At 42.1% G+C, this 57,096-nt stretch carries 57 protein-coding genes, 2 tRNA genes and 1 rRNA gene; 3 read left to right on the forward strand and 57 right to left on the reverse strand.

Annotated features, from left to right (window positions below):
• Positions 1–322: 322 nt before the first annotated feature.
• From lysS to spoIIE, 19 genes are all read right to left on the reverse strand, one after another.
• The gene (gene lysS, locus BIV59_RS18800) at positions 323–1,804 is read right to left on the reverse strand and encodes a lysine--tRNA ligase (RefSeq protein ID WP_071352995.1); all 1,482 of its coding nucleotides are present in this window, start codon (positions 1,802–1,804) and stop codon (positions 323–325) included.
• A 198-nt stretch (positions 1,805–2,002) separates the two neighbouring features.
• Complete coding sequence (dusB, locus tag BIV59_RS18805; protein WP_071352996.1) at positions 2,003–3,001, reverse strand: tRNA dihydrouridine synthase DusB; 999 nt, start codon at positions 2,999–3,001, stop codon at positions 2,003–2,005.
• A gap of 32 nt (positions 3,002–3,033) precedes the next feature.
• Positions 3,034–3,246, reverse strand: a complete 213-nt coding sequence (locus BIV59_RS18810; RefSeq protein WP_071352997.1) for a helix-turn-helix domain-containing protein — start codon at positions 3,244–3,246, stop codon at positions 3,034–3,036.
• Positions 3,198–3,731, reverse strand: coding sequence for a 2-amino-4-hydroxy-6-hydroxymethyldihydropteridine diphosphokinase (folK, locus tag BIV59_RS18815; protein ID WP_071352998.1), 534 nt, complete (start codon positions 3,729–3,731; stop codon positions 3,198–3,200). Before folK ends, BIV59_RS18810 begins: the two co-directional genes overlap by 49 nt.
• A 1-nt stretch (position 3,732) precedes the next feature.
• A complete protein-coding gene (gene folB / locus BIV59_RS18820; protein ID WP_071352999.1) occupies positions 3,733–4,092 on the reverse strand; it encodes a dihydroneopterin aldolase in 360 nt (119 codons plus the stop codon).
• Positions 4,085–4,930: a dihydropteroate synthase gene (gene folP / locus BIV59_RS18825; protein ID WP_071353000.1), complete on the reverse strand. Its 846-nt coding sequence runs from the start codon at positions 4,928–4,930 to the stop codon at positions 4,085–4,087. The genes folB and folP overlap by 8 nt, the downstream gene beginning before the upstream one ends.
• Positions 4,914–5,810, reverse strand: coding sequence for an aminodeoxychorismate lyase (gene pabC, locus BIV59_RS18830; RefSeq protein ID WP_071353001.1), 897 nt, complete (start codon positions 5,808–5,810; stop codon positions 4,914–4,916). Before pabC ends, folP begins: the two co-directional genes overlap by 17 nt.
• Positions 5,811–5,845: 35 nt before the next feature.
• Positions 5,846–6,445: an aminodeoxychorismate/anthranilate synthase component II gene (gene pabA, locus BIV59_RS18835; RefSeq protein ID WP_071353002.1), complete on the reverse strand. Its 600-nt coding sequence runs from the start codon at positions 6,443–6,445 to the stop codon at positions 5,846–5,848.
• A 3-nt stretch (positions 6,446–6,448) separates the two neighbouring features.
• Positions 6,449–7,873 carry an anthranilate synthase component I family protein gene (locus tag BIV59_RS18840; protein ID WP_071353003.1) on the reverse strand — a complete coding sequence of 475 codons (1,425 nt, stop codon included), beginning with the start codon at positions 7,871–7,873 and terminating at the stop codon, positions 6,449–6,451.
• Positions 7,874–8,211: 338 nt separating this feature from the next.
• Positions 8,212–9,135, reverse strand: a complete 924-nt coding sequence (cysK, locus tag BIV59_RS18845) for a cysteine synthase A (protein ID WP_071353004.1) — start codon at positions 9,133–9,135, stop codon at positions 8,212–8,214.
• A gap of 155 nt (positions 9,136–9,290) precedes the next feature.
• Positions 9,291–10,184 carry a peptidyl-prolyl cis-trans isomerase gene (locus tag BIV59_RS18850; RefSeq protein WP_071353005.1) on the reverse strand — a complete coding sequence of 298 codons (894 nt, stop codon included), beginning with the start codon at positions 10,182–10,184 and terminating at the stop codon, positions 9,291–9,293.
• A gap of 20 nt (positions 10,185–10,204) precedes the next feature.
• On the reverse strand, positions 10,205–11,083 hold the full coding sequence (hslO, locus tag BIV59_RS18855; RefSeq protein WP_071353006.1) for an Hsp33 family molecular chaperone HslO: 879 nt from the start codon (positions 11,081–11,083) through the stop codon (positions 10,205–10,207).
• A gap of 19 nt (positions 11,084–11,102) precedes the next feature.
• Positions 11,103–11,885 (reverse strand): type III pantothenate kinase, encoded by a 783-nt coding sequence (locus BIV59_RS18860; RefSeq protein ID WP_071353007.1) that lies wholly within the window; start codon positions 11,883–11,885, stop codon positions 11,103–11,105.
• A gap of 155 nt (positions 11,886–12,040) precedes the next feature.
• Positions 12,041–14,095, reverse strand: a complete 2,055-nt coding sequence (gene ftsH / locus BIV59_RS18865; RefSeq protein WP_083392260.1) for an ATP-dependent zinc metalloprotease FtsH — start codon at positions 14,093–14,095, stop codon at positions 12,041–12,043.
• A 122-nt stretch (positions 14,096–14,217) separates the two neighbouring features.
• The gene (gene hpt, locus BIV59_RS18870; protein ID WP_071353049.1) at positions 14,218–14,760 is read right to left on the reverse strand and encodes a hypoxanthine phosphoribosyltransferase; all 543 of its coding nucleotides are present in this window, start codon (positions 14,758–14,760) and stop codon (positions 14,218–14,220) included.
• Between the two features lie 2 nt (positions 14,761–14,762).
• Entirely contained in the window at positions 14,763–16,184 is a 1,422-nt protein-coding gene (gene tilS / locus BIV59_RS18875) for a tRNA lysidine(34) synthetase TilS (protein ID WP_071353008.1), read from the reverse strand.
• Positions 16,185–16,306: 122 nt separating this feature from the next.
• Positions 16,307–17,299, reverse strand: a complete 993-nt coding sequence (locus BIV59_RS18880) for a protein kinase domain-containing protein (protein WP_481747450.1) — start codon at positions 17,297–17,299, stop codon at positions 16,307–16,309.
• Positions 17,265–18,002 carry a vWA domain-containing protein gene (locus BIV59_RS18885; protein ID WP_071353009.1) on the reverse strand — a complete coding sequence of 246 codons (738 nt, stop codon included), beginning with the start codon at positions 18,000–18,002 and terminating at the stop codon, positions 17,265–17,267. Before BIV59_RS18885 ends, BIV59_RS18880 begins: the two co-directional genes overlap by 35 nt.
• Before the next feature lie 97 nt (positions 18,003–18,099).
• Positions 18,100–20,574: a stage II sporulation protein E gene (gene spoIIE, locus BIV59_RS18890; protein WP_071353010.1), complete on the reverse strand. Its 2,475-nt coding sequence runs from the start codon at positions 20,572–20,574 to the stop codon at positions 18,100–18,102.
• Positions 20,575–20,897: 323 nt separating this feature from the next.
• Here spoIIE and BIV59_RS18895 point away from each other — a divergent pair.
• Both BIV59_RS18895 and BIV59_RS18900 read left to right on the forward strand, forming a co-directional pair.
• Positions 20,898–20,971, forward strand: a tRNA-Met gene (locus BIV59_RS18895).
• 10 nt (positions 20,972–20,981) lie between these two features.
• Positions 20,982–21,053: transfer RNA gene (locus BIV59_RS18900), tRNA-Glu, on the forward strand.
• 149 nt (positions 21,054–21,202) lie between these two features.
• Here the strand turns inward: BIV59_RS18900 and BIV59_RS18905 are convergent.
• From BIV59_RS18905 to metG, 26 genes are all read right to left on the reverse strand, one after another.
• A complete protein-coding gene (locus BIV59_RS18905; protein ID WP_071353011.1) occupies positions 21,203–21,652 on the reverse strand; it encodes a S1 domain-containing RNA-binding protein in 450 nt (149 codons plus the stop codon).
• A gap of 79 nt (positions 21,653–21,731) precedes the next feature.
• On the reverse strand, positions 21,732–22,097 hold the full coding sequence (locus BIV59_RS18910; RefSeq protein WP_346417434.1) for an FtsB family cell division protein: 366 nt from the start codon (positions 22,095–22,097) through the stop codon (positions 21,732–21,734).
• Positions 22,098–22,136: 39 nt separating this feature from the next.
• On the reverse strand, positions 22,137–22,769 hold the full coding sequence (gene yabQ / locus BIV59_RS18915; protein WP_071353013.1) for a spore cortex biosynthesis protein YabQ: 633 nt from the start codon (positions 22,767–22,769) through the stop codon (positions 22,137–22,139).
• Positions 22,766–23,074, reverse strand: coding sequence for a sporulation protein YabP (gene yabP, locus BIV59_RS18920; RefSeq protein WP_071353014.1), 309 nt, complete (start codon positions 23,072–23,074; stop codon positions 22,766–22,768). The genes yabQ and yabP overlap by 4 nt, the downstream gene beginning before the upstream one ends.
• Positions 23,075–23,154: 80 nt before the next feature.
• Positions 23,155–23,418, reverse strand: coding sequence for an RNA-binding S4 domain-containing protein (locus BIV59_RS18925; protein WP_071353051.1), 264 nt, complete (start codon positions 23,416–23,418; stop codon positions 23,155–23,157).
• Positions 23,419–23,439: 21 nt separating this feature from the next.
• On the reverse strand, positions 23,440–24,909 hold the full coding sequence (yabN, locus tag BIV59_RS18930; RefSeq protein ID WP_071353015.1) for a bifunctional methyltransferase/pyrophosphohydrolase YabN: 1,470 nt from the start codon (positions 24,907–24,909) through the stop codon (positions 23,440–23,442).
• 18 nt (positions 24,910–24,927) lie between these two features.
• Complete coding sequence (locus BIV59_RS18935; protein WP_071353016.1) at positions 24,928–26,544, reverse strand: putative polysaccharide biosynthesis protein; 1,617 nt, start codon at positions 26,542–26,544, stop codon at positions 24,928–24,930.
• A 206-nt stretch (positions 26,545–26,750) separates the two neighbouring features.
• Positions 26,751–27,287: a stage V sporulation protein T gene (gene spoVT, locus BIV59_RS18940; protein ID WP_071353017.1), complete on the reverse strand. Its 537-nt coding sequence runs from the start codon at positions 27,285–27,287 to the stop codon at positions 26,751–26,753.
• Positions 27,288–27,479: 192 nt separating this feature from the next.
• Positions 27,480–31,016 carry a transcription-repair coupling factor gene (gene mfd, locus BIV59_RS18945; protein WP_071353018.1) on the reverse strand — a complete coding sequence of 1,179 codons (3,537 nt, stop codon included), beginning with the start codon at positions 31,014–31,016 and terminating at the stop codon, positions 27,480–27,482.
• A gap of 355 nt (positions 31,017–31,371) precedes the next feature.
• Complete coding sequence (gene fin, locus BIV59_RS18950; RefSeq protein ID WP_071353019.1) at positions 31,372–31,602, reverse strand: anti-sigma-F factor Fin; 231 nt, start codon at positions 31,600–31,602, stop codon at positions 31,372–31,374.
• 101 nt (positions 31,603–31,703) lie between these two features.
• Entirely contained in the window at positions 31,704–32,261 is a 558-nt protein-coding gene (pth, locus tag BIV59_RS18955) for an aminoacyl-tRNA hydrolase (protein ID WP_071353020.1), read from the reverse strand.
• A 258-nt stretch (positions 32,262–32,519) separates the two neighbouring features.
• Positions 32,520–33,149 carry a 50S ribosomal protein L25/general stress protein Ctc gene (locus tag BIV59_RS18960; RefSeq protein WP_071353021.1) on the reverse strand — a complete coding sequence of 210 codons (630 nt, stop codon included), beginning with the start codon at positions 33,147–33,149 and terminating at the stop codon, positions 32,520–32,522.
• A gap of 273 nt (positions 33,150–33,422) precedes the next feature.
• The gene (locus BIV59_RS18965) at positions 33,423–34,376 is read right to left on the reverse strand and encodes a ribose-phosphate diphosphokinase (RefSeq protein ID WP_071353022.1); all 954 of its coding nucleotides are present in this window, start codon (positions 34,374–34,376) and stop codon (positions 33,423–33,425) included.
• Between the two features lie 17 nt (positions 34,377–34,393).
• The gene (glmU, locus tag BIV59_RS18970) at positions 34,394–35,767 is read right to left on the reverse strand and encodes a bifunctional UDP-N-acetylglucosamine diphosphorylase/glucosamine-1-phosphate N-acetyltransferase GlmU (protein ID WP_071353023.1); all 1,374 of its coding nucleotides are present in this window, start codon (positions 35,765–35,767) and stop codon (positions 34,394–34,396) included.
• Between the two features lie 544 nt (positions 35,768–36,311).
• Positions 36,312–36,608: a septation regulator SpoVG gene (gene spoVG / locus BIV59_RS18975; protein ID WP_071353024.1), complete on the reverse strand. Its 297-nt coding sequence runs from the start codon at positions 36,606–36,608 to the stop codon at positions 36,312–36,314.
• A 306-nt stretch (positions 36,609–36,914) separates the two neighbouring features.
• Positions 36,915–37,289, reverse strand: a complete 375-nt coding sequence (locus tag BIV59_RS18980; protein WP_071353025.1) for a RidA family protein — start codon at positions 37,287–37,289, stop codon at positions 36,915–36,917.
• Between the two features lie 29 nt (positions 37,290–37,318).
• The gene (gene purR, locus BIV59_RS18985) at positions 37,319–38,140 is read right to left on the reverse strand and encodes a pur operon repressor (protein ID WP_071353026.1); all 822 of its coding nucleotides are present in this window, start codon (positions 38,138–38,140) and stop codon (positions 37,319–37,321) included.
• A 63-nt stretch (positions 38,141–38,203) separates the two neighbouring features.
• A complete protein-coding gene (ispE, locus tag BIV59_RS18990; RefSeq protein WP_071353027.1) occupies positions 38,204–39,073 on the reverse strand; it encodes a 4-(cytidine 5'-diphospho)-2-C-methyl-D-erythritol kinase in 870 nt (289 codons plus the stop codon).
• Positions 39,074–39,325: 252 nt separating this feature from the next.
• Positions 39,326–39,502 (reverse strand): small, acid-soluble spore protein, alpha/beta type, encoded by a 177-nt coding sequence (locus tag BIV59_RS18995; protein WP_071353028.1) that lies wholly within the window; start codon positions 39,500–39,502, stop codon positions 39,326–39,328.
• A gap of 156 nt (positions 39,503–39,658) precedes the next feature.
• Positions 39,659–39,910, reverse strand: a complete 252-nt coding sequence (veg, locus tag BIV59_RS19000; RefSeq protein ID WP_071353029.1) for a biofilm formation stimulator Veg — start codon at positions 39,908–39,910, stop codon at positions 39,659–39,661.
• A 326-nt stretch (positions 39,911–40,236) separates the two neighbouring features.
• Positions 40,237–41,115: a sporulation peptidase YabG gene (gene yabG / locus BIV59_RS19010; RefSeq protein WP_071353031.1), complete on the reverse strand. Its 879-nt coding sequence runs from the start codon at positions 41,113–41,115 to the stop codon at positions 40,237–40,239.
• Between the two features lie 182 nt (positions 41,116–41,297).
• Positions 41,298–42,191 carry a 16S rRNA (adenine(1518)-N(6)/adenine(1519)-N(6))-dimethyltransferase RsmA gene (rsmA, locus tag BIV59_RS19015; protein WP_071353032.1) on the reverse strand — a complete coding sequence of 298 codons (894 nt, stop codon included), beginning with the start codon at positions 42,189–42,191 and terminating at the stop codon, positions 41,298–41,300.
• A complete protein-coding gene (gene rnmV / locus BIV59_RS19020) occupies positions 42,184–42,747 on the reverse strand; it encodes a ribonuclease M5 (protein WP_071353033.1) in 564 nt (187 codons plus the stop codon). The genes rsmA and rnmV overlap by 8 nt, the downstream gene beginning before the upstream one ends.
• 201 nt (positions 42,748–42,948) lie before the next feature.
• Positions 42,949–44,094: a ubiquitin-like domain-containing protein gene (locus BIV59_RS19025; protein ID WP_346417437.1), complete on the reverse strand. Its 1,146-nt coding sequence runs from the start codon at positions 44,092–44,094 to the stop codon at positions 42,949–42,951.
• Positions 44,095–44,374: 280 nt separating this feature from the next.
• The gene (locus tag BIV59_RS19030) at positions 44,375–45,142 is read right to left on the reverse strand and encodes a TatD family hydrolase (protein WP_071353035.1); all 768 of its coding nucleotides are present in this window, start codon (positions 45,140–45,142) and stop codon (positions 44,375–44,377) included.
• Between the two features lie 299 nt (positions 45,143–45,441).
• On the reverse strand, positions 45,442–47,433 hold the full coding sequence (metG, locus tag BIV59_RS19035) for a methionine--tRNA ligase (protein ID WP_071353036.1): 1,992 nt from the start codon (positions 47,431–47,433) through the stop codon (positions 45,442–45,444).
• An 801-nt stretch (positions 47,434–48,234) separates the two neighbouring features.
• Here metG and BIV59_RS19040 point away from each other — a divergent pair.
• Positions 48,235–48,519 (forward strand): AbrB/MazE/SpoVT family DNA-binding domain-containing protein, encoded by a 285-nt coding sequence (locus tag BIV59_RS19040; RefSeq protein ID WP_071353037.1) that lies wholly within the window; start codon positions 48,235–48,237, stop codon positions 48,517–48,519.
• A 42-nt stretch (positions 48,520–48,561) separates the two neighbouring features.
• Here the strand turns inward: BIV59_RS19040 and rsmI are convergent, their stop codons facing one another.
• The 12 genes from rsmI to rrf all read right to left on the reverse strand — a co-directional run bounded on the left by rsmI (position 48,562) and on the right by rrf (position 56,978).
• Positions 48,562–49,443, reverse strand: coding sequence for a 16S rRNA (cytidine(1402)-2'-O)-methyltransferase (gene rsmI / locus BIV59_RS19045; protein ID WP_071353038.1), 882 nt, complete (start codon positions 49,441–49,443; stop codon positions 48,562–48,564).
• A complete protein-coding gene (locus BIV59_RS19050) occupies positions 49,421–49,708 on the reverse strand; it encodes a GIY-YIG nuclease family protein (RefSeq protein WP_071353039.1) in 288 nt (95 codons plus the stop codon). Before BIV59_RS19050 ends, rsmI begins: the two co-directional genes overlap by 23 nt.
• Positions 49,695–50,438, reverse strand: coding sequence for a tRNA1(Val) (adenine(37)-N6)-methyltransferase (locus BIV59_RS19055; protein WP_071353040.1), 744 nt, complete (start codon positions 50,436–50,438; stop codon positions 49,695–49,697). Before BIV59_RS19055 ends, BIV59_RS19050 begins: the two co-directional genes overlap by 14 nt.
• 72 nt (positions 50,439–50,510) lie before the next feature.
• Positions 50,511–50,882: a DNA replication initiation control protein YabA gene (gene yabA, locus BIV59_RS19060; protein WP_071353041.1), complete on the reverse strand. Its 372-nt coding sequence runs from the start codon at positions 50,880–50,882 to the stop codon at positions 50,511–50,513.
• 13 nt (positions 50,883–50,895) lie between these two features.
• Entirely contained in the window at positions 50,896–51,726 is an 831-nt protein-coding gene (locus tag BIV59_RS19065) for a PSP1 domain-containing protein (RefSeq protein ID WP_071353042.1), read from the reverse strand.
• Complete coding sequence (holB, locus tag BIV59_RS19070; protein WP_071353043.1) at positions 51,719–52,726, reverse strand: DNA polymerase III subunit delta'; 1,008 nt, start codon at positions 52,724–52,726, stop codon at positions 51,719–51,721. Before holB ends, BIV59_RS19065 begins: the two co-directional genes overlap by 8 nt.
• A 139-nt stretch (positions 52,727–52,865) precedes the next feature.
• Positions 52,866–53,306 carry a YaaR family protein gene (locus BIV59_RS19075; protein ID WP_071353044.1) on the reverse strand — a complete coding sequence of 147 codons (441 nt, stop codon included), beginning with the start codon at positions 53,304–53,306 and terminating at the stop codon, positions 52,866–52,868.
• A 23-nt stretch (positions 53,307–53,329) separates the two neighbouring features.
• Complete coding sequence (locus BIV59_RS19080; protein ID WP_071353045.1) at positions 53,330–53,659, reverse strand: cyclic-di-AMP receptor; 330 nt, start codon at positions 53,657–53,659, stop codon at positions 53,330–53,332.
• Positions 53,660–53,768: 109 nt separating this feature from the next.
• Positions 53,769–54,416: a dTMP kinase gene (gene tmk / locus BIV59_RS19085; protein WP_071353046.1), complete on the reverse strand. Its 648-nt coding sequence runs from the start codon at positions 54,414–54,416 to the stop codon at positions 53,769–53,771.
• A gap of 63 nt (positions 54,417–54,479) precedes the next feature.
• On the reverse strand, positions 54,480–55,919 hold the full coding sequence (locus BIV59_RS19090; protein WP_071353047.1) for an aminotransferase class I/II-fold pyridoxal phosphate-dependent enzyme: 1,440 nt from the start codon (positions 55,917–55,919) through the stop codon (positions 54,480–54,482).
• 167 nt (positions 55,920–56,086) lie between these two features.
• Positions 56,087–56,290, reverse strand: a complete 204-nt coding sequence (locus tag BIV59_RS19095; RefSeq protein WP_371261482.1) for a sigma factor G inhibitor Gin — start codon at positions 56,288–56,290, stop codon at positions 56,087–56,089.
• A gap of 571 nt (positions 56,291–56,861) precedes the next feature.
• Positions 56,862–56,978, reverse strand: a 5S ribosomal RNA gene (gene rrf, locus BIV59_RS19100).
• Positions 56,979–57,096 lie beyond the last annotated feature (118 nt).

Raw genomic sequence — 57,096 nt, forward strand, 5'->3', positions numbered from 1 at the left:
CAGTTTTCAAAGAGCAATTATTTTTGAAACAACTCATTTATCTTATCACTTATCATTACCTTAAGTCAACAACTTTTTTTAATTTTTTTCAAAATCTTAAAGTGTTTGAAACTTGTTCGTAACAACAGATATAAATATAACACCATAATAAAAAGTGCGCAATACCTTTTCGTAAAAACTTTGCTAAAATAATAAAAAATATTCATTTCATACTTTTTAAGCAAAGTTTAGTACCTCTTATAAACAAATAAAAAGACCAATTCCTTTATGTCCGCCTGCCAAAACCTGCGGACGGACTGTAAGAATTGGTCTTTTTTACGTTTTAACGGTGGCGCATAAGCGGGAACAACAGCACATCACGGATGGAAGGAGAATTCGTCAATAGCATAACTAAACGGTCTACTCCTATTCCGAGTCCGCCCGTTGGCGGCATGCCATATTCAAGCGCTTCGATGAAGTCTTCATCCATTTCATGCGCTTCATCATTGCCCTCTTCGCGTTCTTTTAATTGAGCTTCAAAACGCTGGCGCTGATCAATCGGATCATTCAGTTCTGTAAATGCATTTGCATGCTCACGGCCGACAATGAATAACTCAAATCGGTCTGTAAATCTTGGATCTTTTTCATTTTTCTTTGCCAGAGGAGAAATCTCTACAGGATGGCCGAAAATAAATGTTGGCTGAATCAGCTTTTCTTCCACAACCTGCTCGAAGAATTCATTAACGATATGACCAAACTCCATATTAGCTTTCACTTCAATGCCGTGATCTTTGGCAAGCTGATGCGCTTCTTCTTTGGTCATTTCTTTCCAGAAGTCAACACCTGTGTATTCTTTAACAGCATCGACCATGTGAAGTCTTTTCCATTCAGGCTTCAGGTCGATTTCGTTTTCTCCGTATTGAATGGTAGTAGAACCAAGTACATTCTCTGCGATATGTGCAATTAAGTTTTCAGTAAGGCTCATGATATCTTTATAGTCTGCGTATGCTTCATATAACTCAATCAAAGTAAACTCAGGGTTGTGTCTGGTGGAAACTCCTTCGTTTCTGAAAACACGGCCGATTTCATATACCTTTTCCAGGCCGCCGACAATAAGGCGCTTCAGATGCAATTCAATGGCAATCCTCAAATTCAAAGGCATATCAAGTGCATTGTGATGTGTCAGGAATGGACGGGCAGCCGCTCCGCCTGCAACAGAATGAAGCAACGGGGTTTCTACTTCTAAATATCCGTGGTCATCAAGATAGCGGCGCATAGCCTGTACAATCTTACTGCGCATAATTAGCGTGCTTTTGCTTTCTTCGTTCGTAATTAAATCCACATATCTCTTGCGGTAGCGTTCTTCCACATCTTTGAGGCCATGGAATTTATCAGGAAGCGGGCGGAGTGCCTTGGTAAGGAAAACAAATTCCTTAGCTTTAATTGAAAGCTCGCCGACTTTTGTTTTAAATACCAATCCCTTAATACCCACTAAATCTCCAAGGTCGGTTTGTTCAAAAAGTTTATATTGCTCTTCCCCCACTGCATCAAGACGGACATAGATTTGAATCTGGCCGCTAATATCCTGAATATGAGCAAATCCCGCCTTGCCTTTTCCGCGCTTCGTCATGACACGTCCAGCAATAGTTACTTCTATATTTTTTTCATCCAGGTCTTCTTTGCTTTCTTCTCCAAATTCTTTCACGACTGCCTCAGTAAGGTGAGTACGTTCGAATTTGCTTCCGAACGGGTCTTTTCCTTCATTGATTAAAGCCTGCATTTTTTCCCGTCTTACTTTGAGCTGGTCGTTTAATTCTTCGCTCATTTATAATCATCTCCATCTTGTTATTCAAAACTTATATATAAGTGAAATTTGCATCCTTACTTATTTTCACACAAAGTAAAGTAATCGAACAGTACTTTAGCCCAAAAATCCGGTTCTTACCCTAAATAAAAACTGCCAGAGAAATCTGGCAGTGATTGTAAGCGTATTATAGGTAAAAAGGACAACCCATGTCAACTTTTATACAACTTGAACGTTTTGTTCAGCAGCTTCCACTTCATCGACAAGAGTGTATAAAAGTGTATGGACATCTTCCCGCGTGTTGCATTCGTTAATGCCTTTTCTGGCTTTTCCATTTCCGCGCACGCCTTTTAGGTACCAGGCGGCATGCTTACGCATTTCGCGGACTGCAATATATTCATTTTTAAGTGCGATCAGGCGATCCAGGTGCAGCATACAGACATCCATCTTTTCGCGCACGGATGGCTCATCAACCGTCACTCCTGTTTCAAGGTACTTCACTGTACGGTAGATCATCCACGGATTTCCGAGTGCCGCGCGGCCTATCATGACTCCATCTGCACCTGTTTCTTTGATCATTCTTTCCGCATCCTGAGGAGTTTCCACATCTCCGTTGCCAATGATAGGGATATTCACAGAGTTCTTTACTTCGCGGATTATATCCCAGTTTGCCTTCCCTTCATACATTTGCACACGGGTGCGCCCGTGAAGAGAGACGGCTTTTCCGCCAGCACGTTCGACAGCCTGGGCATTCCGCACTGCATAAATGTGGTCTTCATCCCAGCCCATACGCATTTTTACAGTAACCGGCTTATCAACAGCATCTGTTACAGCCGATACCATTTCATATATTTTATCCGGATCCAGAAGCCATTTGGCGCCCGCATCACATTTTGTGATTTTCGGAACCGGGCAGCCCATATTAATATCAATGATATCTGCTGTTGTGTTTTTATCTACAAACTGTGCAGCTTCTACAAGGGTTTCTTTTTCTCCTCCGAAGATCTGCAGGCTCAGGGGTTTTTCTCTTTCGTCTATATATAGCATATTCATTGTTTTCGCATTTTGAAGTACGATTCCCTTATCACTGACCATCTCAGCACAGACCAAGCCTGCGCCGAATTCTTTTACTGTGAGACGAAAAGCGGAGTTGCAAACACCAGCCATCGGAGCCAGCACAACCCGGTTTTTCATTTCGATATCACCTATTTTAAACACCGTAAAGCCTCCTTGAACCTTAATTAAAGCTTCTATCTATCTTCAGGCGGTTCTAATTCCTCCAAGGATACATGGAGGTTATCGGCAACCTTCACTAAAAAGCTCTCAGTCGGTGTACGATTGCCCCTCTCCACTTCACCCAGCAATGAAACTGACACACCTAGTTCTTTAGCAAATTCCTCTTGTGTAAAACCTTTCAGCTTTCGAAAAGCGCGAATACGCCTTCCCCATTTTTCTGCTTCCATAATCGAACTCCTTCTTTATCCTTATCCTGCATATTATCAAGAATAACTCTTAAAGGGGTCTCCATCTTCGGCAGAGTGATGTGCGGATCTATTTCCAGCAATGGAATGATGACAAAGGCTCTATCTAAAATCCGAGGATGAGGAATAATAAGATCCTCTGTTTCAATATTTTCGTGATTATACAGTAAAATGTCAAGGTCTAAAGTCCTCGGCCCCCACCTGATTACCCTTTTTCTTCCAAGTTCTTTTTCTATTTGCAGACAATAAACCAATAATTCATCTGCTTTAAGCGAGGTTTCTGCTTTTATGACTGCGTTTAAAAAATCTTCCTGATCTAAAAATCCCACTGGATCAGTTTCATACAAGGAAGAACTGTCAACAACCTGTATTCCGCTGTGGTTTTGAAGAAGCCTTAAGGCGTCCGCAAAAATTTCTTTCCGATTTCCCATATTGGACCCAATAGAAATGTATACAATATTCTCCAAATCAGCGGCTCCTTGTAATTTCTACAGCTACTGATTGGTAATGCCCGGGTATCGGAGGATCCGGCTTGATGACTTTGACCGTGACAGACTGGATTTTAGGAAACTTTGACAGCATTTCTTTTGCAATGTTTTCTGCGATCGACTCCACTAGCTTAAACGTCTTGCCCTCCACAATATCCTTGCACACCTGATAGATCTCTCCGTAGTTGACTGAATCCTCAAGGCTGTCACTATTTCCGGCAGCGGATAAATCCGTTTCTGCCAGTACATCGACCGCAAAACGCTGGCCCAGCTTATTTTCTTCAGGAAAAACACCATGATAACCGTAGAATTCCATTCTATTTAGATAAATCTTATCCACTATATTCACCCTTTCCAACCAGAACATCCATCATTCTTGCCATCCTCGCCATTTCTTTGACATCATGCACCCTCACCATGTGGCAGCCTTGCTGAATGCCTGAGCAAACTGTAGCACCAGTACCTTCAACACGCTCTTCTGGAGGCAAGTCCAAAACCTTGCCGATCATGGATTTCCTCGATGTAGCAAGGAGGACCGGATATCCTAACGATACAAGTTTATCGAGATTTTGCATCATTTCCAGATTAAGAGCGAAGTCCTTAGCAAATCCGATACCGGGATCTAAAATAATTTTATCATCCCTGACTCCTTCTTTTTTCACTAAGGCAATGCTTTCAAAGAGGTCATTCCAGGCATCTCTCAAGAAATTCTTATACTCCATGTTTGGGCGGTTGTGCATCAGGATAATAGGAACACCGGCTTCAGCAGCCGTCCTGGCCATTTCAGAGTCTGCCTTTGCTCCCCAGATATCATTAATGATATGTGCTCCTGCATTTACCGACTCCCTGGCTACCCTGGATTTATAGGTATCTATGGAAATGGGGATATCGAGGTTCTTTGATATGGCTTCAATCACCGGCGCAACTCTTTCTATTTCCTCTTCATCGGTGATTTTTTTATAATTGGGCCTAGTGGATTCCCCGCCGATGTCAATGATGTCTGCACCATCCTCAAGCATCTTTTCAGCATGGAATAATGCAGCATCGACCCGATTATATCTCCCTCCGTCCGAAAAAGAATCGGGCGTCACATTCAGAATGCCCATAATTAATGTTTTCTTGCTGTAGTCCAGTTTATAAACGCCGCAATCAATGACAGTATTAAGATTCTTTTCCATGGTTCTCCTCCTGCATGCCTCTTAGCTGAGATTTACCAAATAGGTTTGTTTTGTAACGCTGATACTCTTTAAATAATACACGTGCCGCTTCACCGTTTTGCCCCGGAAAAGTTTTTAGGTTTTCAACATACGAAAAGGCCACGATTTCCTGTACCGAATTTGTATAAAAGAATTCGTCTGCTTCCAAAAGGTCCTCTGGAAGGAAGCGTCCCTCGGCAACAGCAAAGCCCATCTGTCCTGCAAGCTCGATTATCCACTGGCGGGTGATGCCGTTAAGAATTCCTGTATTTATCTCAGGTGTATACAAATGGCCTTCTTTAACCCAGAATAGGTTGGATGTAATCCCTTCTGCTATATACCCATTTTCTGTAAGGAAAATGCCTTCCATGTCTGCCTTATTTCCTATTTCCAGTTTTGCTTTTACATTATTTAGATAATGATGCGATTTTAAGCGGATTGACGTTTCGGGTGTGTTTCGCCTTGTTTGCAGGATGACACCTTTTTTAGCTTGAAGTTCACCCGCTGATACGGCCGGAGTCATCAGCATAATTATATTAGGTGAAGTGTACGGCACCGACTGCAGGCCAACCGGAGCCGCTCCGGCTGAAATATTAAGCCTCAATCTCGCATTTCTGCATGCATTGGCATGCATCAACCGATCAATTATGCTCATGATTTCAGCCCTTGTGCAGGAAAAATCAATATTCAGCTCATGCAGCCCTTCATTTATCCGATTTATATGGTCATCTAAAAGAAAAGGGTGGCCATCATATATGCGAAAGGTTTCAAAGAGGCCAAGCCCGTATAAAAAACCATGATCAAACGGAGAGATGGCCGCTTCTTTCTCATCTATTATTTCACCATTCATATACATATACATCAGCAGTTCACAGCTCCATTTCTTTTTTTAACAGGCTAAACCCTCATTGTATTGCCATCCTGCTGCTTTTTATAATGATCCAAGAAATTGCGCAGCAGCTTCTTTCCATGCTCAGTCATAATGGATTCCGGGTGGAATTGTACTCCTTCTAGCGGATAGGCAGTGTGGCGGATTCCCATAATTTCACCTTCCTCTGTTTCTGATGAAATAACAAAACAGTCAGGAAGCGTACTTCGTTCCACAATGAGTGAATGATAGCGTGTTGCCAAAAAGGAGTTTGGAATATCAGCAAAAATCGTTTTCCCGTCATGGAGAATGGGAGATGTTTTTCCATGCATCAGCCGTTCTGCCCCCATAACCGTTCCGCCGAAAACCTGTGCGATGGACTGATGGCCAAGGCACACGCCAAGGATGGGTATTTTGCCTGCAAAATAACGGATAGCCTCCATACTGATGCCAGCTTCGTCAGGGCTGCAGGGCCCAGGGGAAATCATTAAAAAATCCGGGTCCAGTTCTTCTATTTCGGACAGGGTGATGCTGTCATTTCTTTTTACAATCAGGGTTTCACCAAGCTCCCCAAGGAATTGCACAAGGTTATATGTAAATGAATCATAGTTATCTATCATGAGAATCATCAATTAATCCGCCTTTGTTAGGTATAATTCTGCTGACTCTATCGCTTTCCAGAGTGCCGCGGCTTTTTTTAATGACTCATTATATTCATGCTTAGGGTTTGAATCAATGACAATTCCAGCCCCTGCCTGGATATGAGCCATGCCGTCCTGGACAAATACTGTCCTGATCACGATATTTAACTCCATATCTTCCGAATAGCCAATCCAGCCGATCGAACCTGTATAAACCCCTCTTCTAACAGGCTCTAATTCTTCAATAATTTCCATCGTCCTGACTTTTGGCGCTCCAGTTATTGTCCCGCCCGGAAAAACCGCCTCTATAACATCGAAAGAGCTTTTCCCCTCAGAGATTTCGCCTCTGACATTCGATACTATATGCATGACATGGGAGTACTTCTCGATCACCATAAACTCATCAACATGAATGGAGCCATATTTACATACGCGCCCCATATCATTTCTTTCTAAATCAACAAGCATCACATGCTCTGCCCGTTCTTTTTCATTCTCTATCAGTTCTTTGGCCAGCTTCTCATCCTCTGCCTGATCAGCCCCTCTTGATCTCGTCCCAGCAATCGGTCTTGTACTAATTTCCTTACCTTTTCTTTTCACCAAAAGTTCCGGTGAACCGCATATAATCTGAAACTGGGGTGTGTGGATGTACGCCATATAAGGTGATGGATTAATTCTTCGTAAATGCCCGTACACTTCTATAGCCGGAACAGAAAGTGCCCTAGACTGCCTGACAGACAAATTAACTTGAAAGATATCACCCTGGGCAATGTACTGGCGCACCTTTTCAACCGCTTCTTTGAACTGCCCTTCTTGTAGAGAAACCTTCAATAAATCTGCTTCTGCGGCTGCGGTGCCTGCAAGTCTTTCATTGTCAACCGGCTTTACGGCAGAGGTCCATTGCCTTTTCATTTCTTCAAGTCTTTTGTCAGCATCCAGACTTTCTTCCTCACATGTGTACATAAACCAGAGCCGGCTTTTTTTATGGTCAAATACTGCAACCTCATCAAACACCAAAAAATACATATCCGGTGTGTTAAGGTCATCTTTTGCGGAATTTGGAAGATCCTCAATATAACGGGCATAATCATAGCTGATAAACCCCATGGCCCCTCCTTGAAAGTCGGGAAAATTTTTGTTTTGCTCTGCCTCGCGTCCTGCCATCCAATTCTTTAGGGTATCAAGGGGCTTTCCTGCTGCCCTCTCACTCGATCCATCTCGATAAAAGATGTCTGTCAGGTGATCTTTTCCTATTAATTCAGCAACATGATCAAGACCAGCCATGCTGAAGGAGCCGCCTCTTCCGCTCTCAAGCAAGACATGCCTGTCCCTTCCAGAAGATAAGGATTTATATGCTTCAAAAAACTGATTATAAGAAAACGGTATGTATGTTGCAAAAACCTTTCGTTTACCCATTTATTCATCCCTCATTTCATGCATCCTGTCCGCCAAGTCATTTTATGTCTCAGTAACATTTTTATATTCTCATTAAGTGTAATCATTTCTGCCTGAAAATTAAAGAACAAAAGCGGCGGGCAAGTGCCGGGAACTTTAAACACAAACTATAAATGCCGTATAGCGAAGTAAATCCAATGGGCAATGCCACAGTTAATCTGGTCTGTTGATTTCCTCTCCCGCCCCCTGAGGCCAAAATAATGAATGGCTTTCACAGAGCAAAAAAAAAAAGCCCCTAATGGAGCTTTGCTGTTTATGCGGAAATGATTAGCCCAGCCATAGGGCTTTTCCCAATTTACTTATTCGAAATTATAAAGAGGTGTGCTTAAATAACGCTCGCCATTGCTCGGAATAATGGCAATGACTTTTTTTCCTTTTCCAAGCTTCTTTGCTGTTTCCAATGCAGCATATATAGCTGCCCCAGAAGAAATGCCTCCAAGGATGCCTTCTTCTTTTGCCGCCCTGCGAGCATATTCAAATGCCTGGTCATTAGTAACAGTGATAACTTCATCATAAAGACTGGTGTTTAATATATCGGGAACAAACCCTGCTCCAATTCCCTGGATTTTATGAGGTCCTGGTTTTCCGCCTGATAAGACAGGTGAATCTGTAGGCTCTACTGCATAAATCTTGATATCCGGGAATTTTTCCCTAAGCACCTCTCCGGCACCAGTGATGGTCCCGCCTGTACCAACTGCGGAAATAAAGGCATCCAGCTGTCCGCCAGCTTGTTCTGCAATCTCTTTTCCTGTGGTATTTCTATGAATCTCCGGATTTGCAGCATTTTCAAATTGCTGCGGCATAAAGTATCCGTTTTCCCTGGCAAGTTCACTCGCTTTGCCAATTGCTCCCTTCATGCCATCCGGTCCAGGTGTCAGCACCAACTCAGCACCGTAGGCCCGAAGAAGATTACGGCGCTCAAGGCTCATTGTTTCGGGCATGACTAAAATCGCCCGGTATCCTTTGGCAGCTGCAACCATTGCCAAACCGATGCCGGTATTGCCGCTGGTAGGTTCAATAATCGTATCGCCTTCTTTAAGCTTGCCGCTTTGTTCCGCCGCTTCGATCATGGAAAGTGCAATCCGGTCCTTTACACTGCTTCCTGGATTCATATATTCCAATTTCAAATAAACATCTGCACTGTTTTCATCCGTCATTCTGTTGAGTTTCACCAATGGTGTCTGGCCAATTAAATCGATGATTGAATTTGCAACTCTTGTCATCTTCTCCACTCCTAATACCGACTATTTTTATTGGTTTTATATAAAATTTACATCCTTCCAATATAATTGTCAATATTTTTGAACTATTCGGATGAATTTAAAGCAACTAGTTTCATAACAATGTATTCTTTTATTTATTTTTTATACTGCGTACATTATTTATTTTTACCGTAATACCAATCTACCTTCATCTCATTCCAGAAGACCTTGCTTGATATCGGCATATTCAGCTGTTCTAGTGCTATTTGGCGTCTGATTTGCTTTTTAGATTCAGAGAAGCTGAATTGCTCACCTGAAATTTTTTCATGGAGATAAATAACAGCCCAGCCATCCTTCAATTTAATTGGCCTACTCCAGCTGTTATTCTTTAATGCTGCAGCGGCCTTTAAATATTCTTTAGGAGCCTGTTCATTGTCCGCTGATAAAAATCCCATATCTCCGCCCTGATTGGCTGTAAATTCATCCAGAGACTTCTCCATTGCTAATACAGCAAAAGTTGAACCGCCCTTCAGTTCTTTCCGTATTACGTTAGCCTGATGTTTAGAAGACACGATAATCTGCGAAAGATGATAGGCAGTTGGTATTTTATATAGTTCTTGGTTTTCCTCATAAAACTTCTTTTTTTCTTCTTCCGAAATTTTGACGTCCCTTGTGAGCAGCTCTTCAAGCAGTAAATTCGACTTTATCTGCTGCTTCCACTGCTTGGCACTTTTATTATTCTGTGCAGACGCTCCATACATTGTTTTCGTTACTTTATATTCTCTTTCGACATCATTATCCGTCACTTTTACCTTGTATTTCTCAGCAGCCTGCCGGATCACTTTATCATCCACAAGATCGCTTAATACTTCTTTTCCATAGCGATCCTCAAGCGCTTTCATCCATACAGCCCGCGAGATCTGGGTATCCCCTACTTTGGCAACCGCCTCATCTCCGCCAAAACCAGCAGTTTTGGCAGAGTCAAGCGGCTTTATAACAAAGACGAGGATAGTCACAACATTCAACAAGATAAGCCCGGCAATTATGGACCACAGCTGTTTATGAGACAACTCTATCCCCCCGTCAGGAATTATTTGACCTGTTCTGCTAGTTCTTCTAATTCTTCTTTAGAAAAATGATATTTTTCGTTGCAAAAGTGGCATTGCGCCTCGGCATGGCCGTCTGTATTGATGATATCCCGAATCTCTTCTGCACCCAGGCTGACCAGTGCATTTGAAATCCGCTCCCTTGAGCATTGGCACACAAATTGAACAGGCATGGTTTCAAGGATTTTTAAGTTATCTGCACCAAGAATTTTTTCGAGAATCTGTTCAGGTGAAAGACCTTGCTGTATCAATTTTGAAATAGGCGGAATGTTGTTCAGGCTTTCTTCAATCCGGGAAATGGTCTCTTCCTCTGCTCCCGGCATCAATTGAATAATAAAACCGCCTGATGCTAAAATGCTGTTGTCCGGATTCACCAGTACTCCAACACCTACAGAAGAGGGAACCTGCTCTGAATTCAATAGATAATAGGTAAAGTCCTCGCCAAGCTCTCCTGATACAAGCGGAACCTGTCCTGTAAAATGGTCCCTCAGGCCAATATCTTTTACTACAGTCAATAAGCCATCTGTACCTACAGCTTTCCTTACATCCAGCTTTCCTTTTTCATTTAAGTCGAAATGCGTCTGAGGATGTGTCACATATCCTCTCACTTCCCCATTGGCATTGCTGTCAACGAGAATGGCTCCTATAGGGCCTCCGCCTTCAATTTTCACAGTCAGTTTTTCCTCGCCTTTTAACATGGCTCCCATCATGACAGTCGCTGTCATGGCGCGTCCAAGTGCAGCTGAAGCTGTAGGCCAAGTATAATGGCGCCTTTGCGCTTCCCCGATAGTTTCTGTTGTTGAAGCTGCATAAGCTCGTATCTGGCCGTTAAATCCCAAGGCCTTAACTAAGTAATCACTCATATTTAATTGCCTCCTTCGTTTATTGCTGTTTAAAATGATCTCTGTTTCTTTTGTAAATAAGCTGAAGTCCTTTTAGCGTCAAAAATGGATCGACAATATCTATAACATCTGATTCAGAGGCAATAAGTCCTGCAAGTCCGCCGGTCGCAATAACTGTCGGGGAAACTGGGCTTTGCTCTTTGATTCGTGCTACAATCCCTTCAACTTGTCCTACATATCCAAACAGTATGCCAGCCTGCATGGCAGAAACTGTATTTTTACCGATAATATCGTCAGGTCTTGCAATTTCAATTCTCGGCAGCTTAGCAGCCTTTGAATATAGCGCTTCCGTTGAAATACCGATTCCAGGTGCTATGGCACCGCCCATATATTGTTTCTCTTCGTTAATATAACAATAGGTTGTAGCTGTTCCAAAATCCACGATAATCAGCGGGCTGCCATACTCCTGAATTCCTGCCACCGCATTAACGATACGGTCTGCTCCTACCTCACGGGGGTTTTCATACTTTATATCTAAACCTGTTTTCATCCCAGGACCCACTATTATAGGTTTAATCCGGAAATACTTTTTACACATTCTTTCCAGGGCAAACATAATCGGAGGCACTACAGAAGAAATAATAATTCCGTCAAATTCCTCAAAAGATAACTCCTCATGTTCCAAAAGGGACTTAATAATCATTCCATATTCATCTTCAGTTTTATGGCGATTGGTTTCGATGCGCCAATGATGTTTTAATGTTTCGTCATCATACACACCCAAAACCGTATTGGTATTTCCGACATCCAGTACAAAAATCATCGTTATCATCACTCCGGAAAATTATTCTCCAACATCATACCATAGAGTCTTTAGCTGCGCTATTAGTCCAGCTTACTGATAGATCCCTGTTACTCAGTTTCCCCTAAATAGAGAAAAGGTATTTCCTCTGAAGGAAATACCTTTTCTTGAAAAAATTAAAGTTTCTTTTCATCATCGTCATTCGGGAATGAGAATGGTTTATCCTGAGGATGTCCTTCTTCAATTGGCGGAGTTGGGATTTTATCATCCGTCACTTCAACTAAATCACCATTTGCCCGTTTATCCAAAGGTTTTAAAAGAGCTTCTTTTTCTTCTTTTTTCGGGTTTATTGTAACTTTTACATCGTCGTCAATGTTTCCATTAAGCGAGCTGTAATCACGTTTAGGCAATGTGCCATGATCATATAAATGCTTGATCTGCTCTGCATCTAATGTTTCGATCTCAAGCAGTGTCTTTGCGATAATATCCAGTTTATCGCGCTTATCTGTGATAATCTGCTTGGCACGGCTATAGGATTCTTTGATGATCCGCTGAATTTCAAGATCAATCTCATAAGCAATGGCATCAGAATAATTCTGTTCATTATTAAAGTCGCGCCCAAGGAAAACCTGTCCCTGTGACTGGCCAAACTGAAGCGGTCCAAGCTTGTCGCTCATTCCGTATTCAGTCACCATGCTCCTCGCAATGCCAGTGGCACGCTGAAAATCATTATGTGCACCTGTACTTACTTCGCCGAATACAACCTCTTCAGCAACGCGGCCTCCAAGAAGACCTGTGATCTTATCCAGCAATTCAGGCTTAGTCATGAAGAAACGATCTTCCTTAGGAAGCATAACCGCATATCCGCCAGCCTGGCCGCGCGGAACAATCGTAACCTTATGGACAATTTCAGCATCATCCAGGACTAGCCCGATGATTGTATGTCCAGCTTCATGGAAAGCCACGATATTTCTTTCTTTCTTGGAAATAACCCTGCTTTTCTTGGCAGGACCGGCAATAACCCGGTCAGAAGCTTCATCAAGGTCGGACATGTCAATTTTCTTTTTGTTCTGGCGCGCTGCAACCAAAGCAGCTTCATTAAGAAGGTTTTCAAGGTCTGCACCAGAAAAACCTGGAGTCCTCTGGGCAATTGCCTTCAAATCAACGTTTTCCTGTAATGGCTTATTGCGGGCATGCACCTTAAGAACCTCTTCCCGTCCTTTTACATCCGGGCGCCCGACTGTGATCTGGCGGTCAAAACGGCCAGGCCGCAGCAATGCAGGATCCAAGATGTCTGCACGGTTTGTCGCTGCAATGATGATAATGCCTTCATTGCCGCCAAAGCCGTCCATTTCGACAAGGAGCTGATTCAGTGTCTGCTCGCGCTCATCGTGCCCTCCGCCTAAACCGGCACCGCGCTGGCGTCCGACTGCATCAATTTCATCAATGAAAATGATACATGGCGAGTTCTTTTTAGCATTTTCAAATAAATCACGTACACGGGATGCACCGACACCAACAAACATTTCCACGAAATCAGAACCGCTTATTGAGAAGAAAGGCACTCCTGCTTCACCAGCAACCGCTCTCGCAAGCAAGGTTTTACCGGTTCCTGGAGGTCCTACTAAAAGTACCCCTTTAGGAATACGGGCCCCAAGCTCTGCAAATTTACGCGGATCTTTCAGGAATTCGACAACTTCGACAAGTTCCTGCTTTTCTTCGTCAGCTCCTGCAACGTCATTAAAGCGAACCTTCTTTTTATCATCGTTGTACAGCTTCGCTTTGCTTTTCCCAAAGTTCATGACACGGCCTCCGCCGCCCTGAGCCTGATTAAGCAAGAAGAAGAACAGGATGAAGATAATGACAAACGGGATAATGGAAGTAAAGAAGGTAACCCAGCCGCTGGTTTCCTTTGCCGGCAGGACCTCAACTTTTACATCGCTTTTCTTTTCAGCCGCTTCAATGCGCGCCTGATTGTTCTCGCTGTCTGTTACATACGTTTGGAAGTAGGTGTTTTTATCATATCCGTCCAGCTGCCCTTTAACCTGGTATACATACCGTTCGGGCTGCATGGAAAATGATTTAACCTTTCCACTGTCCAAGTACTCAAAAAATTGATTTTGGGTTATATTCTTATTCGGCTCATTGTTATTATTAAAAATGCTTACAATACCAATAATGACCAAAAAGATAAGTAAATAAAATATGGTGTTACGGAAGATCCGATTCATCCCTTGCCTCCTCCCACAGGTAAACAAACTATAGTAAATACTATCATATTAAACAAATGTATTACAATTAATTTACACTGCTGTTTTATTCAGCCAAATTGCAGCAAAGCCAAAGGCCTGCATTACTTATTTTCGTATATTTCAGGCTTCAGCACCCCGATATACGGCAGGTTGCGATATCTTTCTGCATAATCAAGACCGTATCCGACAACAAATTCATCCGGAACGATGAATCCTGTATAATCCGGTTTCAGATCAGCCTTTCTTCCTGTAGGCTTATCCAAAAGAGTAACAATTTTAATGGTTTTTGCTTTTCTGTAGCGGAATAATTCCACCAGGTAGCTGAGCGTTAAACCGCTGTCGATGATATCCTCGATGATAAGGATATCCCTTCCTTCAACAGAAGTGTCCAAATCTTTTATGATTTTGACTTCCCCTGAAGAAACCGTTGAATTCCCGTAGCTCGAAACATCCATGAAATCCATTTCCAAATGTGCATCAATCCGCTTTAACAAGTCTGCCATAAAAGGCATGGCTCCTTTTAAAACACCAATGGCCAGCGGAAAGCTTTCGCTATAATCCTTTTCTAGCTGTGCCGCTAACTCTCTGATTTTCCCTTGAATTTCTTCCTCAGTAATTAGCACTTTTTCAATGTCATTTTGCATCGTCATTGTGATTGTTTGCCCCCCAGAAGATCTATGCTTGTATATTCTAAATAAATTAAAGACATTTCATCAGTTGCACCATCAAACTCCCTGTTCGACTTTTTAAGTCCAGGCAGCCAGATAATTTCCCCCGCTTGATCTGTTACGATCGGCCACGCATTACGTTGTGACATCGGAATCTTTTCGTTAATGAAAATATCCTTCAGCTTTTTTGTGCCTCCTGATCCCTTGACTGCCATCCTGTCTCCATTGCTTCTTGTCCGGGCAATGAGAGGAAGGCGCAGCTTGTCGGATTCGAAGATAAAAGAATGGTTTCCAATCGTTTTTGGAATTTCTTCTTCTATATATTGCGCTTTAATTTTATATCCATTCGGAAGAAAAGTATCACCGGGAATTTCCAGAACCACGGAATATTCAGGAGCCTGATTTGAAAAAAAACGAAAAAAGCAAGTGCCATAGGATTTTTCCGCAATCAGCCCTTCCGGAAGATGCAATTCAGCGGATGGGTGAGGATTTGAAAACAAAGCGAAAAGCTGGTCAATATGTAATGCTGAAAGCGATGAAGGTCTCTCTATATAAAGATAGTTTAATATTAGTTGAATCATCCTTCTTTGTAAAGGCTTAGGCACTGTGAAGAACTGCCTTATATCAACTGATGAAAAGTCCTGATTTTGTTCCAGCAGTATCGTGTCCAATTTATCCCTGGCCATATCCAAAAGAAACTGTTCATCATCATATATTTCTTCACTGAGCCGCTGGAAATGCTCATGGACTTTTGGGTTTTCTTTCTTCAAAAAGGGCAGCATCGAGTGCCTGAAACGATTTCTTGTATAAATGTCCTGTTCGTTGCTCGGATCGATTCTTGGCTCGAGCTCATGCCTCCTTGCATATTGCATAATTTCTTCCTTGGAAACCGCAAGGAATGGCCTGACAAGCTTTGCTTTTCCAAATGCCCTTATGACAGGTATGCCTCCCCTGGCCTTGCCTGTGGCTCCCCTAGCCATTCTCATCAGCATGGTTTCAATCTGGTCATCGGCGTGATGCCCTAGAACCAAAAGGTCCAGCTCATTCCTTCTAATTACTTCATCAAAAAAAGCATACCGTGCAGTTCTTGCTGCCAATTCAGTGCTTTCTCCTGTTTTTTGCATACGCACGGGGACATTGATCCTTTTACCCTCAAACGGAATGTTCCATGCTTTGCATATTCTCTTAACAAAGAGATAATCCTGATAGGATTCTTCACCTCTAATCATATGGTCAATATGAGCTGCTGTTAATTCAATTTCCAGCAGTTCTCTGACAGATTTTAAAAAGTGAAGCAGAACCAATGAATCCGGCCCTCCGGAGATGCCAACCAGCAGTTTCGATTTTTCGGGAATCAGGCGATGCTTGCTGATAGCCCCGAGGATTTTTTTCTCAAACATAATGATCTTCCTTTTCAGACCCCATATATCGTTCAATATGGGCTGGTCCTTATAATACGAGTAAAAAGCAAAATGGTTTCAAAATAAATAAATATTAACTGTGAAAACATCTTTTAACTATATCATAAGAATTGTTCGTAAATATAAAGAACATATAACAGTGAGACAACAGCAACCAGCAGGCATGTTTCAACAAATCCGCCTTTCCCTTTTTTGTTAGCTGCCCGTTTTCTTTTCGTCCTGGAGGATGCAGGCGGTTTCCCGGGTGAATTCACTTGTTTCTTTATTGCTGTGCCTGCAGTTTTTTCCCTTTGGCTAAGAATTCCGATTAGACGGTCCCTCATTTCTGAAGCAGCAGAAAACCTGCCGTGCAAAGCATCTTCTAGAATTGATTTGAGTGGGCGCAATTCTTTTTTTTGCATGATGGCCTCGCTTAGCTGTTTATACCCTTCTCCATTTCTTGAAAAACGTGCAGGATATGCCGAATTGATGATAATCATGGCCACAGCGAACAAATCATATTTGGGATCTGCTTTCCTCGACCCCAGCCCCCAATACCCGCGGTCAAAAAACTCGGTAAATTCTTTGATCGATCTCCCTTGTTTTGTTGTTCCTCCCACATCCACACAGCGTACTTTGCTTGAAGGAGAAGCTACAATCAGATTTTCTGGTTTCAAGTCGCCAAACACCCAGCCTTGTTTATGTAAGGATTCTAAACTTGCAAGAAGCTGCAGCATGAGAATGCCGGTCCATGACGGGCCTTTCTTTTGGATGAATTCCAGAAATCCCTCCCCCTTAATATACTCCATAACATAAAAAGAAATCGGCTTTCCGTTCTTCATCCAATCATCTGCCTCCACGAAGGAAGGCCCTAGAGCAGAGCCCTGGGCCTTGGAAAACTCTTTGAGAATATTCATCTCTGAAATAATGGATGCACCGTTATCACTTATCTTTAAAGCAAATAAGGTTTTATTGTTTTCAGCCAGATAAACAATTCCATTAGCCCCATTCCCTAACTCCCTTATCACCTTGTATTGGTTTTTATTCCATTTTCCAGTGATAATGCTCCCGGGCGGTATATTACATTGATTCCTCAAAGTATTGTTCATCATCATGTGATAACAAACCCCTTAATGAACGTTTTTTATTAAAGTAATCCAGCGCCTCCGCAATGGCTGGTCCTGTTGGTGTTATCCCTCCAGTTGTAAGCTTAGGGAATATTTTAGTCAGAACTTCTAATTTCGGAGTCCAATCCAGCAATTTTTCGACATCTTTCCTTTTCCCGGGAAATACGAAAACCGAAAACCGATTATCACCCATACGGGCATTCATGCTGAGGGATAGATCCAGAAGCGCATCTTTTACGGTCGGTAGCTTGTGCTTCATACTTGCGCTTGTATCGACAAGAATCAGCACATCCAGCTTGCTCGTTTCTCCTAACTCATCGACTACTTCCATCACTTCGCCGCGCTTGTCCGGAGAAAGATCCTCCATCGTGCTCGACTTCCCTAAGATTTGCTGAAGTTCTTTATTTACTACTCCCTGAATGGTTTGAGTCATTGCCTTTCGGGTAACCATTTGCACGGTTTGGGAAAGCTGCTGTGCGTAGACGATTTGACTGACCCCGCCTCCGGAAGAAGCTATAGCTTCTATTTCCTGCAAGCCCTGCTCATTAATCGTATCGTTCTCCATGACTCCTATAACATTTACAGTAATCCCCTGCTCGCGTGCAAGAGCAGCCATGGCAGCGGGGTCTTGTCCCTGGTTCGAACATCCATCGGTAATAAGCAATATCTGGCGTAAAGTTCCTAGTTCCATATGATTCTCCCTTCCTATCCAAATGTGTTACCATCTTCGACGAAAAAGAGAGAATTTATACTTCTATATAAACACCCTTAAGGGAGGCACCTTTATTTTACTGTGCTTTTTTTCTGCGGGGCTGAACCGGAATCGTAGCCCACTTTGGTGTGTTATGCTTAATTTTTGCTGTTACAATCGTCATATCGTCATCAATCATTCCCTTTGCCCGAATCACTTCCTCCAAAATCAAATCAGATATCTCCTGAGGATCATCTGTTTGAAGCTCCTTGATTTTCCTCTTCATCCAGAACTCGAAGTTTTCCACTAAATTAGGTCCTTCAAAAACACCGTCACTCATCATGATCAGGATATCTCCTGCTTTCAGTTCTTCCGTCACCACATCCACATCCAAATCTTGTATAATGCCCATCGGCAAATTGCTGGACTCTACCTTAATTAACTTATCACCTCTTTTAATATAGCTGGGAATGGAACAAATTTTTAAGAACCTGGCTTTGGCATCCTGCAGGTCAATCATCGCCAAATCTAATGTAGAAAAAATTTCATCTGTTGTGCGCAGTGATAATACAGAATTGACCGATTTTATGGCGATTTTCTCTTCAATTCCAGATACCAGGAATTTTTGGAGCAGTTTGAGGGTTTCCCTGCTTTCAAAGTGTGCACGCTCACCGTTCCCCATCCCATCACTTATGGCAATCGCATATTTTCCGCAGCCGATTTCCATTGTTGTGAAGCTGTCACCGGATACCAGCCCTCCGCCTTTAGCGGCATGTGCGACCCCTGTTTCCACCGTAAATTTCTTGGCTGAACGGAAGGTCACCTCACATTGTCCATCAGGATATTCAGAACATTCTTCCGTGTGGACAACAATTGTCTCGCCTAGGATGTCCGATAGCATGGGAGCAATCAATTTTTCAGCTTCCCCGCGTCCCTGGCAGTAGGGGATATTCATTTCTATATCAACATTTCCCTGTTCAAGACTATAAATTTCAATATTTCCTACATGAAGGCCAAAATCCTGTATAGCCTCCATGATCAGTTCTTCCTGCTGATGATGGTTCTGGCGCTCCCTTTGAATTTCTTTTGCAAAATCATCCATAACGGCAGATACACCCCGGAGCTGGTCAGCAACCAGTTTCCTGCTTTCATGCACCTGCTTCTTTAATTTCTGGTTTGCCTGGTAATACATCAGTTCTTGCGAAATAGCGGCAATAACCTGGGGGCTTTTGCTGCAGTATTTCCCCCATTCCCTTGCTGTATTCTGTGAGAGCTGGCCTTGGTTTTCGCTTAATTGCAGCATGATATCCTGCATTCCTTCATAGGTGGCATCAAAATTCTTTGTCCAGCATTGATCTTTTTTGAAGCATAGCTGGCACGTTTTTTCCGTTACGTTACTCAGGAAGTAATCCAGTTCCTTTTCATCTTCTTCATGACGGCCCCTTTCATCCATTTGGGTGAAGCTATTGGATAGCGCCTCAAAAACATTAGAAAATTGGGCAACCCGCTGAGCGGTTACATCCCTCACCTTCCTTGCATACTGCTGCTGTTCTGTGGAATGCTCTGCTGTTCCTGGAATATGCCTTGCGATGCCTGCAATAATCGCATAGGGAGTCAGTGTGAACAACAGAACTGCGATAACAGATTCATATAATGTAACAGTGACATTATTTGTCCCTTCTCCATATAAGCCAATCAGGAGAGTGGCAATCAGCAGGCCGAATGAAACACCTATTCTTTTGCCATCCTTCAGCAGGCCGCCAAGAAGGCCGGAAAATGCAAGCAGGCTCATCTGATACAGACTTGCTACACTTGCAAGACTGAAGATCAGCCCTGTCACTACACCCACTGTTGAGCCGATGGCTGCGCCCCCTGCCATGCCGAAGAGGAGGACAAGGTACCTGGACAAAACGTGTTCAACAGATAAACCATGAATTTTCCATCCGATTGTACCTGTCATTACGGAGGCAAGCAGGATTATGATGCAGACAATTTCTTCCGTTTTAAATGATTGGGTTTTTTTTCTTACTGCCAGTAAGGGGATGGACTGTATAAAGATAAGAGTCAAAATCATGGCAAGTCCGGCTTCTACACCTATCATCAGCCCATCATACAATTGAATGCTGCGGTGTATGATATACTGCTCTGCTATGTTAACGAGCGAAAGGGAAATGAAAACATATATGGACGTTGTTTTAAATTGTCCTTCCGTTCCCGGATTTTTCATTTTGATCATAAACATCAGCAAAAAGGACGATACTACTAATTTTATGCTATTTGATATGCCGACCGTAGCAGCACCTGCCAGTAATCCAATTAAAGCAAGCGGAGCACGGTCACGCCGCATTAAAAAAACGGCTGCAAAAAATGGAAGGCCAAATGGAGAAAGCTCTGAAAGAATAAGGGCCCGTCCCAGCAAAAAACCTATTATAGCCAAAGATATGCCTTTTTTCAGAAAAAAGTCTTCACTCTTCGCCTGCAGTTTATGGATCCAATTGATGGCCCCCGCCTTTGCTTCGTGTATATTTACATCAGCAATCGGCTCTATCATATTCCGTTCAATCTTTTCCATTTGTAACACTCCCCATTTCTTTTATTGTGTTTCATTATAAGTAAATGGTTTTTAATTTTTTGTCACAATTCTGAGTCCGCAAAAAAGAAATGTTCGACGTGATTCTCCCAGATGATTCATATCTATACATCATTCTGAAAGGAATGAGCTGATTTCAAAACACCCGTTCCCAGATTTCTGCTTAAAACCAATCTTTTTATCTGATTTTTGCACAAAAAACCAGGAATAAATTGAAAACTATAAAATACCGACAAATTATATTTTTTTATTGACATTTAGCCTTAAGGACGGTAAGATATAACTTGTGCTTTTGATAATATTATGGCGGCGTAGCTCAGCTGGCTAGAGCGTACGGTTCATACCCGTGAGGTCGGGGGTTCGATCCCCTCTGCCGCTATCCTCATTGCGGCCCATTGGTCAAGCGGTTAAGACACCGCCCTTTCACGGCGGTAACACGGGTTCGAATCCCGTATGGGTCATCCTTAAAATATGAAAAAGAAATCCCCGCTGCCTTACAGCGGGGATTTCTTTTTGGATCCAGTAAAGAAGACAGGCCCAGGAGTATGTCTCTATCTATAGGTAAATTATTCGCAGGGAAAATTGCCATAATCATATTTTCAGCAGCAGTTCAGCTCCGTCTTCCTCCTCTTCCTCCCCGCTTGGTTTCGGTGCTGCGTTTGAGGGAAGATAAACGGTCTTCACTATCTTTTAAGAAACGAGCCATTTTTTGTTCAAAGTTTTCTTTAGGCACAAAACTTCCTTTTGAACGGAAGTCTTTGGAACGATTGTCATTCCCTCTGCCTTGGCGGGGGCGCGGATTATAGGAAGATTGACCTTCTGGCTTATCTTTGGCTTTTTTTATGGAAAGTCCTATTTTTCCGTCTTTATCAACATTAATGACCTTAACTTCGACTTGATCGCCGACCTTAAGGTGATCATTGATATCTTTCACATAGTTATCGGCCACTTCGCTGATATGAACAAGCCCAGTAGTTCCTCCAGGTAATTCCACAAACGCTCCAAAATTAGTAATGCCTGTTACTTTACCTTGTAACTTGCTGCCTACTTCGATTGACATAAAAAAAATGCTCCTCCTTAGAAAAGTAAAAAATCAATATACCTTATATTATAGCGAACAGAAAAAAACAGTGTCAATATTAGTCACTGTCCTGATTTTTTTTCTTCGGAAGATTAAAAATGATTTCCCCTTTATCAGATAGGAAGTAATCACGTCTTGCCAATTTGGCAATATAATCATCATCATTCAGTTTTACAATCTCTTCACGAAGATCAGATTCCCGGCTTTTGAGAGCCGTAAGCTTTTTATGGACCACCGCTTTTTCCTGTTCCTTCTTATCTAATGCTGCAGCTTGGGTCAGGAGTGTAGTGATTGCCAGGACCGAAAGGATGGCTGCACAAACTGCATAAAAAGTGAGCCGGCGAATCAATCCTTTTCGCTTTCTCTCCACAGTTTGAACGTTCTTTTCTTGTTGGAAGACATACGGGGTTTCTAACTTAGCCACTTTCTTTTTCCTGAGGCTTCCCATTTTTATTACCACTCCTTATTCCTTTTTATTTCTCCATCGATGTAAGGTCCTAATTATAAACTTCTTTGTCCTGTCAGATAATCCTGTAACTATATTATAAGACTTCCCGACGTTATTTGTAACAAATTTCGGCAAAATATTCCATAATCCTTTCAATATCCATAAAAACGGCTTGAATATTATAAGCAAAATGAATAATACACTTTTGCAAAGCCCTTTTAAAAGTAAATAGACAGCTTTTCCAATTGCAAGGATCAAAAACAGAATGCTGGATAAAATCCATGTAATCGGCGAGATTATAAGTGCCTTAAAGGATTTCCCCGCGAACCGCGCCACTGAAACCACTGCAAAAATGAAAGCTTTGAGACCCCTCATGTACATACCCTTAAATAGACTTTGGTATGCAGCAAACCCGCACAAAAGTGCTAAAAATAAATATAGCCTAAGCTCACCCTCATTAACAGTAAAAAGAACATAAAATATGATTAGAGCCTGAACAATCCAGAAAAGAAAATCATTGATGAAGATTATCCATCCCTGTCGCTTGGACCTTTTCAGAAAGAGATTGTAAGTATCCAGGGCAGCCCCAAAGCAGCTGCCCATTCCAATCATTGCAATCAGTGTATAGAATTGGGTGGAAAGTGTCATTTGAACAGTTTGCCAAAGAATCCTTTAGCTTTCTCCCCTGATTGCTCATCTAAATAAATCAAATCAAAGATCTTTCCCTTTATTGATACAATTCCTTTATCCACGTCCAGGTTTTTCATCTGCAGGTTTTGGCCCCTTATTGACAGAAAACCCATGGAAGTCTCCAGCAAAAATTCCTCATTATCGAAACTTTCCACATGTTTTACACCAGTAATCTCCAGTAAGCGGCGGCCTCTCATAACTACATCATGTTCTGGTATGTTTCCTTTGGAGCTGTTTTGGGCTGGATCTAAATATTGGCTCATTTTCATCCCCCACATTAGCACAGTTTGTTCATATATATGTGCACCTGCAGGAAATTAGAACAAGCCTCATCAGCCATGATTCAATCCTGGGAGAGGTTTTCTTCTTTTATTACAGTATACATATCCGCCGCATCTTCTTTGCGGGTAGTTTCCTGAATTTTTTCAATCCGGACCGTTACACGCTTTTGGCCAAATTGCACTGCAAGCTCATCGCCCGTTTTTACATTGGAGCTGGCTTTTGCCTGCAGCCCATTGATGGATATTCTCCCTTTATCTGCTACTTCTTTTGCCAGTGTACGGCGCTTTATCAATCTTGAAACCTTTAGAAATTTATCCAATCTCATCGACATCTTTCCTCGCTCCTTTTATAGTCCTTTTGATTTTGCTTCATCCCAGTACCTGTCCAGCTCGGCAAGAGAGTAATCGGCGAATTGCTTATTATCACGCGCCACACACTCTTCTATATATGAAAATCTGCGGTAGAATTTCTGATTTGCTGCATGCACCGCTTCTTCTGCCTGAATACCATAAAACCTCGTAACGTTTACCAATGCAAAGAAGAGGTCGCCAAGTTCGTCTTTTATACGCTCCCTGTTATTAGCAACATACAGTTCGGCTTCTACTTCCTGTACTTCTTCTTTAACCTTGTCCCATGCTTCAGAAACCTGATCCCAATCAAATCCGGCATTAGCAGCCCTGCGCTGGTATTCATTTGCTCTGATTAAGTTCGGCAGTGCTTTTCCTATGTCATCAAGCAGGGAATTAGTTTTCGGTGCACTTTCTTTTTCAGCTTCCTTTATATCCTGCCAATTTGCCAGGACATCTTCGACTCCATTGACTTTCACATCCCCAAATACATGCGGATGGCGGCGGACCATTTTTGAGATCACCTCTTCAATCACGTCTTCGATAGAAAACATGCCTTCATCTTCGCCAATCTGCGCATGAAGCATGACCTGAAGCAGTACATCGCCAAGTTCGCCTATCATTGCTTCGACATCATCCGAGTCAATGGCGTCAATGAGCTCATAAACTTCTTCTATCAGGTAGGTTTTCAGGCTTTCATGGGTTTGTTTTTGATCCCATGGACATCCGCCGGGGCCTCTGAGCCTTGCAATGATTTGCTTTAGCTTTGAAAACTCACGGAATTTCTTCTCTTCTTCCTTCACTGGAGGTACATATACACTTGTCAGGTTGTTTAACTCCAGATGCCGGTCCAGTTCATACAAAACAGTCTTCCTGACTGATTCTTCTTTACTTCCCGCGGCCGTAACGATAAAAACCTCATGATCATCCGGCAATTTTTCCATCAGAGTCAATTTCACATCAGAAGCGACATATGCATCATATACCTGGCCAATGATCATATGCTGCCCGATATGGATTTGTTCCACTTTTAATGCCGTTCCATCCAGCAGCTGGAACCCTTCAATCGGATCAATTTTAACAGACTGGAAAAGGGCATCCAGAAAACTCTGGCCTCCGGAAACTGTAATCTTGATGCCTTTTTCTTCTCCCTTTTCCAAAAGGAGCTGCACCGTCTTTTCAGCGACCATCGGATGGCCGGGAACCGCATATAATACCGGTTCATTTTTTGCTTTATCCAGCAGTATGTCTGATATTTCCTCGTAAACCTCGCTGAACCCATCGTGCTTTTCATATACAGCATCAAAGCTTTCAAATGCCATCCCTTCAGATTGCAGTTCCCTGATAACAGGATGCTCAATCGTCCTGACATAGCACATTGAAGACTTCTTCAGTAATTTATAAACTCCTAAAGGAAGCTGATCAAGATCCCCCGCGCCCAATCCGATTATTACTATTTCATTTATCATAAAGACGTACTCCTTATTTCAGTTTTCATGATGATCCTGCATCACCTTGGCAAGCTTATCACCCATCGGCAGAATTCCCAGTTCTTCTTTATTGAACAGTTTTGCGCGCAGGATATAGGCTATGAATACAGCCCCTCCTATCCCGGCGCCCGCAAGCGACTGGCACGCTGCGAGAACACGGCTGACCTGCTGGCCTTGAAAAAACAGATGAAATAATCCATTTACAGCCATTAAGCTTGCTGCCATAACTGCCAGACCTGTCAACACAATAAAAAGATGCCTTTTCTCCAATAGCGTGCTTTTAAGCTCTACTTTTAAAACAGCATAAAATAAAAGTGACATGAATGCAAAGGCAGCTACGGAAGCAAGAGCTGCACCGGTAATTCCATAACTCTTTACCAAAAGCAGATTGAACAGCCATTTAAAGGCGATACCGGCAAACACAATCCATACGGTCGCCCCAGTGCGCCCAAGACTTTGCAATACTGAAGCTTCTGCCATTATCAATGAAGTAAACAAGATTGAAAAAGCCAGTATTCCTAAAGCGGCTGTTCCTCTTGTGTCGGTAAACAGCATATAATTGGCCGGCTTTATTATGAAAATCAGACCCGCCGATGCAGCTGCCCCAATTGTAACAGCCGACCTGAGAGAAAGATTAATTTTATTATACAATTCTTTTTTGTTTCCCATTTTCACACAGCGGGAAATGAGGGGAACCATAGAAAGTGAAATCGAATTCGAGATAACAGTGCCCAGCTGAATGAGAGGCTGCCCCCGGTCATAAACCCCTTTCCACTCTTTCGCCTCCATTTGCCCCATTCCAGATTCCTTCAACAAGGAATAAAGGTGAAGCGAATCAACGAGCTGTACGAGAACAAGAATGAGACTTGTCAGACAAAAAGAAAACCCCTCAAACAGGAGAGCTTTTGTGATTTTTAAAAAATAGCCCTTTGCAGCTCTTCCTCCCTGAAAATCAGCCCAATCACTGCGGAAAAATACAAAGCCTGCAAGTATTAAAAGACTGACAAATCCGCCAAGAATCGAAGCGAACACTGCCCCTGTTCCTGCTGCATATAAGGATTTTCCCTGGTGAATGAGAATAAAAGACAGGATCAGAATGCCTGCCACTCTTATTATTTGTTCCAGGACCTGAGAAACGGCAGTGGGAATCATATCATGGCGCCCTTGATAAAACCCTCTAAAAACCGACAAAAAAGGCATAAGCAAAAAGTAGAAGGCTGTCATTCTTAAAAGCCCCGCAAGCCTATGATCATTCATAGAATCCGCTATCCAGTCTGAACCGAAATAAAGCCCGATAAAAATCGATACTCCAATCAGCCCGATTACAGCAAAAGATGTCTGAACAATCTCTTTTGCAGAAAAATACTGTCCAGAGCTTTGAGATTCCGCAATTAATTTAGATATCACGACAGGAAATCCCAATGTTGACAACGCTATTGCAATCCCATAAAAGGGATACACCTGCTGAAATATGTAAAACCCTATATCACCGGCAATATTCTGATAAGGAATACGATATGCCGCACTTAAAACTTTAATAAAAAGGGCAGCTACGCTTAAAATTAAAGCTCCATGAAAAAAACTCTTAGATGCACCCAAAGGCTGACCAGCCATCCCAGAACCCCACTTCCAACATATGTGGTAGTATTATAACATAATTAGAAAAGCTGCTGTGTACCCGTGCCCCCCCTCGTTGGGATCTCTTCTTTCAAGGGCGATAGGGTTTTCCCCAGGCAGTCAAGATGCCACTATGATTGCTCCAAAAAAAGAACAGCCAAAGGCTGTCCTTAGAAGGGGTATATATAAGATTGTCGTCTGTATTATTGCTCCATTTGACGGGCAAGGAAGCTTGCGGCCGTTTCCACAGCTTTATGTTCAACTTCTCCGACTGTGCTATCTTTAGAGTAGATGACAACTGCACCAATTGGATCTCCATTCGCAACAATAGGAGCAATGGTATAAGACTGTACATCTTCTTCATTGGAATCCGCTAATGTAATCTGGCCTTTTTCAGTGACAAGAATTGAATTGCGCTCATCCATTGTTTTTTCCACTAGTTCACTGACGCTTTTGTTTAAATAATCCTTCTTTGAACCGCCCGCAACCGCTATATATGTATCACGGTCACAGATCAAGATAGGATTGCCCAGGCTATCAAAAAGCGCTTCTGCATATTCTCTCGCAAAATCTCCAAGCTCACTGATAGGAGAATATTTCTTTAAAATAACTTCGCCATCTCTGTCCACAAAGATCTCAAGCGGATCTCCTTCTCTGATGCGAAGGGTTCTGCGAATTTCTTTCGGGATTACAACTCTTCCTAGATCATCAATTCGGCGAACTATACCAGTTGCTTTCATGTTGTGTTGCCTCGCTTTCGTTTAATTGATTTCTGATAATGACCTTTCCTTAATTGGCAGGAATCATTACCTCTGTGAAACTTAGTATTTTTCTAATGGAAAGTTCTATGCACTTTGAAAAAAATTTTCTTTATTTTAAAATATTTTCTCTGAATAGAATACCATCATATCTTTAAATAACAGCAGGCACTGTTATTTTTTTACTGTTTGATCTGCTTTTCTGACATGCTGCAAACCTTTTACAGTCTCAAATAATACATTCAGCCACTTATCCTGTACAGTGCCTTTGGTATGAAGGACTAATTTCATCCGGCTTCCATCCATTCCAAGACCTACCATGCGGCCAAATTTCGAACTTAACTGAAATACCTTCTGACCATCTATATTGCTGCTTTCTTTTTGTGAAATTAAAATAGTGACATCCTGCTTGGATTGTTTAATGCTTTCAATACCCGCCTGTAAAGCATACACCTTTATCTCTGCAATTAAAAATAAATAGGCTACCTCATCAGGGTATTCACCAAAACGATCCAGCATTTCCTCTTGAAGCTCCTGGAATTCCTCTATGGAAGTAATTCCTCTGAACCTTTTATACATCTCAATCTTCTGATGTCCATCAGAAATGTATGAATCCGGAATATAAGCATCAATTTCAATGTCGATTTCGATAGAAGCCCGTTCCTCAGCCGGCTTATCATTCTGTTTTGCTTCTACAGCTTCTTTTAGCATCTGAGAATACAAGTCAAAACCTACAGAATCGATGAACCCATGCTGTTCTGCTCCAAGCAGGTTGCCTGCTCCTCTAATGGAAAGGTCCCGCATGGCAATCTTGAAACCAGAACCCAATTCAGTGAATTCCTTGATGGATTGAAGCCTTTTTTCTGCAACCTCTGTCAATACCTTGTCCTTGCGATAGGTAAAGAAAGCATAAGCTACCCGGTTTGAGCGTCCTACACGGCCGCGCAGCTGATAAAGCTGTGAAAGGCCCATTCTATCAGCATCATGAACAATGAGGGTGTTAACATTCGGAATATCCACACCGGTTTCTATAATCGTGGTGCTTACCAGCACGTCATATTCCCCATCGAGAAATCCAACCATCACCGATTCAAGTTCCTGTTCAGTCATTTGCCCGTGAGCAAAGGCTACACGTGCTTCCGGCACCAGCATGGAAATTTCTTCTGCTTTTCTTGCTATATCTTCTACCCTGTTGTAAAGGAAGTAAACCTGCCCATCCCGCGCCAATTCCCTTTCTATCGCCTCTCTTACCAGGCCACCGTTATACTCCATGACATAAGTCTGTATCGGGAACCGGTTCTCCGGCGGAGTCTCAATGACAGATAAGTCCCTGACGCCAAGCATGGACATATGCAGGGTTCTTGGAATTGGGGTGGCTGTTAAGGTCAGCACATCCACGTTTGTTTTCAGTTTTTTGATTTTCTCTTTATGTGTTACACCAAAGCGCTGCTCCTCATCAATGATCAAAAGACCAAGCTCCCGGTACTGCACATCCTTCGAAAGCAGGCGATGTGTGCCGACTACTATGTCAACAGTCCCCGCCTTTAATCCCTTCGTGGTTTCAGTCTGCTGCTTTTTAGAGCGGAAACGGCTCATCAATCCAATGGTAATCGGGTAATCCTGAAACCTTTCCTGAAGGGTTTCAAAATGCTGCTGTGCGAGAATGGTTGTCGGAACTAAAAATGCGACTTGTTTTCCGTCCATAATGGCCTTAAATGCAGCCCGGATGGCAACCTCCGTTTTTCCGTAACCGACATCTCCGCAAAGCAGGCGGTCCATTGGCCGTTCACGCTCCATGTCTTTCTTGATTTCAAGTATGGACCTGAGCTGGTCCTCTGTTTCGTTATATGGAAAAGCAGTCTCAAACTCCCTCTGCAAATCTCCATCAGGTGAAAACGCATAGCCCTTTGCAGCTTCCCGCTCTGCATAAAGCTTGATTAAATCATCGGCAATATCCTCAACGGAAGACTGCACCTTGCTTTTAACCCTTTTCCAGTCCGAACCGCCAAGTTTATAAAGCTTGGGTTCTTTCCCTTCGGAGCCGACATATTTCTGCACTAAATCTATTTGGTCAACAGGCACATAAAGCTTATCGTTAGCCTGGTATCGAATATGGAGATAATCCTTATGAACCCCATTTATGCTCAAAGTCTCAATACCGAGATATTTTCCGATTCCATGGTTAACGTGAACAACATAATCGCCAGTCTTTAATTCTGAATAACTTTTTATTCTTTCGGCATTGGTAAGTTTTTGCCTTCTTGCCGTTTTCTTCACTTTTGTATTAAAAAGTTCCTGCTCTGTTATGACTGCGTATTTTTGCATAGGCAGTTCAAAACCTGAATTCAGGCTTCCCTGGACGATCTGCACCTTCCCCGGAAGGATTTCGCTGCCTCTTTTGAACTCGGCTGCTTCAATCTCGTAGTCTTCTAGTACCCTGTGCAGTTTCTTGACCCGCTCTTCATCAGGGCCTAAAATAATCACTGCAAATTTCCCTTTTTTCCAGCGGTCGGTTTCAGCTTTAAACACATTCATTTGGCCATGAAAATTTTGCATCTGCTTACAGGTGAAATTAATAATATTCTGGGGATTCGTATGTGGCACATGGCGCAAGAAAAGGGATAAATAAATAAACGGCCGGTCAGAACCTGCTATAAGCTCCGGCAAGCGGTGGGCCAGTTTGACATCATGGATGATTTGGCCTTCTGCAAGCAGATTTGTGTACCATTCTGCCTCTTCTTTTTCCAGGGAATCGCTTATTTCCTGAATACGGCTGATTTCATCAAGAAACACAATGCCGTCGCTGGGCATATAATCTATCAAACTAGCTGGTTTTTCATAGCCGAGGCTCAGGTATTTTGAAATCTGATCCGTCAGATTTCCAGTTTTTAATTGTTCTAACTCATACCCGATGTTCTGTACCAGCTGTTCCTTTGTCTTTTCATTTTTTATTTTTTTCAGGCTTTTGCTTAAGCCGCTTTCTAGCTTTTCAATAATGGAGTCAATATGTGCGGGCTCTAATAGCGTTTCAGTAACAGGACCAATGGAAACCGCTGGATGCCTCTCAATGGATCGCTGGTCTTCGAGTGAAAAGGTCCGTATGGAATCTATTTCGGTATCAAACAATTCTATCCTGACAGGATTATTTTCAGTAATCGGGTAAATATCAATGATACCGCCCCTGATGCTGAATTCGCCCGGAGACGAAACCATTTCCGCCCTTGAATAGCCCATATGAACAAAAGTCTGGAGGGTGTTCTCCACTTCAATATCTTCGCCAACCTTAAGATCGAGCTGATACCTTTTCCAAAGCTCCTTCGGAGGAAGAAGCTTCCTTAATCCCGGAATCGGTACGATAATGACTCCTTTTTTGCCATGTGTCCAATGGTTCAGTGCTTCTACACGCTGCGCTCTCAACTCCGGACTTGAAACGCTAAGTTCTGCAGCAATCAGCTCATTTGCCGGATATATAAATAATTCTTCCTCAGAAATGAAGCCGGACAAATCCTCTTGAAGCTTCTGTGCCTGCAGAAGGTTATGTGTGACCACCAGGATAGATTTTTTTGTTTCAGCATAAACTGAAGCGATCAGCACCGACCTGGAAGAACCAGATAATCCAGAAACCAATTGCTCCCTTAACCCCTCATCTATTCCCGTTATTAATGAGCGGACATCCTCGTGTTTGGAAAACAGATTTTGCAATCCTTTCACACTCTGCCCCTCCCCTCTCAATAAATAAAATGATATGTCCAAAGGATTGCTCCCAGGTACGTTCTATAGTTTTAACGCGTATATACCAATGGCATTTTTCAAAACCACATAAAGGAAATAAACGAATCCAGCCTGGACGCGTCATTAACTTAGGCTATTTTCATAAACTTGCTACCATGGGACAATGAGGCTGATTTCGCACCTTACACTCCAATCAACCCGGTTTAACAACGGGATCACCCACAGAACATATTAAAAAACAACAAACTATAAGCAAAGAGCTTTATGAAAAGAGCCTTTAACTAATTGAAGCAAACGGAAAAATGCTTTGGATTTGTCCCAAAGCTGATTTCCATTAATGAATAATATAATCATTTTGATGCAATCCAGGATTTTTTTGCAGTGATTCCTGGCAATCTGCACATATGGATTTAACATATATATCTCCTGAAGAATCATAAACAATCATTTCCTGGCGTTCTTCATCATTAAGTTTATCAAAACCTAATTGTTCTATATCCAAAACCGGCTGGTGTATGCTTCCAAGCTTCATTCCGCAATGTCTGCAATTATAATGGAGAGCCATATCGCTAACCCCCTACTCTCTTTTTATGGTTTAGTATTCACCAAAAAAAGGGGGATTTATTCATATGGCTGCGGATACCTTCCGATTGGAGGGTTTTTCAATCAGTTAAATTCATTCATTACCTGAAGAAACGGCTTTTTTAGCCATTCTTCACAAGCATTCACACTTTTATCGACTGCTTCGCTCATGACTGGCCACTCTTCCTTTGTAAATCTGCCGAGGACATAATCCGTAACAGGTATTCTTCCTTCCGGCCTGCCAATACCAATCCGGATTCGGTTGAACTCCTGGGTGCCCACATGGGCAATGGTGGATTTTATTCCATTGTGTCCCCCTGCACTTCCTTTTTGCCGCAGCCTGATTTTCCCTGCAGGCAAATCTAAATCATCATACAGGACGACAAGATCATTGACCTCCAGTTTAAAAAAATCCATAACTGCCCCAATGGATTCTCCAGATAAATTCATATATGTAAGGGGTTTAAGAAGTATGACCTTTTCTCCATTTACACTTCCAGATCCATATATTCCTTTATGCTTAGCCTGATCTAAAGGGATTGACCAATTTCTTGATAATTCATCTATTGCTTCAAAGCCGATGTTATGCCTTGTTTTTTCATATTGTTTTCCCGGGTTGCCCAGTCCTGCAATTATCTTCATATTTCACTCTCCGTCAATGCTTTCCATACTTGAAGCGGTTCACGCTGTTTTAACCTTATAAAAAGCGTAACCCATCTGCACTTTATCCTGCAAGCGGCTCCAGTCCTATTCTATTTTAAAAAAATCCCAGCCATATATGCAGCAGGAATATTCCAAAGCCAAAAATGCCAAGAAGTACTGATTAATCTCACCTGACAAAAGGCGTAACCTGTATAGGTTACGCCTATTATACCATGTTTTAGCTTCTATCATGCATTATCAAGACTCAGATGATGGAGAGGTTTCACGGCCTTCTTCGTTTTCTGGAGTCCCGCCATCCTGCTGTTCGCCCGTACTGATTTCCGCTTCCTGTCTCGGAGCTAGTACAGAGGCGATGACTTCTTCCTCATCGTGGTCAATCGTAATTCCTTTTGCGCTTTTCACATCTGCAATGGAAACTGTATCGCCAACTTCCAGGTTCGTAACATCCACATCAATCGATTCCGGAATATCATTTGGTTTAGCCGTTACAGTGACTTCGTGGATGGATTGCTGGAGAACGCCGCCATCTTTTACACCTTTAGAATCGCCAACCAGGTTGATGCGGACTTGTGCCTGACGCTCCTCTGACATGTTTACAATCAGGAAATCCGCATGGAAGATTTCATTTTTCAGCGGATCCTTCTGAAAGTCAGACAGCATAACATCATGTTTACTTCCTTGTACATCCAGAGAAATTATTCCATTGCGGCCGACTTCCTTAATGACCCTCTGGAAATCCCCGTTGCTTACAGAAATAGCAGTGCTTGCATTTTTATTGCCATAAACGACCGCAGGAATGTCACCTCTGTCCCTTAATTGTTTTAAGTTAGTATTTTCCCGTTCTTTTGCCGCTAATACGTTACTCATAAATCCTCCGCCTTTCCGAATAAAATAAATTAATGCTTCTCTTACTTAAAAATTGCCCTAAAAAGAAAGATTCTAAACATTTTCCAGCAAGGCTGCGGATGGTGTGTCTGCCGAAATCGGCTGGACGAGCGGCTTCTGGAGCATTTTTGGCCAAATAAAAAAAGACGATGAAAAATAATCATCGTCTTTTTTAAAACTGGTAATCCCGGCTGCCATTACCTGACAGGCATCCGGAATTATGTTCCCGGCTTAACAGGCGCCTGCGCTTTTTATTTAATCAAATAATGTGCTTACTGATTGCTCTTCGTGGACACGGATAATTGCTTCTCCGATTAAAGTAGCTACAGAAAGTTCTACAATCTTATCGATTTTCTTTTCCTCGGGAAGAGAAATTGTATTCGTTACTACAAGTTCTTTGATAGTTGAGTTTTGAATACGTTCGATAGCCGGTCCGGACAGAACAGGGTGAGTACAGCAAGCGTACACTTCTGTTGCCCCGTTCTCCATAAGGGCATTCGCTGCTAATGTAATAGTCCCGGCGGTGTCAATAATATCATCAATCAAAATGGCCGTTTTTCCTTCAATGTTTCCGACAATATTCATTACCTCTGCAACATTCGGGCGCGGACGGCGTTTATCAATGATGGCAATCGGCGCTTTTAAGCGGTCTGCCATTTTCCGGGCACGGGTAACTCCGCCATGATCAGGAGACACAATTACGATATCCTGCAAATTCTTTTCTCTGAAATAATCAGCAAGAATCGGCACACCCATTAAATGGTCGATTAAAATGTCAAAGAATCCTTGTATTTGAGGTGCATGAAGATCCAGTGTGATGACACGGTCTGCGCCTGCAGTTTCCAAAAGATTAGCAACAAGCTTGGCAGTGATTGGCTCCCTGGCACGCGCTTTCCGATCCTGGCGCGCATATCCGTAATAAGGCATAACAATATTGATGGTTTTAGCGGAAGCACGCTTTAATGCATCAATCATAATCAGCAATTCCATCAAATGCTCATTGACAGGCTGGCTTGTCGATTGAATAACAAACACGTCACAGCCGCGGATGCTTTCCTCAATATTGATTTGCACTTCACCATCACTGAAATGAGTCACTGAACATTTTCCAAGCTCAACACCGATGGCTTTAGCAATTTCTTGAGCTAATCCATGATTGGAATTTAGAGAAAAGACTTTTAAGTTAGGATCTAAATACTGGTTTGACATGATGAACCTCCATTGGGTTATTTATTGAACTTCAGGTTTTTTACGTAGTCTTCTTTATTCACCTGGCGTGCGCGGGCTATTGATAAAGCCTCGCCTGGAACATCTTCCGTTATGGTTGAACCTGCTGCTACGTATGCTCCTTTTCCAATGGTAACAGGAGCAACCAGATTGGAATTGCAGCCAACAAAAACCCCGTCTTCTATTTTAGTCAAGAATTTATTTTTTCCGTCATAATTTACAGTAATGGATCCGCAGCCGATATTAACATCTTTTCCAACTTCAGCATCACCAATGTAACTTAAATGAGAAGCTTTGCTTCCCGTGCCAAAGACCGCTTTTTTAATTTCAACAAAATTCCCGATTTTTACTTCATCCATAATTTCAGATTGAGGACGGATATGGGCAAACGGCCCAATCTTCACTTCTGCCCCAATCGAGCTGTCATGTGCAACAGATTGGCGAAGTACGGTATGATCGCCAATTTTGCAGTCTTTAATTTCTGTATGAGGACCGATCAGGCATTCCCGGCCAATATGGGTGCTGCCCATAATCATGGTGCCAGGATAAATGACTGTATCCTGTTCGATGGTTACGTCAGCTTCAATATAGGTAGATGCCGGATCTGTAATGGTTACTCCATTCCTCATATGCTTTTCGTTAATTCTGCTCCGCATGATGGCTTCTGCCTGGGATAAAGCGACTCTATCGTTCACTCCCATTGTTTCGCCAAAATCATCCGTTTCATAGGCTGTAATAATTTCTCCCTCAGCCTTCAGGATTTCAATAACATCAGGGAGGTAGTACTCGCCCTGCACATTGTCATTCGAAACTTTTTTAAGGGCAGAAAATAGCGCCATGTTATCAAAGCAATAGGTTCCAGTATTGATTTCCTTTACCTTAAGCTCGGATTCATTCGCATCTTTGTGTTCTACAATTTTTTCAACTTCTCCATCGCTATTGCGGATGACCCGTCCATAACCAGCAGGATTTTGGGCTGAAGCTGTCAATATGGTTGCCTTAGCCTGTTTTTTTTCGTGCAGGTCGATTAATGCCTGCATGGTCTCGGATTTAATTAAGGGAGTATCCCCGCAAATCACAAGAGTGGTTCCTTCTTTGCCGGCAAGCGCATTTTCTGCCTGCATCACTGCATGGGCAGTTCCCAATTGCTCCGTTTGAAGGGCATACTGGCTTAAATTGCCCAGTTGATCCTGCACTTTTTCAGCTCCATGGCCAATAATCGTGACTATATCTTCTATTTTAAGTTCATTAACGTGGTCTATAACATGCTGTACCATTGGTTTTCCGCAAACAGGGTGCAAAACCTTGTAAAGCTTAGATTTCATTCTGGTACCTTGTCCTGCGGCCAAAATTATTGCATAACGATTCGTCATAACAGGCCTCCAATTTTACCTTTTTATCCATTAAAAATATTATCTCAAATGAACCTTCTTTTCAACATTTCTGAGAAAAGTACAAATTATTGTCAATAAGAAAACCTGCATCTGCTCTCTGCTTAATTAAAAAGCATGCCGCTTTCCTTGCTGGCTGTCCATAGCAATGGTATTTTCATTCTTAATTGTGAAAGAAATCACATCTTGTCAATTATATACCTTTCAAGGAGTCAAATTAAGAGTTTCTGAATTTTTTTGGAGGGTTTTTTTTAATTGGAGTTAAAAAAGGTTTACTTTCAAATAATCGGGGGAATTGAAATATAAGAATAAAGCCTGTTTTTTTCAATGGCTGTTTTCGTAAACTTTGCTGCTACGTAACAAAGGTGGTTGATTTCCGCTTCAGGATGCTCCAATCAACCTGACTTAACAATGAGATGGCTTTAAAGAACATATTAAAAAACAACAATCTTTAAGAAAAGAGCCTTTTCAATAAAAAGAGCCTTACTTTTGAAGTAGGCTCCTGATGCATATTTATTTCAAATTTTTATGAAGCTCCAGCTCCTGCTTCTTCTAACTCGACTTCCATTTCTCCTAAACGATGATATTCAGCAAGTACAGCATCCTGAATTTTACCGCGTGTTGAAGAATTAATCGGGTGTGCAATATCACGGAATTCTCCATCAGGAGTGCGTTTACTCGGCATAGCAACGAATAAACCATTATTTCCGTCGATTACACGGATATCATGTACCACAAACTCATTATCCAATGTAATTGATGCAATTGCCCTCATGCGCCCATCTGTATTTACGCGGCGTAATCTTACGTCAGTTACTTCCATTCTGTTCACCACCTTTTTTCATGATAGAAACTTAAAATACATATTCTACAAGCGCTTTCTAAACTCCTTCTAATTATTGTAAATTTTTTAAAAAAACTATGCATATTTCTTGAATTTTTTAATTTCGTGTTTTCGCTGCGCCTAAAACATTGATATGAAAGCGTTTTAAAATTTTTCTATGCAAATAGCCTGCATAGAAAATACTTATGCCCCTGCCAATAAATAACTCCGAAGCTCTATAAACTATTTGTCCAACTGATTTTTGCTGCATGAAAAAGCCAAAAATAAAAAAACGCCCGTCTTAAATTACTTAACGAGCGCGATTACTTCTATTTCCACTAATGCATCTTTTGGAAGGCGTGCCACTTCTACACAAGAACGGGCAGGTTTATGATCTGAGAAGTATGTACCGTATACTTCATTGATCTCGGCAAAGTCGTCCATGCTTTTAATAAACACTGTCGCTTTTACAACGGTTTCGAGAGAAGCGCCTGCTTCAGCTAAAACGGCTTTCAGATTTTTAAAAACCTGATGAGTCTGCTTCATGACATCGCCAGTCACCATTGTTCCTTCCGCTGTAAGGGGAATCTGGCCTGAGCTAAAGAAGAGGTTATTTACTGTAATTCCTTGTGAATAGGGTCCAATTGCGGCCGGGGCCTCATTAGTATGAATGATTTTCATAGTGTTCCTCCTTTTGGCTTATTGCATGTTTATTCTGCTGCAAAATAATTTCCTTGTGCTACATTGATACTCTTATCTTTTTCGTTCACTCCGGAAAGCTTGATGAGGGAAGTATAATCATCCACTAAGCGTTCATCCGCTTTTTCTGATTCTACCAGAACAGCTATGCCGGCTAATGAAGCTTTAAACTCTTCAAGCAGCGAAACCATGCCGTTTACCGTTCCGCCAGCCTTCATGAAATCATCTACGATCAGTACGTTTGAGCCTTCCGCAAGACTCCTTTTTGAAAGCACCATAGTCTGGATTCTTTTTAGAGATCCAGAAACATAATTAATGCTGACAGTCGAACCCTCGGTCACTTTATTGTCTCTTCTCGCAATTACAACCGGGACATTTAAATAATGGGCAACGGAATATGCAAGGGGTATCCCTTTTGTCGCCATAGTCATAATGACATCTACACGCTTTTTTGCATAAGCGGCTGCTATTATTCTCCCTACGGTATTGACAGTCTGGGGATCGCCGAGTATGTCTGTCATATATAAATAACCGCCAGGCAATAGCCTTTCAGGACTCGCGATGACCCTGCACAATTCATCAATGAAAGCTTTCGCTTCCCCGCGGTTTACATTTACGATATATTTCACACCGCCTGCTGCCCCCGGCACGGTATTCAATGATCCGATCCCCCGCTGTTCGAAGGTTTCCTTGATGATCGTTAAATCTTCGCTAATAGAAGATTTAGCAGAACTATAACGTTCCGCAAAGAATGTAAGCGAGACGAGCTGGCCAGGATGTTCCAAAAGGTAATTTGTCATGTCCACCAGTCTCTCACTGCGCCTAAATTTCACTTTTTTCCACCTCCATTCCTTTTTCCGAATATTTTTATAATATTATAGCATTAATGTACGTGTTTACTCAAGAATGTTTATATCTCCAAGCATGCGGACCGCATATACCTGATCACAAAAGCCGCGCAGTCCATTATATACTCTTTGCATTCGGGAATCATGCTCAGCAAGGCCAAAGACAGTAGGGCCGCTTCCGCTCATAAGCACGGCATCTGCTCCAAAGGTTTTCATCTGATCCTTAATATTAGCCACTTCCGGGTAAAGAGGCAGAGTGACGCTTTCCAGCACATTGCCCAGTCCGGTGCAAACCTTTTCGTAACTATTTTCCTCGATGGCAGAAATCATTCCAGGTACATCCGGGTGGGACATTTTAGATAGCTGCAAGCGTTTATAAACATCTGCCGTCGAGACTCCAAGCGTTGGCTTAGCCAGGATCACCCAGCATTTTGGAGGAACGGGGAGGTGAGTGATTTTCTCTCCTCTGCCTTTTGCGAGTGCTGTTCCGCCGTATACGCAAAAGGAAACATCCGAACCGATTTCCGCACCCAGTTCTGCCAATTCATCCAGCGATAAACCAAGCTTCCATAGCTTATTCAATCCTCTTAAAGTGGCCGCTGCATCACTGCTTCCTCCAGCGAGACCAGCTGCCACCGGAATGTTTTTTTCTATGGCAATCGAAACTCCCTTATTAATGCCGTAACGTTCTTTTAATAAAAAAGCTGCCTGATATGCCAAATTTCTCTGGTCATCCGGAACAAACCTGTTATGCGAAAGGATTTCAATTTCATTATGTCTGATTTCCTTTAATTCAATTCTATCCGCAAGATCAACCGTAGTCATAATCATTTCGACTTCATGGTATCCATCCGGCCGCTTATTAAGCACATCCAGCGCTAAGTTTATCTTAGCTGGTGCCTTCTCCATAAGCTTCAAATTTACCACCTACTTTTAACGTTCTAGAAAGTTCTTGTCCTATTTTATCATATTTGTTTCCATTCTAAAGGTTTTTTAAGGGTAATTTCAATGCAGCAGAGGAATTTCGAAAATTATATAGAGCATACATGGTTTTAATCGGGGGTTAAGTGCGGGGCTTTGCCGGTATAGCAGAAGGGGAAGCTTAAGTAAGCTTCCCCTTCTGCGCTGTATTGTGTGCTGCTTTAAGTCAGAATACGCGGCTGATAAACATCAGTTTCTATTCGCAAGCTGGCTTTGAGCCTTTTCAATGGCCAGCTTAACCATATTTCCCGCATCACGGGCACGTATTCCTCCCCAGCCTTCTTTTTGGACCACATCATAAAATCCAAGTTCTTTTGCCAGTTCTTCTTTAAAATGCTCTGACATAATCCCTTTATTTCTGCCCAAAATGAACATCCCCTTTCACAGCTGACACATAGTTAGCATCTGCATAGGGTGATATTTCATAACCGGCTCTTTTATCCTTTTTTGTTATAAATCAACACAGACAGGAATTTTGGACAAATTAAAAAGCAGCAAACTGTGTTTACTGCCTACTCAAAGCTACATTTCCTGCTGCTTATTCAAAAATGTTAGTTGTACGGTTTCCGTTAATACGTCTGCATAGCTGTAAGATACTCTTTCGAATGCATTTTCATCTTGATCGAGTTCGATTACAAAAACAGCTGGATAAGTTTCTGCCAACGTACCAAAACGTTCTACAGTTTTTCTTCTTCCGCCATTTGCTTTCAATAGCAACCTTTTTCCAAGATTGGAGTCCAGCGCATGTTTAATATCAGCTAAAGTTTTTGGCATTTTCGGTCCACCTCACTAAGTGTAGTATATCACAAACACCAACCAAGGTCAAACAAAATAATAAATTATAGCAGTAGTTAAATTTGTTTGTCAATGGTTTTTTATCGCATGTTCCTTCAAAATTTGCAGTTCTTCTGTACCCCACTAGTATCCTCAGCAATTGAAAAATTATGTAATCTTTTTATGAAACCAGCCATTTCAGCTATTTTATTTCCAAAAAAACCAGCTCGCTCTGCAAAAATTGTCCGATACCCCCGAAATGTATTCAAACTTATGATTGCTTTGAGATAAACAAAAACAAGCTGCATGTATTATACATGCAGCGGTTATTCTTCAGTTGTAAGGTTATAGGGCATACCTGTTCTTAAAACTCCGCGTGTTTCAATGCCGCCGAGCCCTTTTTCGCCTGTTAATGTATTCCTCAGTACATCCCATACACGGATATGCTCCATGAAAGGTGTGTAGCTGATTTTCGCAACAATATAAACCGGATCCAGCGCATGAATATTCACCCTTGATGGAGAGCTTGCGAAATTGGCTCCAGCCCGAATGAGTGATTCAAAATGGGACTGGCAGGCACCGGCAAAAATAACAAGCTGATCCAAGTGAGATACCCTTTTTCTTGCCTCCATAACAGTTTGGACAAAATGCCTGGAATGGCGGTATGCACTCAAATCTTCAGGATTTCCTTTGGTTTTCGAGTAAGAATCATGGCCTGTGATCACCAGGATATCTGGGCGGTAATGATCAAGAAGCTGGCCGATTTTCTCTGGCATTTCCTTTTCATTGCAATAGACTCCGTTCACAGGAATCCCGATTTTTTCATATAAGTCAAGACATTTTCTCAAATAGGAAGCATCACCGTCTACATGCAGAACCCTCCCAGGCATCTGAAAATAGTTGCCGCTATACCTGTAGCCGCTGCTTGCTTCATAATCGCTTTTTTGTTTTTGCAGCTCCTGCTCCTGCGTAAAAAGGCGGAATGATTGATCCTGCTTTTCCAAATCGCTTCTGTGGCGCTGGTTCCTCTCATTTTCATCGATTTTCAACAAATCGGAAAATGGTGCATCAGCAATAAGCCGGAAATCCTCTCCGTACAAAACAGCTTCCTTGATTCCTTTTTTCTCTTTGATATCTATAACACGGAAAAGGACATCCCCTTCATATGACTTCCTGGCTACAATATCATGAATTTTAATACTCATGGCCTCACCCCGTAACAAGATCACCTATGGCCCTGTCAAAATTATGTTCTTTCTTAAGTTATGCAACCAGCCGAAAATGGTGAAATGCGACGGCACCAAGGACATCAGCCGAAGTCTTTTTCGCCGTTACTGATCATTATAAAAATAGCCAGGAACCCGGTAATTTCCGGTCCTGGCTATTATCAGCTCAATGCACTCCCTGTAAAATCAGGAAACAGCTCATCGCTCAATTTTCCAAATTCCTCAATAGAAAGAGTTTCTCCCCTTCGTGCTGGATCAATATTGGATTTTTCGAGTGCAGCTAATATAATATCTTTTTTGGCCTTTCCATCTGGAAGCTGGCTTGTAAGGTTATTCAAGATGGTTTTACGCCGCTGCGCGAAGCTTGAGCGTGTCAGCGTAAAGAAAAAGTCCTCATCTTTTACCTCTACAACCGGCCGCTCTCTTACCGTAAGTCTTATGACAGCTGAATCTACATTAGGCTGAGGCATAAAAACAGTTTTCGGAACAACCATGACTGTTTCCGCCTCTGTATAATACTGTATAGCAATGGATAATGAACCATATTCCTTTGTACCGGGCTTTGCGGCAATCCGATCAGCAACCTCCTTTTGAAGCATCACGACAATGCCCCGGATCGGCAGTTTTTCAGTCAGCAATTTAAGAATGATCGGAGTTGTGACATAGTAAGGAAGATTGGCTACAACCATTACATCCGGGGTATCTGCAAACTCTTCTTCTATCACCTTTTTCACATCTGCCTTCAAGACATCCTCATGTATTACTTTTACATTATTATAAGGTGACAAGGTATCCTTCAATATCGGCAATAACCTCTGATCTATTTCAAATGCCGTTACCTTTTTGCTGCTTTTTGCCAATTGTTCTGTCAAAGCGCCGATTCCCGGGCCAATTTCAATGGCGCCGCTTTGTTCGGTCAGATTAGCATGTTCGACGATATTCTTTAAAATATTGGTATCGATCAAGAAATTCTGGCCAAGGCTTTTTTTAAAGGAAAAGCCATATTTTTTCAGTATCTCTTTGGTTCTGAGGGGAGTTGCAATATCCTTATGCATGATTTTCCTCCTGCTTGATTTGCTTTAACGCTTCAATAAAATCTTCTTTCGATATTTGGAACATTTTTAAGCGCTTATACAGCTGCTTGCCATTTGTAAAACCGATCTTTAGCAGCTGGCCCAGCCGTTCCCTTCTTTGCCTGGAACCTTCGCCGCCGATCAATCCGGCATCTGCAAGATCCTCCTTTGAAATTTCCTCTTTCGCTTCTTCATCCATAGTCTGGGCATCCCTCAGCGCATTTCTGATGGATTCAGGGGAGGCATGCTCCACACCGAGACCTCTTCCTGACTTAGGAAGTGCTTCGTTTTTTGTTAAAAATGCATGCTTGCATCCTTTAACCTGATCTGTAATCGTATTCCTTATTTTCTGTCCCGGAAAATCAGGATCCGTAAAAATAATGACACCCCTCGTTTGCTGGGCAAGCCTCACCTGTTCGATTACAGACTCATTAACTGCAGAACCATTCGTCTCGATGGTATCGGCATTCACAGATCTTTTTATGGCTACGGTGTCGTCTTTTCCTTCCACCACGATAATTTCTTTAATTTTTTTCATGTGTTCCTCCAAATTGATGAAACCTTCTTCACTTTATATTCGCCTAAACATAATGAATCGAATACAGCAAGCAATAGCTGGATTCTGCTTTATTATTATAACGTAAAAAAGCAGGAGATATAAAATCTCCTGCAAAAGTTTATCCCGCATTAAAGGAAAGCCATATCCGCCGCCTCCCCGCACGCGGAAGTTTCACGTTAACTACTGGATAATCCGCACTTTTACCCTTTTCACTCCCCAGCGGTAGGCGTCTGATTGTGAAGAAAAGAATACATCGATCCTGTTTCCTTTGATGGCAGAGCCCTTATCCGCTGCAATTGCATATCCATATCCCTCAACAAACACTTTGGAGCCGAGCGGGATGACACTCGGGTCAACAGCGATGACTCTTGCTCCCGGGTTTTCTTTCAAATTAATGCCAGTTGCTGTTCTTCCTGAACATCCATTGCAGCTTGCCGTATAAGCGGTCGAGGAAACATAGACTTCCTTTCCGCCGGACTCCTGAGCCTTGCGTGAAGCCTGCACTATGTATTGCCGGGTTCCAATAGCGGTAACCCTGTCACGCTTTTGCTTGATAACTTGTTTTGAAAGAAGTTTTTTTGCCACGATTTTCCCATTTTCTTTTGTAATTTCATAATGCTTGGCAAGAAGCCCCTTGCTCCCGGGAGTAATGACTTTTTCTTTTCCCTTCAGAAGGCTGTTATCTTTTTTTGTAATGACTGCATAATTAACCGGTTCTTCCACTACATCGGTGACTTTTTCAACTCGTATGACGTTTACTCTGTTCTTGGCTTGAACTTTTTCTCCTAATTTTGGCTCAACACGGTCTAAATGATTGAGCGTTACACCTTGTTGTCTTAAAAAGTCAGCGACCGTAGTCGAAGTTGACCAGACTTGCTTTTCGTTTTTGCCAACTGCCAATGTAAGCGGAAAGGCCTTTTCGATTGCAATGCTCATTTTTTCCTGAAGCCTGGTGTCGGGTGCCGGAGAAATCCGATCCTTTTCCTTTAATTCGAGATTTTGTTCCTTCAGCAGCCCGCTGACCGTATCAGCCGTTGTCCATACCGTTTTCTTTTTGCCATCCACAGTGATTCCAATGTGCATGGCCGGCTCCCACACAACATTCGTGTGATCCCCCACTTTGCTCTTGCCCGATGGCGATAAATAATCCTGAGCCTTCACGTCAATCTCAAAGTCTTTTAATATATCACGAATCGTTTCAGCATGTGTCCTTACTACTTTTTTCTCACCATCCAGCGAGAGTGAAACCGTTTGTTTTGTCCCCTGATAATACAGCAATCCCAATACGGCAATACCGGCTATGGCCGCTCCTGCCCCAAAGGCCACTCTCTTTTTCCCAAAAGACTTGGGAATCAAGTTTTTCATATTTTTAAAAGAAATGAAAAACTCCTCCTTCCTCTCGGTGATTGTATAGTAATCCCTGCCGGACTCCCATCCGATTTATAGAAAGCCTTGAAAGTTAATTTCTATTATGCATACTCTCTATCTAATTGGAAAGGGAGACTTATCGACATGGACATACCATAAAGTGACGAAGATTTGCATTACTTTCTTGAATTCAGTTTTTCTGCAGACACGCTTAGAAACAAACCGACAAAAAGTGCTATCATTTTATGCCGAATAATTTCTTTGCATTCTCTGTAGTCACAGCTGCTATTTCCTCAGGTGCAACCCCTTTTATCTCAGCAATTTGTTCGGCTACTAACTTCACATATGCCGGTTCATTCCGTTTCCCCCTGTATGGATGCGGAGCCAGATAAGGGCAGTCCGTTTCAATCAGCAGGCGGTCCAAAGGAACCTCAGCCGCTACTTCCTTAGGTTTCTTGGCATTCTTAAATGTAACAGGCCCCCCTAGTGAAATGTAAAAATTCATATCAATGCATTCCTTTGCCGTCTCGGCACTTCCGCTGAAGCAATGCATAATGCCGCCAACCTCTGAGGCATGCTCTTCTTTTAAAATCTCCACAATGTCTGCCGTTGCTTCCCGGTTATGGATGATAATCGGGAGCTTAACCTTCCTCGCCAGCCTGATTTGTTTCCTGAATACTTCTTTTTGGACATCCTTCGGAGACTTATCCCAATGGTAGTCCAGGCCCATTTCCCCGATTGCCACCACTTTAGGATGACTTGAAAGCTCTTCAATCCACTCCAGATCGCCATCCGTCATATCAATGGCATCTACAGGATGCCAGCCCACAGCCGCATACATGAATTCGTATGTCTCCACAAGCTCCATGGCCCTTGTGATGGTAGGCCGGTCAAAGCCGACAACAACCACATTGGATACTCCTACCTCTTTCATTCTATCTATTACTTCTTCCAAGTCCTCCGAAAATTGAAGATCATTCAAATGAACATGTGTATCAAATAACATTATTTTCTCCCTTTCTAGCAATAGTCTATTGTTGAATAAAAGTTTTCATGCCTCACAATTATGTAACAAAATGATGACAAACGCCCGCAAGTGTCCTGCTTTTGTATTATCTGCTTTTACTTCTTGCATTATCCTCCTGCCAATCCCCCGCTGATTTTCTATATTTTACGAAATAAGTATGTACATTGGAAAATGATTTGCCTGCACTCATTTATGGATTTTTACACCATACCCAAAAAAGCACAAAAAATAACATAAAAATGTTCCATGTGAAACATCTTTATGTTATCAATTGGTAATTATTTAACTTTAGAACCGTTTGGCAGCGAATCATTAACAGTAGCCACAGACAAAACTCCATCGCTGCTTCCTGCCAATATCATTCCTTGTGATAATTCTCCGCGCAGTTTGACAGGCTTTAAATTAGTTACACAAATAACTTTTTTCCCTATTAATTCCTCGGGCTTATAGTATTGAGCAATTCCAGAAACAACCTGTCTTTTTTCATAGCCAAGATCCAGCTGCAGTTTAAGAAGCTTATCCGCTTTTTTCACGGATTCCGCCTCAAGTACCTGAGCAACCCGCAATTCTACTTTCATAAAGTCATCAATCGTGATTTCTTCCACTTCAGGTATCTCTTGCTCTTCAGGCTTCTTTTCTTCTTCCTGAGGCAAGCTTCCCTGCATTTGCAATTTGATATATTCTATTTCATCCTTCATCTCTAAGCGGGGGAAAATTGGCTCCCCTTTACTCACTTTGGTCATCGCAGGGATTTTTCCAAACTCTTCAAGGCTTTCCCATGACTTAAGAGATTCATCTTCAATATTCAACTGAGAAAAGATTTTACCCGGAGTTTGAGTTAAAAATGGCGTAAGGAGAATTGCTGTTCTTCTTAAAGATTCAGCCAAGTGGCTCATCACACTGCCAAGTTCGTCTTTTTTCTCCTCGTCTTTAGCCAGAATCCACGGCTTTGTTTCATCGATATATTTATTTGTTCTGCTGACAAGCTGCCAAATGGTGGATAAAGCAACTGAAAACTCCATCTTTTCCATTGCTTCTTCATACTTGGAAACCGTTTCTCTGTTCTTCGCCTCCAGGGATTCATCAAACTCCCCCAGTGCGCCTTTATATTCAGGAATCACTCCATCGAAATATTTATCAATCATAGCAACAGTCCGATTCAAAAGGTTACCAAGGTCGTTAGCCAAGTCGAAGTTAATTCTTTCCACAAACCCTTCAGGAGTAAAGACGCCATCAGAACCAAATGGTACCTCCCGCAGCAGGTAGTAGCGCAATGCATCAAGGCCATAACGGTCGATTAAAGTAACAGGGTCAACAACATTCCCCTTTGATTTGGACATTTTTCCGTCCTTCATTAATAGCCAGCCATGGGCGAAGACCTTTTTAGGAAGTGGCAGGTCAAGCGCCATCAGCATGATTGGCCAATAAATGGTATGAAAACGGACAATTTCCTTACTCATCAAGTGGACATCAGCTGGCCAGTAGTTTAAATACTTGGCGTCATCTTCATTTCCATATCCAAGAGCCGTAATATAATTTGATAAAGCATCAATCCAGACATAAATTACGTGCTTCGGATCTCCAGGCACCTTAATACCCCAGTCAAAGGTTGTTCTTGATACAGCCAGATCTTCAAGTCCCGGTTTAATGAAATTATTAATCATTTCATTTTTCCTGGACTCAGGCTGAATGAATTCTGGATTTTCTTCGTAAAACTTCAGCAGCCTGTCTGCATATTTACCCATCCTGAAAAAGTAGGATTCTTCCTTCACAAGCTCAACCGGATGGCCGCTGTCAGGACTCTTGCCTCCAACTATTTTTCCATTCTCATAAACTGGGTCTGTCAATTGAAGCTCGGTATAATAGGTTTCATCAGAAACAGAATACCAGCCTTCATATTCATCCAGATAAATATCTCCCTGATCCAGCAGCTGCTTAAACATCTTTGTTACTGCTGTTTTATGCCTTTCGTCTGTTGTGCGGATAAAGTCATCATATGAGATGTCCATCTTCTTCCACAAGTCCTTGATTCCAGATACAATGCCGTCCACATATTCCTGCGGAGTGATGCCAGCTTCTTCAGCCTTTCGCTGGATTTTTTGTCCATGCTCATCTGTACCCGTCAGATACATAACATCGAATCCCCGCATCCTCTTATAACGGGCCATAGCATCACCGGCTACAGTCGTATAGGCATGGCCAATATGTAAATTTCCGCTCGGATAATAAATCGGCGTTGTGATATAAAAAGTTTTCAGTTTTTCTTTCATTTTTTTCCCTCCTTAAAAATAACAAACAGCAATTATCATATACCTGCTTCCATTTTACCCTTATATAAACAGAAGAGCGATAAAAAACTCACGCCCAACAGGACGCGAGCTAAATAAAGTGAAGCTTCCCTCCACAGAAGGTCTTCCCGGGGATGGTTAGCTGAAAATATCATTCTTTCACTGGCAGCAGACTGTGCTTAAACTGCTTCAATGGCTTTACAATGTTGAGACGGGTCTTTAGAGGCGGCTCAGTTAACATGCTCTATAAAGAGAAAATCAGTAATCCTGTCTTTTTAACACTTCTATAATGTCAGCATTACCTCTTATATGAACAAAATATACCTAAAAAAATTAAATTGCGCAATAAAAAGAGTAAGGTCTTACTCAAATTCCCCATTGCCTTCTTTTTACTAGAGGCATTCCTTCTCGCCTAATCCCAAAATATGTCTCTTTACTCATTTTAACTTCAACATAAAGATAGGATTATGTTGGCTTTTGTTTGTTTTTGTCGAATTTAGTCGAATTTATTAGGGATTTATTCTTATTTTTATTATCGTAATAAAACAAAACAGGTCCAATATCATACAAAAAAGGATTTATCCTACTTATTAAAACAGCTGAAAGCCTTGAGGATAAAGGGATTTACGTTTTTTCGCTGAATTTATCTTAAGTTAAAAATAAAATGATTGACGTATTTGGGAATGGCTGGTATTATTAAATTTATAAAAAAAATTGTCGAATAATGACGAAAATAGATAAAGAGAAAAAGGTACTAGTATAATCTGAGAGGAGATTTACAGAATGAAATCTACAGGAATTGTTCGTAAGGTTGATGAATTAGGACGGGTGGTTATTCCAATCGAACTTCGCCGTACGCTTGGAATTGCAGAAAAAGATGCACTTGAAATTTATGTGGATGACGAACGCATCATCCTAAAAAAATACAAGCCAAATATGACTTGCCAAGTAACTGGTGAAGTTTCTGATGAAAACTTGACTCTTGCTGGCGGCAAGCTTATCCTAAGCCGTGAAGGTGCTGAAATGCTGATTAAAGAAATTCAGCAAAGCTTCGAAACATCAAAATAATACAGTGAAGGCTTCCTATCCGGAAGCCTTTTTTATGCTTATTTATTCTTCATCTACATGATACGATTGATATACTTCACGTTTCTGTATGCCTCTGTCCTTAGCGGTCTGCTTAATGGCTTCCTTGGAAGAAAGGCCTCTTTCCTGGATGTAGGCCTCTACATGAGCAGAAACCTCCATGTTGTCCCACCACTTCTTCTCCTCAGTATCTTCACTTTCCTGAGACCCTTCAATGACAAGACAAAATTCGCCGCGAATTTCTGATTCTTCCGCCCATGCTAAAGCTTCCTCAATGGTGCCTCTGATAAATTCCTCAAATTTCTTTGTAAGCTCACGGCAAAGCACGATTTTTCTATTTCCCAGTATCCCAAGCATGCTTTTTAACGTTTCCTTCAAGCGATGGGGAGATTCATAAATAATCCAGGTCGACGTCATTTTTTTCAATCTTTCCAGTTCTGCCTTTTTTTCTTTATTGCTTCTTTGCAGAAAACCATGGAAATAAAAAGGCTGCGGGATAAGGCCTGAGCCAATCAATGCAGTTAATGCAGCATTTGCGCCAGGAAGCGGGACTACAGTGATATTTTCTGCTAGTGCCTCTACCACAAGTTCATACCCGGGATCGGAAATCGTGGGCATTCCTGCGTCACTGACAAGGGCGATCAATTGTCCGGAAAGGAGGCGATCAATCATCTGCTTGCCGCTTTTTTGCTTGTTATGTTCATGATAGCTGACGATTGGCGTTTCGATTTCAAAGTAATTGCAAAGTTTTTTAGTATTACGTGTATCCTCAGCAGCTATCACATCTGCCTCTTTTAATATTCTCAGAGCCCTGAAGCTCATATCTTCCAAATTCCCAATAGGAGTAGGCACCAAGTACAGCGCCGGTTCTAGTCCTTCTTTTTCATAGCTTTTCTGCTGCTGCATGAACAGTTTTCTCCTTTTTATCAATAATTTGTTCTTTTTGTGCCCTATTCAGCTGTTTAAAGCTGTACTCGGCACGCATTGCTTCCGTTTTCGTTGCAAAGACCTCATAATAGATCAGCTCCACCGGTCCCCTGCCTCTGGTGTACTTTGCCCCTTTTCCTTCATTATGCATGCTTATCCGCTTTTTTAAATCATTTGTATAGCCTGCATAAAAACTGCCATCCCTGCATCTCAGCACATAAAAGAAATGCTCATTCTTCTCCATATAAAATCCTTCTGATTTCCGGATTATACTCGTGATCCTCATTATAAACGACTAGCGGAGGAAGTATTTTTAAATCAGGCTTTCCGTCCTTGATTCCTTCAATAAGAATAGTATTGGCCTCCTTGCCCGCCTTCGGATAAACAAACTGTAATCGTTTTGGTTCAATCCGATATTTTCTCATCAGGCTCAGTATGTCCATCAGTCTTCCAGGCCTATGTACAAAGGCAGCCTTGCCTCCCTGGCGCAGCAGCTGGCTGCTCGTGCGCACCACATCTTCAAGGGTACAGTAAATTTCATGCCTGGCAATGGCAAAGTGTTCATTTTGATTGATTTCTTCTTTTGATGGAGTTGGAAAGTATGGAGGATTGCAGGTTACCACATCAAACTTTGAGTGGCCAAGCTGTCCAGGGATTTCCTTAATGTCTCCATGCATCATATGTATTTGCCCGGAAAGCCCATTATAATCAATGCTTCTTTTCGCCATATCATATAACCTTTCCTGAATTTCCACACCAATCATGCTTGCTTTAGTCCTCGTGCTTAATAACAGCGGCACAACTCCATTTCCTGAACACATATCAATCAGCTTGCCTTTTTGAATCGGCACACTGACGAACTTCGATAGCAGAACAGCATCTAGTGAAAACGAAAAAACAGAAGGGCTTTGAATGATTCTTAAACGTTCAGCCAAAAGATAATCCAGCCGTTCATCACCTTTTAATTCCAACAACTCTCTTACCTCCTCTGGATGCATTTCCTCCGGTTATTAAAAAAGCCTTCCCTTGACAGGAAAGGCTTGAGATTATTTTTTATTCAAAAATGATAAGCAAAACAGGCAGTCTCCATCTTTTCTTAAACTTCCAAAATGAAGGTTGCAAATATGAAAGCCTTCTTGATACAAACGGGCAAGATTATCGTAGCCTTCCCCTATATCGAGCATCTTCTCTCCCTGGGCTGTTTGCTTATTTTTCACTTTATTTTTTTCCTTCACGCTGGTTCCTGCTGTTTCCAGCTGATCTAACCGCCGCCTAAGATGGCTGTTTTCAAGCTTCAGCGAATTATTCTCTTCAAGAACCTCCGCCAAATGCTGTTTCATCTCACCAAGCTGCTTGTATAGATGGCCGATTTGGGTTTCCATATTAGTGACCGATTCAAAAATTTCTTTTTTATCCACGCTCTCCACCACCTTAATAATCTGTGGCTTGAATAGAAACGGCTCCCTCTTTTAGAATCTCATCTAACGTATATTCCAAAACTCTTTCTTGTTCGACAAATTCAATCTGAAGTACTCGTTCTAGAATATTAAGCCCAACTACCTTGCCTTTTCCATGAGGGGTTTTAATGATTTCACCCAAATCCGGAAGCATTTCCTTCGCACTCTCATACTCATCGTTTTCATATTTAAGACAGCACATCAGCCGGCCGCACAGCCCAGAAATTTTGGTCGGATTCAGCGATAAATTTTGATCCTTGGCCATTTTAATGGAAACTGGTTCAAAATCACCCAGGAATGTCGAGCAGCAAAGCATTCTTCCGCATGGGCCTATGCCTCCAAGCATCTTGGCTTCATCCCTGACGCCTATCTGGCGCAATTCAATCCTGGTTCTAAAAATCGCCGCCAAATCCTTGACTAAATCACGAAAATCAATTCGTCCATCTGCAGTAAAGTAAAACACTACTTTATTTCTGTCAAACGTGTATTCAACATCAACGAGCTTCATATCAAGCTTGTGTTCCTCTACTTTTTGGCAGCAGGTTCCATATGCTTCAGATGCCGCCGATTTATTTTCCTCAACAATCAGCCTGTCCTTTGCATCTGCAATCCTGAGAACCTTTTTCAGCGGCAGAACAACATCATTATCATCTACTTGTTTCCGGGCGGTTACAACCTTGCCGAATTCAACTCCGCGGACAGTTTCAACTATAACAAACTCATCCTTCGGAATGGCGAGCTCTCCCGGGTCAAAGTAGTATATTTTACCCGCTTTTTTAAAGCGGACGCCTACTACATCATACAAATGATGATCCCTCCTGCAAATTCAGCACAAGCTGTTCCATCAACAGCTGTGGATTTGTATTGGACAGCAGTTTCCTTTTCGCTTCTAAAATATAGCCCATGCAGTCTGCAAGGCGCCTCTGGGAAAGATGAAGAGCGTGTGTTTCAAATTCCCCGGTTTTATTTTGAAAGACGGCAAGTTCACGCTTGTCCAACTGAATATATAATAAATCTTTATAGATAAGAAATAACAAATCAAGACTTCTGTCCATTTGCTCCCTTTCCTTAAAGTGCACAAACCACTCTTCCTGAAGATATAATAATGCCTTCATGGGATTTTGGTTTAGCACTTCATATAATTTTACCACTATTTTTTGGGCTTGTGCAAACCATTCCTCATTACTTATTCTTATTCCTTCTTCAAAATTGTGGGTTAAGTGGGGGATTATAGATGAGTCTTGGATGTTTACCCCTTGATTTATCAGCTTTTCCTTAAGAACTGCAGGAGAAAGAGGCTTAAAAGACAATACCTGGCAGCGTGACAGGATGGTAGGCAGGATCCGCTGTATTTGCTCTGTAACCAAAATGGCAACTGTGTCTGAAGAAGGTTCCTCGAGGAATTTAAGCAAGCTGTTGGCTGCCTGCACGGACATTTTGTCTGCATTGAAAATCATATAAATTTTACGATTGGCCTCAACGCTTTTCTTTGAAAATTCCTCTTGAAGACTTTTAATCTGTTCCTTTTTGATAGACAAGCCGTCTGGTTCAATCAGATGCACATCAGGATGGTTCCCGCTGTTTATGCGTTTGCAGTTTTTGCAGTTTTCACATGGCAGATACCCGTCAATCTGCTGCTCACACAGCAGGCTCTTGGCGAAAATGATGCTTGCCTCTCTTTTTCCGACACCTTTTTCACCTTCGAAAAGGTAGGCGTGAGCAACCCGGTTTTTTAGCATGCCATTTTTCAGCATTCCCATGATTGTCGGCTGAATATCAGCTATTTCGTTCCATGCTTCCGTCATAACCAATCAACTCTCTTAAGTAAGTCCATTTCATCATATAAACACTATATTAAAAATATGACTCTTTTTTTATTTACTGGCTTAAAAAGGGTAACATTCGCCTATTATCGGCAGTTTCAGAAAAAAGGACGGTGATATTTTACGTGTATAAATTAATCAATAGGCCTTTGATTTCACCTATTTTTTCCAAAACGTCCACAGACGTCTTTTCTTTGGACAATACAGCTTCGGTTAGCTCAACCAATTTATCATCGATTGTTTCGACAATTTTCAGCGGGCGGCTCTGCCCAAATTGGTTCCAGCTGTTCGAATGCTTCAGATCCATTCCAAAGTCAACAGCTTCTTTTACGAACCGCTTGACCAGCGTTTTGAATTTTGCGATATCCTTGAAGGTGCGGGATTTGCCCAGTCTGCCGCCGGCTCCCTCAATATCGCTCAGCAGCCGGTTCAGTGAGGCATACTGCAGTTTTTGATCCTGCTTTTGCACCAGCTGCTGAAATTTTCCATTACCAGTTTGAACCTGCTTGCTGTCTTGCCTGGCTTTATCCAGGCTTAAAGGAAGGTCCTGGTTAATTTTCATTCATACCACACTGCTTTCGTACGTTAAAATTGCATAAAAGTTTCGATTGGCAATACAAATACTGCTGCTCCGCCAACCTGGATTTCAACTGGATATGGAACATATGAATCAGCATTTCCTCCCATTGGGGATACAGGCGCTACCAGCTGCTGCCGGGACTCGCAATTATTTTTAATAATATCGAGGGCTTTTTCAACGCGAATGTCATCGGTACCTATCATGAAGGTGGTATTGCCGGATTTTAAAAACCCTCCGGTGCTGGCAAGCTTGGTCGCCCGGAAATTATGTTCAACAAGTTCATTCAGCAATCTATGGCTATCTTTATCCTGTACAACTGCAATAATCATTTTCATATCTATCATCCTCCGCTTGAACACCAAATGTGTTCTGCTTTGTTTAATTTATATTATAACAATTATCTATACCCCAAAAAGGAGGTTTACAGGCATTTTACGATAAATATTATTGTGAGGCCTCCTCCCTGCCAATAACCTGGTACACCTTGGATGCAGTTTGCTCCAATACCTGTTCAGGTGATTGGGATGCATCTACAATAAAAAATCTTTCTTTCCACTTCTCTATAATAAGCATATATCCTTCTTTTACTTTTTCATGAAACTGCAGAGCTTCCATATCCAGGCGGTTTATTTCCCTTTCCCCGTTGGATGCAATTCGTTCCAGGCCAGCAGCCGGGTCAATATCGAAGTAAATCGTAAGATCCGGCATAACTCCATTGATGGCAAATTGATTGATCGAATAGACTTCATCCATTCCCAGGCCCCTTGCATATCCCTGATAAGCCAGAGAGCTGTCAATAAAGCGGTCGCACAGTACAATTTTCCCCTCACTTAAAGCGGGCAGCACTTTTTCAGCAAGGTGCTGCCTCCTTGCTGCAGCATAAAGCAGGGCTTCTGTTCTGCTGTCCATAGCTGTATTTTCTTTATTTAAAATGACTTCCCTGATTTGTTCTGCAATAGGGATGCCTCCGGGTTCTCTAGTGATGAGCACACTGTGCCCCATATCTGTAAGAAGTTCTCCAAGCATATGCAGAATGGTTGTTTTCCCTGCACCCTCAGGTCCTTCCATGGTTATAAATATTCCTTGATTCATACATGACCTCCAACTATCACTTTGCGGTTTAAGTATACTATTTTCTAATTCAAAAAGGAAAACTTATTCGTAGATCCACAGCTGCCCGCTTTCAAGCTCAGGGCCCCCATGGAACCTTCCCCCTTTTCTCAGCAGCTCCTCCATACGATTTATTTTTCCCGCTGTTACTTTTTCACCAGGCATTATTAATGGAATGCCTGGCGGGTAAGGAGTAATCATTTCAGCAGAGATTTCTCCTAAACAGTCAGTTAATGCTGCAAGCTTTTTCTGTCTTTTTTTCATTTGCTGATACGTCAGGGAAAGCGGCTGAATGGTCTGTTCCTGAAAATGGGAACAAGAAGAAACCTGACCCTCCGCCTCTTCGCTATTCTCTACGGCACGTTTAACTCTCATTAGTGTTTCCCGAAATGGAAAATCACTGTCCTTCTTTATTAGCGGCAGCACCATAAGGACATTTCTTACATCGGCAAGCTCCGTAAAAATCCCTTCACTTTCAAGTATCTGCTGCAGTTGAAAGCCAGAATGCCCCTTCTCAGACCGGATTATAAGCTTAAGGAGATCACTGTTGCCTGATTTGCTCTCTGCCACATGTATTCCTGAAATGCTGTTTAGTTCCTCCTTGAAGCCGCCCACTGCTTGTTTCAATGCTTCTATATCGTCCTGGCTGTAAGTAGCCAGATATGCCCTCGAAAGATCCAGTGAGGCCATAATCGGATAAGATGGACTGCTTGACTGCAGCATTTGCAAGCAGAACTCCAGCTTGCTGGAATCAATTAATTCACTGCTGTAATGCAAGAATGATCCCATCGTCATGGCAGGAAGTGTCTTATGTGCAGAATGAACTACCACATCTGCACCTGCTGCCAGGGCAGATTCCGGAAAAGGGGCACCGAGGCAAAAATGGGCCCCATGAGCTTCATCCACAAGCACAGGAATGCTGTGCTGATGAGCCAATGTGATAATCTCTGAAACTGCACTGCCGGTTCCATAATAGGTTGGATAGGTTAAAACAATGGCCTTTGTTTCTGGATAAAGCCCGATTGCCTCTTTTACAGCCGATACCGTTACACTGCCCGCAATCTCCAGCTGTTCATCGATGGCAGGAGATATGAAAACTGGCTTAACATTCGCAAGCATCAGGCCGTGCAAAACAGATTTATGGCAATTCCTTTGTACAAGCACTCTATCTCCCTCCTCACAGGCAGCGAGAATCATCGCAATATTGCCCGAGGTAGAACCGTTCACAAGAAAATAACTTTTTTGTGAGCCATACAAATCGGCCAAAAGCTGTTCCGCCTCCAAAATGGGTCCGCCTGGGTCATGCAAGTCATCAAGACCGGTGAGCTCTGTCAGATCGATGGACAGCACAGGATCAAAAATATGTTTGCCCCAATGATTAAATATACGGCCGTTTTTATGGCCGGGTACGTGGAAAGAAAGACTTTCCTTTTCTCTATGTTTTACAAGAGCATCAAATAATGGCGTTTTCTCTTTTGATTTCATGGTATACTTCCTTTTAATTATTCTTTGTTTATTCTATCAGACAAATGCAAGTGCAGACTCCAGCTTGTCCAATTTTAATAATGGAAATAAAAAAATCAGAAACCATAAAAACCTTAAGGAGGTTCTTCATAGTCTCTGACTCTTATAAATGCCTATTCCTCTTCTTCTTAAGAACAAATTTCAGGAACATTTACTTTCTTCAGCTGTTTTAAATAATAATGGTACATCGGATTGTCCGTTCCCGTATTTATGATATCATGTTCACATTCTTCGCATAAAAATGATGTATAAAGATGTATGCCAACCGATTTTGTCTTTTCACAAACCACGCATGTTTCCGCTGGTGCTTTATTGGCTGCTGCTGAACTCAATATCCCCACCTCCATACCTGCATTCTCTCCAAAATCTAAATGTTGTATACAATTTTTAGAATAGTTCATGTCAGCTGCTGTTTAATTTCTATATCAATATATGAGGCCACTGGGCATTGAGTGTATGTCTATGCCTGAAAAAATCAAATATAGGAAAATTCCATACTCACAAGTGTCAGGATAAACCTTTTTACAAAGGATTTACCGGCGTGAAGGGCCATTCAAGCTGCCAAATAGACAGGCTGCAAGGGTATTTATATGACATTAGCTAATGTAGCATCTGTGGCGTTTTTAGAGCTCAATTCACAGCGAGCTTATGTCTGTCTGGAAGCTTCGGGCCCGCACAGGACGCGGCAGGTTTAGCAGAAGCCTATTGTCTTGCCATCATTAGTTTGCGAGCTTAACAGCCTTATTCAAAATCCGGAATGTGATATCCGGATTATTTCTTCGTCAGTTTCAGTTCCTCGCACCCCGACCTCCTTGGCTTTTGCTTACTCGATTCATTTGATTTCCTATGATATTTCCATTTCTGCACACAAAAAAGACCAGCATCTCTGCTGGCCTTTCGCTTGCTTGGCGGCGTCCTACTCTCACAGGGGGAGAACCCCCAACTACCATCGGCGCTGAAGAGCTTAACTGCCGTGTTCGGAATGGGAACGGGTGTGACCTCTTCGCTATCGCCACCAAACTATGAGGAACATTGTTCCTTCAAAACTGGATAATAGAAGAAGTTAAATATCTGCAATCATTTTGTCTAGCTGCGAAAGCCAAAACGTACGGCTGCTTCGCTTTCCAATTTGGTTAAG

The sequence above is a fragment of the Bacillus sp. MUM 13 genome (genome assembly GCF_001866725.1).
Taxonomy (GTDB): Bacteria; Bacillota; Bacilli; order Bacillales; family DSM-1321; genus Peribacillus.

Coding starts and splice junctions, on each gene's coding strand:
- yabG (WP_071353031.1), bottom strand. CDS start 41,115: ATGAGTATTAAAATTCATGATATTGTAGCCAGGAAGTCATATGAAGGG.
- BIV59_RS19090 (WP_071353047.1), bottom strand. CDS start 55,919: ATGAAATCAAAAGAGAAAACGCCATTATTTGATGCTCTTGTAAAACAT.
- BIV59_RS18885 (WP_071353009.1), bottom strand. CDS start 18,002: ATGGAACTAGGAACTTTACGCCAGATATTGCTTATTACCGATGGATGT.
- hslO (WP_071353006.1), bottom strand. CDS start 11,083: ATGAGTGATTACTTAGTTAAGGCCTTGGGATTTAACGGCCAGATACGA.
- yabP (WP_071353014.1), bottom strand. CDS start 23,074: ATGAGCCAATATTTAGATCCAGCCCAAAACAGCTCCAAAGGAAACATA.
- BIV59_RS18905 (WP_071353011.1), bottom strand. CDS start 21,652: ATGTCAATCGAAGTAGGCAGCAAGTTACAAGGTAAAGTAACAGGCATT.
- BIV59_RS18840 (WP_071353003.1), bottom strand. CDS start 7,873: ATGGGTAAACGAAAGGTTTTTGCAACATACATACCGTTTTCTTATAAT.
- BIV59_RS18880 (WP_481747450.1), bottom strand. CDS start 17,299: ATGATGATGAACAATACTTTGAGGAATCAATGTAATATACCGCCCGGG.
- BIV59_RS18935 (WP_071353016.1), bottom strand. CDS start 26,544: ATGGCTGGTCAGCCTTTGGGTGCATCTAAGAGTTTTTTTCATGGAGCT.
- yabN (WP_071353015.1), bottom strand. CDS start 24,909: ATGATAAATGAAATAGTAATAATCGGATTGGGCGCGGGGGATCTTGAT.
- BIV59_RS19030 (WP_071353035.1), bottom strand. CDS start 45,142: ATGTTATTTGATACACATGTTCATTTGAATGATCTTCAATTTTCGGAG.
- fin (WP_071353019.1), bottom strand. CDS start 31,602: ATGGCTCTCCATTATAATTGCAGACATTGCGGAATGAAGCTTGGAAGC.
- BIV59_RS18810 (WP_071352997.1), bottom strand. CDS start 3,246: ATGGAAGCAGAAAAATGGGGAAGGCGTATTCGCGCTTTTCGAAAGCTG.
- hpt (WP_071353049.1), bottom strand. CDS start 14,760: ATGCAAAATGACATTGAAAAAGTGCTAATTACTGAGGAAGAAATTCAA.
- pabC (WP_071353001.1), bottom strand. CDS start 5,810: ATGTATATGTATATGAATGGTGAAATAATAGATGAGAAAGAAGCGGCC.
- pth (WP_071353020.1), bottom strand. CDS start 32,261: ATGAAGATAATTGCAGGACTGGGCAACCCGGGAAAACAATATGAAAAA.
- BIV59_RS19080 (WP_071353045.1), bottom strand. CDS start 53,659: ATGAAAATGATTATTGCAGTTGTACAGGATAAAGATAGCCATAGATTG.
- veg (WP_071353029.1), bottom strand. CDS start 39,910: ATGCCAAAAACTTTAGCTGATATTAAACATGCGCTGGACTCCAATCTT.
- BIV59_RS19040 (WP_071353037.1), top strand. CDS start 48,235: ATGAAATCTACAGGAATTGTTCGTAAGGTTGATGAATTAGGACGGGTG.
- holB (WP_071353043.1), bottom strand. CDS start 52,726: ATGACGGAAGCATGGAACGAAATAGCTGATATTCAGCCGACAATCATG.
- BIV59_RS18980 (WP_071353025.1), bottom strand. CDS start 37,289: ATGAAAATCATTCATACTAATGAGGCCCCGGCCGCAATTGGACCCTAT.
- rnmV (WP_071353033.1), bottom strand. CDS start 42,747: ATGAAAAAAATTAAAGAAATTATCGTGGTGGAAGGAAAAGACGACACC.
- lysS (WP_071352995.1), bottom strand. CDS start 1,804: ATGAGCGAAGAATTAAACGACCAGCTCAAAGTAAGACGGGAAAAAATG.
- spoVT (WP_071353017.1), bottom strand. CDS start 27,287: ATGAAAGCAACTGGTATAGTTCGCCGAATTGATGATCTAGGAAGAGTT.
- ftsH (WP_083392260.1), bottom strand. CDS start 14,095: ATGAATCGGATCTTCCGTAACACCATATTTTATTTACTTATCTTTTTG.
- folP (WP_071353000.1), bottom strand. CDS start 4,930: ATGGAAAAGAATCTTAATACTGTCATTGATTGCGGCGTTTATAAACTG.
- BIV59_RS19075 (WP_071353044.1), bottom strand. CDS start 53,306: ATGAAAATTAACCAGGACCTTCCTTTAAGCCTGGATAAAGCCAGGCAA.
- BIV59_RS18925 (WP_071353051.1), bottom strand. CDS start 23,418: ATGAGATTGGATAAATTTCTAAAGGTTTCAAGATTGATAAAGCGCCGT.
- BIV59_RS18960 (WP_071353021.1), bottom strand. CDS start 33,149: ATGAGTAACGTATTAGCGGCAAAAGAACGGGAAAATACTAACTTAAAA.
- pabA (WP_071353002.1), bottom strand. CDS start 6,445: ATGATTCTCATGATAGATAACTATGATTCATTTACATATAACCTTGTG.
- rsmA (WP_071353032.1), bottom strand. CDS start 42,191: ATGCATAAGGATATTGCAACTCCCCTCAGAACCAAAGAGATACTGAAA.
- rsmI (WP_071353038.1), bottom strand. CDS start 49,443: ATGCAGCAGCAGAAAAGCTATGAAAAAGAAGGACTAGAACCGGCGCTG.
- glmU (WP_071353023.1), bottom strand. CDS start 35,767: ATGACGAATCGTTATGCAATAATTTTGGCCGCAGGACAAGGTACCAGA.
- spoIIE (WP_071353010.1), bottom strand. CDS start 20,574: ATGGAAAAGATTGAACGGAATATGATAGAGCCGATTGCTGATGTAAAT.
- BIV59_RS19050 (WP_071353039.1), bottom strand. CDS start 49,708: ATGGAGAAGAATGAGCATTTCTTTTATGTGCTGAGATGCAGGGATGGC.
- tmk (WP_071353046.1), bottom strand. CDS start 54,416: ATGAATCAAGGAATATTTATAACCATGGAAGGACCTGAGGGTGCAGGG.
- tilS (WP_071353008.1), bottom strand. CDS start 16,184: ATGTTTGAGAAAAAAATCCTCGGGGCTATCAGCAAGCATCGCCTGATT.
- cysK (WP_071353004.1), bottom strand. CDS start 9,135: ATGACAAGAGTTGCAAATTCAATCATCGATTTAATTGGCCAGACACCA.
- BIV59_RS18860 (WP_071353007.1), bottom strand. CDS start 11,885: ATGATTTTTGTACTGGATGTCGGAAATACCAATACGGTTTTGGGTGTG.
- yabQ (WP_071353013.1), bottom strand. CDS start 22,769: ATGACACTTTCCACCCAATTCTATACACTGATTGCAATGATTGGAATG.
- BIV59_RS18965 (WP_071353022.1), bottom strand. CDS start 34,376: ATGTCAAACCAGTATTTAGATCCTAACTTAAAAGTCTTTTCTCTAAAT.
- spoVG (WP_071353024.1), bottom strand. CDS start 36,608: ATGGAAGTAACTGACGTAAGATTACGCCGCGTAAATACAGATGGGCGC.
- metG (WP_071353036.1), bottom strand. CDS start 47,433: ATGAAAGAAAAACTGAAAACTTTTTATATCACAACGCCGATTTATTAT.